This window comes from Allobosea sp. TND4EK4, from assembly GCF_900156025.1.
GTDB lineage: Bacteria > Pseudomonadota > Alphaproteobacteria > Rhizobiales > Beijerinckiaceae > Allobosea.
The window spans coordinates 839,214-896,884 of sequence record NZ_FTMO01000001.1 but is presented as its reverse complement, the minus strand read 5'-3'; the positions used below and the strand labels follow the sequence as shown (position 1 = coordinate 896,884).

Sequence of the window (57,671 nt, the reverse complement as noted above, 5' to 3'; positions counted from 1 at the left end):
GATCAGGACGGCGACGAGGCCGAAATGCATCAGCCGGTGGTGCCGCACGGCGCGCGCGCCGCCGATCACCGCGTCGATCGCCGCCGGCCAGCCACGGCTCCTCTCCGGCATCGGCAGCGGCGTGTCCCGAAGCGCGGCTTTCACGCCCAGCGCCGAGAGCAGCAGGGCGCTGGCGGTGATGATGAAAAACTGGCCGATCGGGACGATCCCGTTCACGAGCGCGATCAGGCTCGGGCCCAGGATGCGCGCCATCCGCCGCGTCGCGTCGAACAGGCCGTTGACGGCGTGGCGGGTGGCAACCCCCGGCGTGAGCATGGGCAGCGTCGCCTGCAAGGCGGGATCGTTGACGGAGGTGGCGAGCGCGACGAGCCCGGCCGTCACCGCCAGCAGCGGCAGGCTCATGAAACCCAAGGCGCCGGCCGCCGCCAGCAGCAGGAGCAAAGCCGCCCGGAACAGGCTGACGCCGACCATCGTCGTCCCGTGCCGCCAGCGGTCGGTCAGCACGCCGGCGAACAGGCTGCCGAAGAGCAGGGCGCCCGATTGCAGCGCCGACACATAACCGGCGTCGCGGCCGATCAGCGCCGCGGCGATCCAGATCACCGCCACCATGTAGAACTCGGTGCCCGTCGCGGAGAGCACCTGCGCCCCCCAGAGCAGGGCGATGCGCCGGTCGGCGAGCGGCTTCAGGATGAACATGGCCGGCTGTCCGCTGTCTCAGCCGACCGGAATCACGTCCACCGCGATCCCGATCTTCTGCGAGCCGGGGCCGACCAGCACGCCATCGAGCGGGGAGACGTCGGCATAGTCGCGGCCGATGGCGGTGACGATGTGGTCGTCGGCGACGATCAGGTCGTTGGTGGGGTCGAGGCCGATCCAGCCGGTCTCCGGCCCGCACCAGATCGTCGCCCAGGCATGGCTGGCATCGGCGCCCTCCAGGCGCTTCTGGCCGGGCGGCGGGATGGTGCGGATATAGCCGCTGACATAGGCGGCCGGCAGGCCGAGGCCGCGCAGCCCCGCGATCATGATATGCGCGAAATCCTGGCAGACGCCGTGGCGCGCCGCGAAGGCCTCGGCGAGCGGCGTCGAGACCTCCGTCGCGTCCGGATCATAGGTGAAGTCTCGCCGGATCCGGGCCATCAGCTCGCAGGCGGCCTCCAGCACCGGCCGGCCGGCGCCGAAGCTCTCCCGCGCATAGGCGACGACGGCCGGCACCGGTGGCACGAGCCGGCTCGGATAGAACTGGTGGGCCGGCGAGTCGGGGGCAAGGCTCGCGGAGGCCAGCGCCAGCGCCGCGACCTCCTCCCAGCTGCGCGTCAATCCCGGATGCGGCGGCGCCGGCCTTTCGACCGTGATCCGTGCGCGCATCTCCACCCGCAACTCGCGATGCGGCCTGGTGATCGACACGGTCGTCATGTGGTTGCCGAAGAAGCAGAGCCCGTCGCTGCGCTCGGCCGGGCGCGGCGTGATCGCGAGCTCGCTCGCCTGGACGCTCTGGCCGGGCTCGTCGCGCGGAAGCAACCGCAGGATGCAGCGGGCGAACGGCACCATGCGGCTATAGCCGTAGGTCGTGACGTGGCGAACTTCGTAGATCACGCGATGCCCGTCAGCCTGGAGCCTTCCGGCCCCCCGTTCTGGAGGAAGTAGCGGTCGGCGATCGCCGCCGAAAGCCCCATCAGCAACTGCTCGAACAGCAGGATGCTGGCGCGGTCGAGGCGGCTTGCCTCCGCCGTCCGGCAATCGGCAGCGAGCCGCAGGACAAGCCGGCGCGGCGTCTCCAGCATGCCGTCCTCGGTCAGCGAGGGCAGGTCGCGAATCTCGGCATCGAGCCGCTCGATCTGGAAGGCGACGGAGCGCGGATTGAAGGGATCGAGCACGACCAGATCGAGCACGGGCTGGAGGCTGGCCCCAAGCAGGTAGCGCGACCGATAGGTGATCTGCGAATCCGTCAGGTCGAGCAGCGCATCCAGCGACTCGCTCGATGCGTCCGGGTCGGCGAACTGCCGGGCGAAGCGGCACGTCGCGATGCCGCGCTCGATCCGCCGCCCGATGTCGAGGAAGCGCCAGCCCGGGCCGCGCACCATGTTCTCCTGGCTGAGGCCGGAAAAGGCCGCGAGCGTCTTGAGGGCGCGGTCGGCCAGTTCATAGGTCTCGCCTTCCGGCCTGCGGCGGTCCTCCGCGGAGGCAAGTTGCCTTTGCAGGTCGCCGAACAGCCGCCAGGCATCGACCGAAAGCCGCTCGCGGATGACCGAGGCTGTCCGCCGTGCCTCCCGCAGCGAGGCGGCGGCCGAGCCGTAATCGTCGAGGCTGTGCAGCGCGTGATAGGCTTGGGAGGCGGGCGTCTGGCCGCGGCCGCCGGGCGCGGCGCCCCAGGCGACGAGCAACTCCGCGAGCTGTCGCAGCGCGCGTATCCGGCCGGGGGCAGGGGCGTCGGCATCGATCAGCCGCCCGAGCAGGGCCCGGACCGATCTCAGGGTCGCCTCGCTGCGCTCGAGATAGCGGCCGAGCCAGAACAGGTTGTCCGCTGCCCGGCTTGGCAGCGTGCCGGTCACGCGGCGGATCGTGATCCGGTCGGCGGTGGGCAGCAGCGTCACTTGCTCGACCGGCGTTTCCGACGTCACCCAGACATCGCTGGAGCGCACCCCGTTGCGCATGCTGACGGCGCGCGCGTCCGGCTCGTCCGAGATGCGGCAGAAGCCGCCGGGCATCACCTTCCAGCCATCCGGGGTAGCGGCGGCGAAGACGCGCAGTGTCATCGGATGCGGCGCGAGCCGGCCTTGCTCGTAGACTGGCATGGTCGAAAGCCGGACCACCTCCTGCCCGACATAGTTCATGCCCTGCGTCGCGATCTGCTCGCGCAAGGCGGCGCGGGCCGCCGCCGGCATCTCGCCGACCACGACCGGCGCCCGGTCGAGCCCGCCCGCATCACGGAAGGCGGGCGCAACGCTCATCTCCTCGAAGCGGGCGAGAACCGTCTCGCGCTCCTGCGGCTGCCCGCACCACCAGGTCGCGACATTGGGCAGGATCAGCGCCTCGCCGAGCAGCCTCTCGGCAATGGCGGGCAGGAAGCTCATCAGCGCACGCGCCTCGACAACCCCGCTGCCGAGCCCGTTGGCGATATGGACATGGCCTTCGCGAACCGCCTCGACGAGCCCGGCGACGCCGAGCTGCGAGCGGGCGTTGAGCTCCAGCGGGTCGGCGAAATCCCCGTCGATGCGGCGCCAGATCACATCGGCGCGCTTCAGTCCGGCAATCGTGCGCACATGCACCCGGCCTTCCCGCATCGCCAGGTCGCCGCCCTCCACCAGCAGGAAGCCGAGATAGCGGGCGAGATAGGCCTGCTCGAAATAGCTCTCGTTCAGCGGACCCGGCGTCAGCAGGCAGATGCGTGGATCGACCCGCCTCGAGCGTGCGACGAGCCCGGCGCGGAAGCCCTGGAAGAAGGCCGCCAGCCGCTCGATGTTCATCGACCGGTACATGTCCGGGAAGGCGCGGGTCAGCGCGAGGCGGTTCTCCAACGCATAGCCGGTGCCGGACGGAGCCTGCGTCCGGTCCTGCAGCACCCACCAGCGCCCGTCCGGCCCCCGGCCGAGATCGGCCGCATAGAGCTGCAGCGCACCGCCCCCCGGTGTCCCGTGCAGCGGGCGCAGATAATCTGGGCTGCCGGTGATCGCGGCGGCCGGCAGCAACCCCTTGGCCACGATCTCGCCGGGCCCGTAGATGTCGTCGAGCAGCATCGAGAGCAGGCCGGCGCGTTGGGCGACGCCCGCCGCGATTGCCTGCCATTCCGCCCCCGAGATGACCAGCGGGACATGGGACAGAGGCCAGGAGCGCTCGCCGGCGCTGGGGTCGCGCTCGTCGATGTCGCCGTGGACGCGGTAGGACACGCCGGTGTCGTGGACATGCCGGTCGGCCAGGCCGAAACGCTGCGTCAGCTCGGCCTGCGACAGCGCGCACCATTCCGCGAGGAAGGGCTCCCAATGCGGGCGGACAGAGCCGGCGGCATCGATGAACTCGTCATAGGTGCCGGGCAGCGGGCGATAGCCGGCGAGAAGCGCGGCGCGGCGCTCCGCTCTCGTGCGTCCAGAGCGGATGCGGCCCTGCGCCCCCATGTCTTTGGTTCAACCTCTGCCTGCGCGTCTTCCTTCCGGCCGGAATCGGACGGACGACCAGAAGCCGCGCCTCGTTTCATCCGCTTCGCCTGAGGTCCAGCGTGAACGGGAACTCGGCGCTGCGTTCCTCCGGCGGAATCGCCAGAGCGCCGGGACTATGACCGATCGACTCGAAACGTGCGAGCCGTCTTGCCTCCGCCTCGTAGGAATTCACAGGCGGTGTTTCGTAATTCCGCCCGCCAGGGTGGGCGACATGGTAGACGCAGCCGCCCAGCGAGCGCCCGACCCAGCTGTCGACGATGTCGAAGGTCAGCGGCGCATGCACCGGAATGGTTGGGTGCAGCCCCTCAGCCGGCTGCCATGCCTTGAAGCGCACGGCGGCGACCGCCTCTCCCGTGACGCCGTTCGCGGTCATCGGCAGGCGCCTGCCGTTGCAGGTGATCACATGGCGGCCTGGCACGAAGCCGGTCGCCTTGACCTGCAGCCGCTCGATCGAGGAATCCACGTAGCGCACGGTGCCGCCGATCGCCCCGGTCTCGCCCAGGACATGCCAGGGCTCCAGCGCCTGCCGGATCTCGATCTCGACGCCGCCATGGGTGACCTTCCCGAAGAAGGGGAAGCGGAACTCCGCCTGCGCCTCGAACCAGACCGGGTCGAACGCATAGCCGGCGCTCTGCAGATCCGCGAGCACCTCGCGGAAATCCTGCCAGACCATCTCGGGCAGCATGAAGCGGTCGTGCAGGACGGTTCCCCACCGTACCAGCTTGCCCTCCTGCGGCTGCCGCCAGAACCAGGCGATCAGCGCCCTGAGCAGAAGCTGCTGCGCCAGCGACATCCGCGAATCCGGCGGCATCTCGAAGCCGCGGAACTCGAGCAGGCCGAGCCGCCCGGTCGGACCGTCCGGCGAATAGAGCTTGTCGATGCAGATCTCGGTGCGGTGGGTATTGCCGGACACGTCCACCAGCAGGTTGCGGAAGAGGCGGTCGACCAGCCAGAGCGGGATCGGCGCCTCGCCCGGCCCCGGCACCTGCGCCAGAGCGATCTCCAGCTCGTAGAGCGCATCCTGCCGCGCCTCGTCGATGCGCGGCGCCTGGCTGGTCGGGCCGATGAACAGCCCCGAGAACAGATAGGAGAGCGAAGGGTGCCGGTTCCAGTAGAGCACGACGCTCTTCAGCAGGTCCGGCCGGCGCAGGAGGGGCGAATCCGCCGGCGTCACGCCGCCGAGCACGACATGGTTGCCGCCGCCCGTGCCGGTATGGCGCCCGTCCACCATGAACTTCTCGGCGCAGAGCCGCGCCAGCCGTGCCTCCTCGTAGACGCCCCGGGTGATCGCCACCGCCTCGCGCCAATCCGTCGCCGGGTGGATATTGACCTCGATGACGCCGGGGTCCGGCGTGACCTTGATCACGTCGATCCGTGGGTCGAAGGGCGGTGCATAGCCCTCGATATGGACGGCCAGCCCGGTTTCCTCGGCCGCCGCCTCCACCGAGGCCACGAGGTCGAGATAATCCTCCAGCCGTTCGACCGGCGGCAGGAAAACGCAAAGCACGTTGTCGCGGATTTCGAGGCTCAACGCCGTGCGCACATGCTCGCCGCCGATCTCCTGCTCGACGCGCTCCTGCCTGGCGGAAGCCGTTCCAGGGTCGGACTCGATCGAGGGCTGTGCCGCGGCCGGACGTGCCTCCGACGTCGCTGCTGCTGCGGCGTGCGCGGGAGCCTCGTGCAGTGCTTCGGGATGCTCGCCCCAGCTCGCAGCCGCCGGCCCTGCCGGCTTCAGCGGCGGGCGCGGCTCCAGCGGATCCTGCGGATGGATATGCGGGTATTCGGCCTTGGGAACGACGGGCAGGGAGCCCAGCGGCAGCCTGTAGCCGAGCGCGGAATCGCCCGGCACCAGGAACAGCCGGCCGCGCCTGAGCCGCCATTTCTCGGAGCGCCAGCGCCGGTCCTCCGCCGCCGCCTGCCAGCGCTGCACCGGAATGACGTAGCCGCGCGGCTGGCCGAGACCCAGTTGGAAGACCTGCGCCATCCGCGCCCGCTCTTCCGGATCGGCGAGGCGCGGATCGAGCGGATCGACGTTCTCCGGTAGCTGCGCTTCCTTCAGCAGCCAGTGGCCTGTGTCCTCATAGGCCGGCAGCACATACTCCTCGCCGAGGCCGAGGCGGCGCGACAATGTCGCCGCCAGCGCCTGCGCGTCCTCCATCGCCGCGCGCGCCTCCAGCTCGCGGTCGCCGCCGGTCTGCGCGCCGGGTTCGCGGGCGATGAGGTCGGGGTTGCGCCAGATCGGCTGCCCGTCTCGGCGCCAGTACAGCGCGAAGGCCCAGCGCGGCAGGCTCTCGCCCGGATACCACTTGCCCTGGCCGTAATGCAGCATGCCACCCGGCGCGAAGCGCTCGCGCAGCCGCCGGATCAGCATGTCGGCGCGCTGGCGCTTGGTCGGCCCGACGGCGGCGGTGTTCCACTCCTCGCCGGTCTGGTCGTCGATCGAAACGAAGGTCGGCTCGCCGCCCATGGTGAGCCTGACGTCCTGCGCTTTCAGATCGGCCTCGACCCGCTCGCCCAGCGCGTCGAGCGCCTGCCAGGATTCGTCGGAGAAGGGCAGGGTGATGCGCGGCACCTCGTGCACCCGCGCCACGCTCATATGGAAGTCGAAGGTCGTCTCGGCATAGCTCGCCACGCCGGAAACGGGCGCGGCCGAGCGGTAATGCGCCGTCGCCGCCAGCGGCAGATGCCCCTCGCCGGTGAGAAGGCCGGAGGTCGGGTCGAGTCCGACCCAGCCGGCACCGGGAATATAGACCTCGGCCCAGGCGTGGAGGTCGGTGAAGTCCTTGTCGGTGCCGCGCGGCCCCTCGATCGGGTCGATATCGGCCTTCATCTGGACGAGGTAGCCGGAGACGAAGCGCGCCGCGAGGCCGAGCCGGCGCAGGATCTGGACGAGCAGCCAGCTCGTGTCGCGGCAGGAGCCGGAGCCGATGGCGAGCGTGTGCTCGGGCTCCTGCACGCCGGGCTCCATGCGGATGCCGTAGGCGATCATCCCCTGCAGCCGGGCATTGAGATCGACGATGAAGTTGACCGTGTTGACGGGCTCCTTCGGCAAGGCGGCAAGAAAGGCCTCGATCAGCGGGCCCGAAGGCTCGGTCACGAGATAGGGCGCCAGCTCCGTCTTCAACTCCGGCTCATAGGCGAACGGGAAGGTCTCGGCCTCCGTCTCCACGAAGAAGTCGAACGGGTTGATGATCGACAGCTCGGTGACGACGTCGACCTCGATGCGGAATTCCCTCACCGGCTCCGGGAAGACGAAGCGGGCCAGCCAGTTGCCGGCCGGGTCCTGCTGCCAGTTCACGAAATGCTGCGCCGGGGTGACCTTCAGCGAATAGCTGTTGATCGCCGCCCGGCAGTGGGGAGCGGGGCGCAGGCGGATGATCTGGGGCCCGAGCGTCACCGGCCTGTCGTAGCGGTAATGCGTGACATGGTTCAGCGCTGCGATGATGGCCAAGTCCCGGCACCCGTCTTTCGGGCAGGGCCTGAGTGCCCCGCCTGGTGAAGGTGAACGGCGGGCTGACCCAGCGCAAGAGAAGAGCTGACCGCTGGAGCATCACCCTGTTGAGCTCTTGCCCAACACATGTGCACAATCATTCGCTCTGCCGCTTCCCTAAGCTGTTCCTGGCTGGACAGAGGCGGGCAACTGGTTGCAGATTTCGGGCAAATCCGTTCCCTGAGGAACGGTCATAACGTCAGAACGGGGAAATCGATGCGTCACTTCGCCAAGCTCATGGCCGTTTCGGCCTTTACCGCCCTGATGGCCACGACCGCCACCTCCGCCCTGGCCCAGACGCCGAAGGACACGGTGGTCATGGCCAAGCAGATCGACGACATCATCTCGCTCGATCCCGCCGAGGCCTTCGAGTTCTCGGGCGTCGAGGTCGGCGCGAACGTCTACGACAAGCTCGTCGGCGTCGATCTCGCCAACGGCAACAAGCTCGTCGGCGAGCTGGCCGAGAGCTGGACGGTCAGCCCTGACCAGCTGACCTACACCTTCAAGCTGCGCCCCAATGTGAAGTTCCATTCGGGCAATCCGCTGACTTCGGCCGACGTGATCTATTCGATCCAGCGCGCCGTCACCCTGAACAAATCGCCCGGCTTCATCCTCACCCAGTTCGGCCTCAACAAGGATACCGTGCTCGACAAGGTGAAGGCGCCTGACGCCTCGACGGTCGTGATCACCGTCTCCAAGCCCTTCGCGCCGACCTTCTTCCTGAACTGCCTCACTTCCGGCGTGGCCGCGGTGGTCGATGCCAAGCTGGTCAAGGCCAATGAGAAGAACGGCGACTGGGGCAACGAATGGCTGAAGCTGAACTCGGCCGGCTCGGGCGCCTACAAGGTGCGCGCCTACCGCCCCAACGAGCAATATGCGCTCGACGCCAACGAGAGCTGGTACAAGGGTGCGCCGAAGAACAAGCGCGTCGTCGTCCGCCATGTGGCCGAGCCCGCCTCGCAGCGCCTGCTGCTTGAGAAGGGGGACATCGACATGGCCCGCAACCTCTCGAAAGACCAGCTCGACGGCGTCAAGGCCAGCAAGGACATCGACATCGTCCAGGGCGACAAGGGCTACATCCTCTATCTCGGCCTGAACCAGAAGAACCCGAACCTCGCCAAGCCGGAGGTGCGTGAGGCGCTGAAATACCTGGTCGACTACACCGCGATCGAGAAGAACATCGTCGAGGGCACCTATAAGGGCCACGAATCCTTCCTGCCGAAGGGCTTCCTCGGCGCGATCGACGACAAGCCCTACAAGTTCGACCTCGCCAAGGCCAAGGAACTGCTGGCCAAGGCCGGGCTGAAGGACGGCTTCACCGTGACCATGGATACCCGTTCCGTCAGCCCGATCACCGACATCGCCCAGGCGATCCAGGCGAGCTGGGCCCAGGCCGGCGTCAAGCTCGAGATCATCCCCGGCGACGGCAAGCAGACCCTGACCAAGTACCGCGCCCGCACCCACGACATCTATATCGGCCAGTGGGGGCCCGATTATCTCGATCCGCACACCAATGCCGAGACCTTCGCCATCAACGAGAACAACGGCGAGGACGCGAAGTCGAAGACCCTGGCCTGGCGCAACGCCTGGGACATCCCGGAGATGACCAAGAAGACCCAGGCCAATGTGCTCGAATCCGACGCCACCAAGCGCGCCGCCGTTTATGGCGACCTCCAGCGCGAGCATCAGAAGGTCTCCCCCTTCGTGATCATGTTCCAGCAGGTCGAGGTCACGGCCGAGCGCAAGAACGTGAAGGGCTGGGTGATCGGGCCCAGCTCCGACACCAACTTCTACGCGCCGATCACCAAGGGCTGAGGACGGCCCGCTGCGCCCGCTTTTCGCCTCGGGGCGAAAGGCGGGCGCCTGCTTCGCGCTTGCGGTGCCGCCCGGCCACCGCTAACGCCCTGCCGGCGCCGTCGTGAGCGCCGGTGCATCGTGAAAGAGTGGAATGTCAGCAGCGTCGACGAGTTGGGTGGGGCAGGGCAGCCGGTGGGGGCGCATCGCGGGGCGCGAGCTGACCACGGTCGCCATCACGATCTTCGGGCTGCTGCTCGTCACCTTCCTGATCGCGCGGGTCATGCCGATCGACCCGGTCCTGGCGGTGGTCGGCGACCGGGCTCCCGCCGACGTCTACGAGAAGGCCCGGCTCGATCTCGGCCTCGACAAGCCGCTCTGGCAGCAATTTGCGATCTATATCGGCAAGGTCTTCAGCGGCGACCTCGGCCGCTCCGTTCTGACCTCGAACCTCGTCACCGAGGATCTGAGAACGGTCTTCCCGGCGACGCTGGAACTCGCCACGCTCGGCACGCTGATCGGCGTCGTCATCGGCGTGCCTTTCGGGGTTGTCGCAGCGACCCATCAGGGCCGCTGGCCCGACCAGATCGCCCGCATCGTCGGTCTGTTCGGTTATTCGATCCCCGTCTTCTGGCTCGGCCTGATGGGGCTGTTGCTGTTCTATGCCAAGCTCGGCTGGGTCGCCGGGCCGGGCCGCGTCGGTGTCGCCTACCAGGACCTGTTCGACCCGATCACCGGCATCGTCGTGCTGGATGCGGCGCTGCAGGGGGAGTGGGATGCCTTCCGCGACGCGTTTTCGCATCTGATCCTGCCGGCCTCCGTGCTCGGCATCCTGTCGGTGGCTTATATCAGCCGCATGACGCGCAGCTTCATGATCAACGAGCTGCAGCAGCAATATGTCGTTGCTGCACGCGTCAAGGGTGTCTCCGAATTTCGCGTGGTCTGGGGTCATGCGCTGCGCAACGCCGTGGTTCCGCTGGTGACGGTGATCGCGCTCTCCTACATGCACCTGCTCGAAGGCTCGGTACTGACCGAGACGATCTTCGCCTGGCCGGGGCTCGGCCGCTATCTGACGAACTCGCTGCTCAACGCGGATATGAACGCCGTTCTGGGCGGCACGCTGCTGGTCGGCGCGGTGTTCATCGGCATCAATCTGCTCTCCGACATCGTCGGCCGCCTGGCCGATCCGCGCGCGCGCTGAGGGAGGCGAGAATGAGCGACACCTCCCTGAAGTCCGGCGGCTGGCACGACTGGCTGATCACCAACGAACCGGGCTCGCGACGACAGGCCCGTCTGGGCCAGCTCTACCGGCAATGGCTCGCCCTGCGGCGCAATCCCGCGGCGATGGCCGGGCTTTTCATCGTGCTGGGCCTGCTGCTGGTCGCGGCCTTTGCCCCGCTGGTCGCACCTTACGATCCTCTGGTCCAGTCGCTGGGCGAGCGCCTGAGGCCACCTTCATCGGCCAACTGGTTCGGCACCGACGCCCTTGGCCGCGATATCTTCAGTCGCGTCGTCTACGGGACGCGCGTGACGCTCGTCATCGTGCTGCTGGTCGTCATCACGGTCGGCCCCATCGGCCTGCTGATCGGCTGTGCTGCGGGTTATCTCGGCGGCTGGGTGGACACGGTGCTGATGCGCATCACCGACGTGTTCCTCGCCTTTCCGCGCCTGGTTCTGGCGCTCGCCTTCGTTGCCGCGCTCGGGCCGGGGCTGGAGAACGCCGTCATCGCCATCGCCTTCACGGCCTGGCCGCCCTATGCGCGGGTGGCGCGGGCCGAGACGCTGGTCATCCGCAAGGCCGATTATATCTCCGCGGTGCGGCTCCAGGGCGCCTCGCAATGGCGCATCGTCTGGCGTCATGTCGTGCCGATGTGCATGCCCTCCCTGATCGTGCGGACCACCTTCGACATGGCCGGCATCATCCTCACCGCGGCCGGTCTGGGCTTCCTGGGCTTGGGCGCGCAGCCGCCGATTCCCGAATGGGGCGCGATGATCTCGGCCGGGCGCGAGCAGATCTTCGACCAATGGTGGGTCGCGACCTTCCCCGGCCTGGCGATCTGCGTGGTCGCGCTCGGCTTCAACCTGCTGGGCGACGGCCTGCGCGACGTGATGGACGCCCGATGACGGAGATTCGCGCGCCCATGGCCGGCGAGCCGCCGCTGCTCGAGGTCGACAACCTCAAGGTCGATTTCCACACCGCCACGGGCATCGTCCACGCCGTGCGCGGGCTCTCCTTCTCGCTCGGCCGAGAGCGACTCGGCATCGTTGGCGAGTCCGGTTCCGGCAAGTCGATGACCGGCCGCGCCATCCTCGACCTGATCCCCCATCCTGGAGTGGTGACGGCGGACCGCATGGCGTTCCGCGGCCGCGACCTCGTGCAGATGGAGCGCAAGGAGCGCCGGAAGCTGCGCGGCCGCCACATCTCCATGGTGATGCAGGACCCGAAGTTCTCGCTGAACCCGGTCGAGACCGTCGGTAACCAGATCGCCGAGGCCTATCGCATCCACCGCAAGGCCGGCGGTCGCGAGGCGCGCGAGCGCAGCCTCGCCATGCTCGAAGCGGTGCAGATCCGTGAGCCGGCCCGCGTCTACGACCTCTATCCGCACGAGGTTTCCGGCGGCATGGGCCAGCGCGTCATGATCGCGATGATGCTCATCGCCGAGCCGGAGATCCTGATCGCGGACGAGCCGACCTCGGCGCTCGACGTCACCGTGCAGCTCCAGATCCTCAAAATCCTCGACGAACTGGTCAGCGAGCGCGGCATGGGGCTGATCTTCATCAGCCACGATCTGCATCTCGTGCAGTCCTTCTGCGACCGGGTCATCGTGATGTATGGCGGCAAGGTCATGGAGACGCTGCCGGCCGCCGAACTGGCCGATCTCTCCGCTCGGGATCGCCGCCACCCCTACACACGCGGCCTGCTCGGCTGCCTGCCGGATCTCGACCATCCGCAGGCCAAGCTCGCCACCCTCACTCGCGACCCGGCCTGGCTGGCATGACGACTGCCGCGATCTCCGTCGACAAGCTGAACGTCTCCTTCGGCGACTCCCATGTCGTGAAGGACCTGTCCTTCGAGGTCCGCCCCGGCGAGAGCTACGGCCTCGTCGGCGAATCGGGTTCCGGGAAATCTACCGTGCTGCGCGTGCTTTCGGGCCTCAATCACGAGTGGAGCGGGCAGGTCGCGATCGAGGGCAAGAGCCAGCCGAAACATCGCGGCAAGGCCTTCCACCGTGCGGTGCAGATGGTCTTCCAGGATCCGTACGGTTCGCTGCACCCCAAGAAGACGGTGGACGACGCGCTGGCCGAGCCGCTCGCCATCCATGGTATCGGCGATGCGCAGGCCCGCATCGGCCGGGCGCTGTCGGATGTCGGCCTGCCGGCCTCCTTCCGCTTCCGCTTTCCGCACCAGTTGTCCGGCGGGCAGCGCCAGCGCGTCGCCATCGCGCGGGCGCTCGTGCTCGAGCCACCGATCCTGCTGCTCGACGAGCCGACCTCCGCGCTCGACGTCTCGATCCAGGCCGAGGTGCTGAACCTGCTCTCTGCGATCCGCAAGGAGCGCAACCTGACCTATATCCTCGTCAGCCACGACCTGGCCGTCGTCGGGCATATGTGCGAGCGGCTGATGGTGATGCAGTTCGGCCGCTGCGTCGAGGAGATGGATGTCGAGGCTCTGGCTGCCCGCAAGCCGCAGACCGCCTATGCGCAGCAGCTCCTGACGGCGAGCGAGGGTTTCCGCCGCGCCGGTTGAGGCGCCGGCAGGGACCCTGCGGCTTTCGGCCTTTGCCATTCGGTGCGAACCGCCCCAATGTCGCCGCAGCCTTCGCTGATGCGAACAAGCTTCGTTGCCGGGAGTTCGACCACCCATGGATGTCGCTGCTGATCGTGAGCTTCGCCCGGAGACCATTCCGGAGCGGACGCCCGTCCCGCCCTTCGACCTCGTGATCTTCGGCGCCGGGGGCGATCTTGCCATGCGCAAGCTTTTCCCGGCATTGGGGCAGCGCAACCGCGAGGGCGTTCTGCCCGAGGAAAGCCGCATCCTCGCCGTCGTTCGCAAGCAGGAGGATGTCGAGGGGTTGCCCGAGCAGATCGCCAAGCGGCTGCAGGAGGAGGGCATTCCGAAGGGGGACGTGGGGTCCTTCCTCAAGCGCCTGACGATGGTGCTGCTCGATGCGCTGAAGCCGGAGACCTATGTCGCCTTGAAGACCGCACTCGGCGATTCCGAGCGGGTGCGCTCCTTCTATCTCTCGACGCCGCCGGACCTCTTCATTCCGATCTGCGAGAACCTCGCCAAGGCCGACATCCGCACGCCGACCTCGCGTGTGATTCTCGAAAAGCCGCTCGGGCACGACCTGGCCTCGGCTCGCGAGATCAATGACGCGGTGGCGCGGATATTCCCGGAAAGCAGCACCTATCGCATCGATCACTATCTCGGGAAGGAGACGGTGCAGAACCTGCTTGTGCTGCGCTTCGCCAACACGCTGTTCGAACGCTCCTGGACCGGCCGCGACATCGACCATGTCCAGATCACCGTCGCCGAGACGGTGGGGCTCGAAAGCCGTGCCGGCTATTACGACAAGGCCGGGCAGATGCGCGACATGGTGCAGAACCATCTCATGCAGTTGCTCACCCTCTTCGCCATCGAACCGCCCAACCTGCTCGAGGCCGGCGCGGTCCGCGACGAGAAGATCAAGGTTCTGAAGGCACTGCGCCCGATCGTCGGGCCCGATGTCGAGCGCTATACGGTGCGCGGCCAGTATGGCTCCGGCCAGATCGACGGCCAGCGCGTGCGCGGCTATGCCGACGAACTCGGCCATCTCAGCAACACCGAGACCTTCGTCTCGATCCGCTGCGAGCTCGACAACTGGCGCTGGGCCGGCGTGCCGATCTATCTGCGCACCGGCAAGCGCATGGCACAGCGCTATTCGGAGATCGTCGTCACCTTCAAGCCGGTGCCGCATTCGATCTTCGGCGGCGGTTCCTGCGACAAGCTCTATGCCAACCGCCTGCTGATCCGCCTGCAGCCCAATGACGGCGTCCAGCTCCAGCTGATGATGAAGGTGCCGGGCTCGGGCCGGCTCAAGATCGTGCCGCGCCAGCTCGACCTGCGCTATTCCACCGCCTTCGACGAGCGCACGCCCGACGCCTATGAGCGCCTGCTGACGGACGTCATCCGCGGCGACCAGACGCTGTTCATGCATCGCGACGAGGTCGAGCAGGCCTGGCGCTGGGTCGATCCGATCATCGCCGGCTGGCAGGAATACGCCCCCCATCCCCATCGCTACGCCGCCGGCTCCTGGGGGCCTTCGCAGGCGATCGGGCTGATCGAGCGCGAGGGCCGCTCCTGGGCCGATCCGGACTTCGAGTGATGCAGCCGCAAGGTCCCGTCGCCTGGCACCGCTTCGCGACCCTGGCCGATGCCTCGGAGGCGCTCGCCGAGGCCGTCGCCATCCGCCTGCGCGCGCTGCTGGCGGGCCAGGGCAGGGCTTCGCTGGTCGTGCCCGGCGGCACGACGCCGGCGCGCTTCCTCGCAGCGCTCGGCACCCGCGATCTCGCCTGGGAGAGTGTCACGCTGCTGCCGACCGACGAGCGCTTCGTTGCGGCCGACGATCCGGCCTCAAACGAACGCATGATCCGTGCGCAATTCGCGCCGCTGCGCGACGGGCGGGTCCGCTTCCTGTCCTTCCATGGCCGTGGCCAAGACATCGAGGCGGCCGCCGCCGCGCTAGCCTCCGAACTCGCGAGCCAGCCGCCGCTGGATCTCGTCGTCAGCGGCATGGGTACTGACGGCCACATCGCCTCGCTGTTCCCCGGCGAGGAGGCGCGCTTTGGAGCGCGACCCGACAGTGGCATCTGCATTGCCACGCCGCCCGGCCTGCCGCCGCGTCTCTCCCTGTCTCCGGCGCGTCTCGCTGGCGCGGGCTGGGCGAGCCTGCTGGTCTCGGGCCGCGAGAAGGAGGCCGTGCTGAAGGCAGCCCCGGACCGCCCCGAGCCGCTGCCCGTCGACATCCTCCTCGACCGCCCGCAGGGCCTCGACGTCTACTGGGCGAAAGAGTAGACCGCGCGCAGCCGTTCAAACGATTGAAAGACGCCGACGATGGACGAGACCGCTGCGATTGCCCGCCTCGAAGCCTGTGGCGTGATTCCCGTCGTGGTGATCGAGGACGCCTCGCGCGCGATCGACCTGGCGCACGCCCTCGTCGCCGGCGGCATCGACGTCGTCGAGGTCACGCTGCGCCGCCCGGCCGCGATGGATGCGCTCACCGCCATCGCGAGGTCGGTGCCACAGGCGCTGGCTGTCGCCGGCACGGTGGTGACGCCCGCTCAGGTTCAGCAGGTCAAGGATGCCGGAGCGCAGGCCGTGGTCAGCCCCGGCTTCTCCGAGGCGGTCGATGAAGCGTTGCGCAAGGCGAACCTGCCCTGGCTGCCGGGCGTCGCCACCGCGTCCGATTGCATGCGCGCAGTCGCAGCGGGGCGCACCACCGCGAAGTTCTTCCCGGCCGAGCAGGCCGGTGGCCCGCCGGCGCTGAAGGCCCTTTCCGGCCCCTTCCCGCAGATGAGCTTCTGCCCGACTGGCGGCGTCGGCCTGAAGAACATCGGCGACTATCTCGCTCTGCCGCAGGTGATCTGCGTCGGCGGCTCATGGTTCGTCCCCGCCGATGCCATCGCTGCCGGCGACTGGAACCGCATCACGACGCTGGCCCGCGAGGCGAAAGAGGCCTTCGCCAAGGTGCGCGCCTAGCGCTCCTCCCGCAGCGAGCCCCAGGCCAGTTCATGGGCATAGGTCCGCACATCGACGGGCCAGCCCGCGATCAACGTCGCAAAATGCGTTTCGTCGCCGGCGAACAGGGCCCGTAGCGCCTCTTCGTAACCGGGCAGATCTCCGGCGAGTGCGGTCATGAAGCGATAGGCGGCCTCCTGGGCGAGCCGGGCCTGGGTCTGGCCGCGCTCGCCGCGCCGCGCTTCGTCGATCAGCCGGCGCAAGGCGGGGGAGGCGCCGCCCGGCTGCGCCGCCAGCCACTCCCAATGCCGCGGCAGCAAGGTGACCTCGCGCGCGATGACGCCGAGCTTCGGCCGCCCGCGTCCGCGCGCCCCGGTTTCCGGCGCAGCGCCGGCCGGAGTTGCAAGCGTCTCGCGCAGATCGAGGTCCAGCACCTGACCCGTCCGGTCGTCGAAGGCCAGGATTTGCGCCTCCGGCTGCTCGGACAGGCGTTTGCGTACCGCAGAGACGACAGCCTCTTTGGCGCCGCGCGCCAGCAGGGTCGTGCCGTCGAACACGGCGAAGGATGGGGTGGTCGGGATCGTCACGGGGCCTCCTGGATCCGCATTTATTGCCCGGATAAAATACTTGAGTCAATATTGCCCGGGTGATATTTGGGGGAGTGAAAGGACCTCATGACATGCAGAACGATGCCCGAAAGGCCGCGATCACGGCCTATAAGGAACGCAAGAACGCCCCCGGCCTGTTTCTGATCACCTGCTCGCCGACGCAGGAACGCTGGCTCGGACACGCCCCCGACCTCGCCACGATCCGCAACCGCATCTGGTTCACGCTCCGCAACGGCACGCATCGCCATGCCTCGTTGCAGGCGGCGTGGGGGGCGCATGGCGAAGCGCAGTTCGGCTTCGAGGAAGTCGAACGGCTCAGCGAGGACGATCTCGCGCCGGGCTATGATCGCGTGATGAAGGCGCGGCTGGAGGAATGGTGCGCGCGCTCGGGCGCGCAACCGCTCTGATGGCTTCCGACGGCTAGCGCAGGGCCTCGGCCACCAGCGCCGCGATTGCCAGCGAACTCGTCAGGCCGGGGCTTTCGATGCCGAGCAGGTTGACGAGGCCCGGCACGCCATGCACCACCGGACCGTCGATGCGGAAATCCGGCATCGGCTCGGTCGGTCCGTGCAGCTTCGGGCGAATGCCGGCATAATCCGCGACGAGCGCCCCGTCCGGCAGCGCCGGCCAATAGGTCCGGATCGCGGCATAGAAGCGCTCGGCGCGCGCGGGATCGACGATCAGATCCTGATCACTCTGCACCCATTCGACATCGGGCCCGAACTTCACCCGCCCGCCCATGTCGATCGTGGCATGGATGCCGAGCCCCGCCGCCTCCGGCACCGGATAGACCAGATGCGAGAAGGGCTGCCGCCCGGTCAGCGCGAAGTAATTGCCCTTGGCATAGTGCTGGGCCGGCACATGCGCGGCGGGGAAGCCCTCGAGCAGGCCCAGCAGCCTCGGCGCGCCATGCCCGGCCGCATTCACGGCCATGCGCACCGTATAGCTCGCGGGGTCGTCCCCGCCGAAATCGACGAGGAAGCCGTCGCCGTCGCGCCGCCAGCCGGTGATCGGCGTGTTCAGCGCCAGCGAGCCGCCTGCCGCCTCGCACTCGCCCAGCAGCGAGAGCATCAGCGCATGGCTGTCGACCACCCCGGTCTTGGGCGAGAGCAGGGCGATCTCGCAGCGCACCTCCGGTTCCATCGCCTTCGCCTCGGCGCCCGAGAGCCAGCGCAACGTATCGACGCCCGAGGCCCGGGCGCGGGCCATGATCGTCTCCAGTGCCGGCTTCTGGCTTTCCGACGTGGCGACGATCAGCTTGCCGCAGGTCTTGTGAGGCAGGCCGCGTTCCTGGAGATAGGCGTAGAGGCGCTTGCGCCCCTCCACGCAGACGCGCGCTTTGAGCGAGCCGGGCGGATAATAGATCCCGGCATGGATGACCTCGGAATTACGCGCCGAGGTCTGCGTGCCGATGCGGTCCGCCGCCTCGGCGATGACGACCTCCCGCCCCGCGAGCGCGAGTTCGCGGGCCACCGCGAGGCCGACGACGCCGGCCCCGATCACCAGGCAATCGATATCGCTCATCGCGAGCGCGTCAGGCCGCGCGCTGCGGCATGGCGGTCTCGATCAGGCTGGCCCAATAGCTCACGCCCACGGGAATCGCCGCGTCGTTGAACTCGTAGGCCGGGTGGTGCAGCCCTGCGGATTCGCCGTTGCCGATATTGATGAAGGCGCCTGGGCGTTCCTCCAGCATGTAGGAGAAATCCTCCGATCCCATCGTCGGCGGCACGTCGGTGGTGATCGAATCCGAGCCGAAAACCTGTTTCGCGAGGCCGGCGACGAAGTCGGTCTGGCCGTGATGGTTGAAGGTCACCGGATAGCCGAGATGGTATTCCAGCTCGTACTTCATGCCGAAGGCCTTCATCACGCCCTCGACGATTTCCGTGATGCGCTTCTGCGCGATCTCGCGGGCTTCGGGAGTCAGCGTCCGCACCGAGCCCTTGATCTCCGCCGTCTGCGGAATGACGTTGAAGGCCTCGCCGGCATTCAGAGCCGTGACCGAGACGACGATCGAGTCCAGCGGGTTGACGTTGCGCGAGGCGACGGTCTGCAGCGCGCTGACCAGCGCGCAGGAGGCAACGATCGGGTCGTTGACGCGATGCGGCGCGGCGGCATGCCCGCCCAGGCCCTCGATCTTGATGTGGATGCGGTCGGCCGCGGCCATGGCCGGCCCCTTGGCGATCTCGAAGCGGCCGATCGGCACGCCCGGCTTGTTGTGCATGCCGTAGACCTCCTGGATGCCGAAGCGGGTGATCAGCCCATCATCGATCATCGCCTTGGCGCCGGCGCCGCCTTCCTCGGCCGGCTGGAAGATCAGCACGGCGGTTCCGTCGAAATCGCGGGTCTCGGCCAGGTACTTGGCGGCGCCGAGCAGCATCGCGGTGTGCCCGTCATGGCCGCATGCATGCATCTTGCCGGGGATGGTCGAGCGATGCTCGAGATTGGTCTGTTCGTGGATCGGCAACGCGTCCATGTCGGCTCGCAGGCCGATCACCTTGCCCGAGCCGGCACCCTTGCCCTTGATCACGCCGACCACGCCGGTTTGGCCGATGCCGGTGACGACTTCGTCGACTCCCCATTCCCTCAGCTTGTCTGCGACGAGCCCGGCGGTGCGATGCACCTCGTACATGAGCTCGGGATGGCGGTGGATGTCGCGGCGGATGGCGGTGATTTCGGGGGTCAGCGCCGCGATGATCTCGGTCTTGGGCATTTTTGTCCTCTGAGATGATGTCGGCACCGCCTGTTCTAGAAACGGGTGCCGTGGCTGGAAGCTAGCGCAGCCGAAGGGCGGCTGTCCAAGCCGGCAACGCTGGGGCGGTGGGCTCAGATGGCATGGCCGGCTCGATAGCGCTTCCTTTCCAAGGGTTTGGTCGAGTCTCGATCGATCAGGCGGAGCGGCGGTCAGAAATAGAATAATGGGCCAGCCTTGATTTGGTCACGTCGGGCCAATAGCGAAGCCGCCGCTCCGTTCAGGCTGGCTCGTCGATGCCGCCTGTAGCCATTCACATCTCCCCTACATGTCTGGATGATGATGCGTCGATTGATGTTGCTTGCGTTTGCGTTGTCGTTATTGCCTCGAGCCGCTTCGGCCGACGCTCCCATCGACAAGATTTCCTTTCAACCCCAGGTGAAAAACCTGAACTGCCTCAAACCCGAGACGCTGACGATGATCACCGATCTCGTCGCCAAGATCGGCCCGATCGAGGTCACCTCGACCTGCGGCGGTCGCCATGCCCGTCACTCGCAGCACTATAGCGGCCGCGCCATCGACTTCCGCCCGCTGGAGACCACGCCGCGCAAGGCGGCCGCCGCCGCACGTTCGCTGGAGGCCGTCGGAGGCGTCGGGACCTATTCCAACGGCCTCGTCCATGCCGATGTCGGTGCCCGCGAAGCCTCCTGGCACGGCCACAAGCGCGGCACCCGTTACGCCAAGGCCTATCAGCGCAGGCACTACACGCGCCTCGCCCGCAACAACCGCTGATCGCGCTCCCGCGACACATCGCCGATCGTCATTGCAGGCGTCAGCGAAGCAATCCAGGAAGGCGTAGAGTTCGGCCGCTCCTGGATTGCTTCGCTACCGCTCGCAACGACGGAAGAGGGCCGTGCCGCCTGTCGCCAGCACGGCACCGGCGCCAGTTCATACCCCGTATTCGGCCCGCCAGCGGGCAATGTCGTCGAGCGCGACGTTCGAGCCGCAGAGCACGAGGCAGATGCGCTCGCCCGGCTTGAAGCTGTCCTTGCGCCGGAGCGCTGCTGCGACCACGCAGGACGCGGCGGGTTCGAGCAGCACGCGCCCGTTCTGCAGGACCCAGACGATCTCGCGCACCGCTTCGGCGTCCGGCACCACGACGATCTCCTCCAGGAACTGGCGGGCCGCGGCCATCGTCCGCTCCGTCGCGAAGGGGGCGCCCAGCGTGCGGGCGATCGAGCTCGGGCGGATCGCGACCGGCTTTCCGGCTTCGAGCGCCTGCGTCATCGTCGTCGCGCCCTCGGTCTCGACGCCGTGGATGCGGATGGCTGGATCGAGCCCCTTCAGCGCCGCGCCGACACCGGCCGCAAAGCCGCCGCCGCCGATCGAGATGAAGACATGGTCGAGCCGCCCGCCGGCATCTGTCGCCAGTTCGAGCCCGAGCGTGCCGTGGCCGGCGATGATCGCAGGGTCGTCATAGGAATGGACATGGATCATGCCCTGCCGGGCATAGTCTTCCGCCTTGGCGAAAGCCTCGACCGAATCCTCGCAAAGCTCGACCTCGCCGCCCATCTGCCGGGTCAGCTCGATGTTGAGAGGCGGCGTCGCCCTTGGCATCAGCACCAGCGCCCGGGCCTCGAGGCTGCGGGCCACCAGCGACAGCGCGATGGCATGGTTGCCGCCCGAGACGGTGACGACGCCGCGCTTCAGTTCGGCCTCGCTCAGCCCCATCAACCGGTTGAAGCAGCCGCGCACCTTGAACGAGCCGCCCAGTTGCAGCGCCTCGACCTTCACCCAGGTCTCGACGCCGAGCCTGGCCGAAAGGCCGGCGCTGTGGAAGGTTGGCGTGCGCCTGATCTTGCCGGCGATGCGTGTGGCGGCCGCCTGAACATCGGCAAGCGTGACGTCGAAAGACATGGGCTGCTGTTTCCTGGAGAGTTCTTGCTTGGCGCCGCACGAGAGCGCGGCTGCGGCCCGCGCGTCAAGCATATGTGCCGGTGCGGGTTGTCGCCGCGGGCCGTGCGGGCCTAGCCTGCGGCACGGAACCTGCCTGTGGCCGGCTTTTGGGAGAACACCTCGTGACGATGACGCCTAAAGAGATGCTGGCAAAGCTGGTCTCGTTCAACACCGAGTCGCAGCGCAGCAATCTCGACCTCATCCATTTCTGCCGCGACTATCTCGCAAGTCTTGGTGTCGAGAGCCGGCTGGCGCCGAGCCCGGATGGGCAGAAAGCCAATCTCTATGCGACGATCGGCGCGCAGGCGGCCGGCGGCGTCGTCCTCTCCGGCCATACCGACGTCGTGCCGGTCGCCGGCCAGGCCTGGACCTCGGATCCCTGGACGCTGACGGAGCGCGACGGCAAGCTCTACGGCCGCGGCACCTGCGACATGAAGGGCTTCGACGCCATCGCCCTCGCCCTGGCGCCGGAGATGCTGGCGGCGCCGTTGAAGCGGCCGATCCACATCGCCCTGTCCTATGACGAGGAGGTCGGTTGCCGCGGTGCGCGCGTGCTGATCGAGGCGATGGCGAAGGACGGGTATTCCCCCTCCGCCGTCATCGTCGGCGAGCCCTCGATGATGAAGGTGGTCACCGGGCATAAGGGCGGGCTGCGGATGCGCACGACGGTGCGCGGTCATGCCGTGCATTCGAGCCGCATCGATGTCGGCGTTTCCGCCGTGATGGTCGCCGGCGAGCTGATCCACTGGCACAACGAGACGATGGCCCGCAACAAGGCGCAGACGCCGGCGACCAATGGCTTCGAGCCGCCCTATTCGACGCTGCATGTCGGCGTGGTCGAGGGTGGCACGGCGGTCAACATCGCCGCCGAGCATTGCAGCTTCACCCATGAGGTGCGCTGCATCCCCGGCGAGCGGCAGGAGGACTATGTCGCGCTCTACAAGGCCAAGCTCGCCGAGATCGAGCCTGCGATGAAGGCGATTGCGCCGGAAGCCGGCATCGATTTCGAGGTGACCTCCGACACCCCCGCCATGGGCCCGGAAACGGACGGCGCGGCCGAGGCACTCTGCCGCCGCCTCACCGGCGACAACGGTCGCCATGTCGTCGCCTATGGCACGGAGGGTGGCCTGTTCCAGCGCGCAGGCTGGTCCACGGTGGTCTGCGGCCCCGGCGACATCGCCCAGGCGCATCAGCCGGACGAGTTCCTGTCCGTCGCGCAGCTCGAGGCCGGCACGGCCTTCATCCGCAGCCTGATCGCCGATCTGTCGCGCTGAGGGAAGCGGTCCCGCTCAGGCCGTGGTCGGCGGCGGCCCGGCCTTGGGGCGGGCGTGGTTCGCCGCGCGCATCGGCAGCGGCACGGCGGGGCGGTCGGTGCGGTACTGCCCGCTCGACACCGCCTTGAACATCAGGATGACGGCGGTCAGCGTCATCAGCCACCATGGCAGCAGCGGGCCGAAACCGAGCGCGCCCAGCGCGAAAGCCGTGGTGAAGGCCGCGACGCCGCCGGCGGCGAGTGCGCCGGGCATGTGGCCGGCAGCACGGATCGCGAAATAGAGTCCGGCGGCCGCGGCGGCCGCGCCGACGAGGCCGAGCTCGTACCAGGTCTCGAACAGCAGCGAGGCCGGCGCGGCCGGCGGCAGCACGCCGATCATCTGCCCGCGCAGGACCGTATCGAGCCCATGGCCGGTGATCAGCTCGACGGGCGATTGCCGGATGACGTCGGCCCAGATCCACATCGCCTGCGCGAGGTCCGAGGCGCTGTCCGGCAGCGCGACCACGAGCGGGGCGAGCAGGAAGGGAATGAGCGGCGCCAGCAGCATCAGCCCGGCGGCGATCGCCGCGATCGTGCGCGTCGCGGCGGCGCGGCTGGCGGTCACCGCCCCGAAGGCGACGGCGCCGAACAGCATCGGGATGGTCTCGCCGTCGTCGAAACGGGTCAGCGCGAGCAGCCCGATCACGAAAGCAAGGCCAAGGGCGCTCATGCCGCGCTCGCGCGACAGTAGCCAGGCCAGCGCCGGCCAGGCCATGATCAGGACGATCGAGACGCCGCGCTCCACGGCGGCGGGCGGTGCATCGGTCTGGCGCAGCAGCGCCACCATGATCAGCCCGAAGGCGAAGATCGCGGCCACGCCGTTGCCGAGCGCGACGAGATTGACGTTGGACGAGCGCATGCGCTCCGGCAGCGCCGACAGGCCTAGCAGTCCGAGCACGACGGCCGTGGCGAGGTTCAAGGCCTTTTCCAGTGCAGGGGCAGGATAGGGGCTCCAGACGAGCGAGAGCAGAGCCCAGCCGACGAGGCCCAGCAGGATCAGGCCGGGGCGGCTGAGGACGATGCCCTTCAGGGTCCGCAGGAAGCGGCCGGGCTCTTCGATCATCGCGGCAATAACGAGCAGGACGACGCCGATCGGCACCAGAAGCACGGCGGCCCGGCGGGAAACCAGCGCCAGCAGCGGCAAGGCGAGTGCCAGCAGGCCGAAGCCGATGCGCCGCAGCAGCATCGCGGCGTCGAGCGCGGGATCGAGCGGGGCGGGCGAGTGCTGGCGGTTCATGCGTTCCGGCTGGCTGTCAAGAGGCCCGAGGGCCCGCCCGGCCTCCGGTGCGAGCCGCCTGCACCCTAGCGGGGCTGCCCGCCCGCTGCTGTAGGTGCCGGGCAACACTGTGCGCATTTCGCCACCCCGCTGCGGCGTGGCGCGCGCTGGCGCGGATCGCTGTCGCGTGAGATGACAGGCCATGAGGGTCTCGACATGAGTTTCCTGGCGGCCATTCCCTATCCGGGTGGCTTCGGCATCGATGGGTTCATGCAGGGACTCGTGATCCGCCTGCGCCGGCGCGGGCTGCGCCTCGGCGGCGTCGTCCAGCACAATGATCCGCTCTGCGCCGACCGCTGCATGGCGATGTCGCTCGAGGATCTGGGCAGCGGCACGCGCTTTCCGATCAGCCAGGATCTCGGCGCGGCGGCGCAAGGGTGCCGGCTGGATGCCGCCGGGCTGGCGGCTGCCTCGGCGGCTTTCGAAGGCGCGCTCGCCACGCGCGCCGATCTCGTCCTCGTCAATCGCTTCGGCAAGCAGGAGGCGCTGGGCGAGGGGCTGCGTGGCGAGGTGGCGAAGACCCTGCTCGCCGGCCTGCCGGTGTTGATCGCCGTCCGGCGGGACTTCCTCCCGGCCTGGCGCGACTTCGCCGGAGACGACTGGTGCGAGCTGCCGGTCGATGAAGCCGCCGTGGAGCGCTGGGTGCTGGATGCGCTGCGGATCGTGGCCTGAGCGCCTTCAATGCCCGTGACCGCACCGCCGACCCCTGGCCTGATCCTCGCTGGCGGGCTCTCCCGCCGCATGGGCGGCGGCGACAAGCCGCTGCTGCGCCTCGGCGGCCGGCCGCTCCTGTCTCACGTCGTCGAACGCCTCCAGCCGCAGTGCGACAGGCTTCTGCTCAACGCCAATGGCGACCAGTCCCGGTTCGCCGCTCACGGCCTGCCGGTCGTGGCCGATACGATCCCGGATTTTGCCGGTCCCCTCGCTGGGATACTGGCCGGTCTGGACTGGCTCGCGGGAAGCACTTCCGGCACCGAATGGCTCGTCACGGTCGCAGCCGATACGCCCTTCATTCCCGCTGATCTGGTTCTGCGGCTGCACCGGGCCCGCGCCGCGGCGGGGACCCCGCTGGCCTCGGCCGGCTCGGCCGGCCGGCAGCATCACGCGATCGGCCTGTGGCCGGTGTCGCTGCGGGACGATCTGCGCGCTGCGCTGCTGACGGGCGAGCGGCGTCTCGGCGCCGTCACGGCTCGTTTGGGAGTTGCGGTGGCGGAATGGCCCGCGGAGCCGTTCGACCCCTTCTTCAACATCAACACGCCCGAGGACCTGTCCACGGCCGAGCATATCGCAAGGCAGTCCTGAGCGGAGGCTTTTGGCCGGCCGGCGTTCTACTCGATGACGATGCGAGGGGCAGCCCGGACCGCGCCGCCCAGCGCCGCCTGTACCTGCCGCGCCAGCGCGACATAGGCCTTGGCGTGGGGGCTCGAGGGGTCGCTGGCGACGATCGGGCGTCCGCCATCCGAGGTTTCCCGGATCGGCATGGCCAGCGGGATCTCGCCGAGGAACGGGATGCCGAGCCGCTCCGCCTCGTGCCGCGCCCCGCCATGCGAGAAGATGTCGGAGCGGTGGCCGCATTCCGGGCAGAGGAAGTAGCTCATGTTCTCGACCAGGCCGAGGATCGGCACGGCGACCTTGCGGAACATCGCGACGCCCCGGCGCGCATCGAGCAGCGCGAGGTCCTGCGGCGTCGAGACGATGACGGCGCCCGCCAGCGGGACCTGCTGCGCCATGGTGAGCTGCGCGTCGCCGGTGCCGGGCGGCATGTCGACGACCAGCACGTCCAGATCGCCCCAGGCCACTTCGCGCAGCATCTGGGTGATGGCGGAGATCACCATCGGCCCGCGCCAGATCATCGGCGTCTCCTCCTCGACGAGGAAGCCGATCGACATGATCTTGAGCCCATAAGCCTCCATCGGCGCCAGCGTGCGGCCGGAGACGACCTGCGGCTTGCCGGAGATGCCGAAGATCTTCGGCATGGACGGGCCGTAGATGTCGGAATCGAGCACGCCGACCTTGAGGCCGAGCGTCGAAAGGCCGACCGCGAGATTGGCGGCGGTGGTCGACTTGCCGACGCCGCCCTTGCCGCTCGCCACCGCGATGATCTGCTTGACGCCCGGTACGCCGGCGGGCTTGGGCGGGCCCCCGGGACGCTGCGCCTGCTGGCGCGCCTGCGCCGCGGCGGAGGAGGGCGCCTTGTCGGCCGTGAGCCCGACCAGCACCTGTGTCACGCCCGGCAGGCCGCCGACGGCACTTTCCGCCGCCTTGCGCACGGGCTCCATCGCCGAGGCCTCGGTCGCGTCGATGGCGATGGCGAAGATCACCTTGCCGTTGTCGATCAGCACGTCGGTCACCCGGCCGGAGGCGGCGATCGACTGCCCGCTTGCCGGCAGCTTCACGAGTTCGAGCGCCCGCAGGATGTCGGCTTGGGAAAGGCTCACGGGGTCGGCTCCCTCGGGTCGGCGCTGGCCGTCTTGCGGATGTGGAAGACGAGGACGGGCCCTTCGCCGGGCCGACTCTCGATGGCGTCCCCGGTCTCGCGGATCAGGTTCGGCAGGTCTATCGACGTCAGCGGGTCGGTGCATTCCACCACCAGCAGGCTGCCGGCGGCGGCCTCGCCCAGCGCCTTGCGCACCCGCAGCACGGGCAGGGGGCATTTCAGGCCGCGCAGATCGAGCGGAATCGTCTTCATCCCTGTGTCATAGGCTCCCTGTCCCGCAACCGGCAACAGCGCGGCCATGCGGCGCTTGACCGCCATGGCCCCCGCGCCGAAGAGAAGAGCGGTGCAGGGAATGGAAAGGCGGGTGCCGATGCGGGCCGCAGCCCAGATCTGGCGGAGGCCGCGATGGCGCGGCTGAGCGCCGAGGAGGCCGGCGAAACGCTGCTGACGATCGAGCAGGCCGCGGCACTGGCACTCGCCGCCGTGACGCCGGTGGGCGAGCCAGCGGCGCTGCCGCTGGCCGAGGCCGATGGACGCGTCCTCGCCGGGGACGTCGTGGCGCCGCTGCCGTTGCCGCCTTTCGCGAACGCCGCCGTCGACGGCTATGCGCTGCGCCATGCCGATCTCGCGCGGGCAGCGGAGACCCGGCTGCCTGTTCTGGGCCGCGTGGCGGCCGGGGCGACCGCGCCATTGTTGTCCGGCGTCGGCGCCGTCAGGATTTTCACCGGCGCGCCGGTCCCCGAAGGCGCTGACAGCATCGCGATGCAGGAGCATGTCCGGCGCGAGGGCGACGGGATCACCCTGTCGCCCGGCCTGCGTCCCGGCGCGCATATCAGGCCGGCGGGAGAGGATGTGGCGCAGGGGGCGGCGGTTTTCGCGGCCGGTCACCGTTTGCGCCCACAGGATGTCGGCCTGCTCGCGGCACTCGGGCTGGAGCGCGTCGCCGTGCTGCGCCGCCCGCGCGTCGCGCTGTTCTCGACCGGCGACGAGCTCACCGAACCCGGGCAGCCTCTCGCCGGGGCTGCGATCTACGATGCCAACCGCGCGATGCTGCGGGCGCTGCTCGTGAGAGCGGGTGCGGATCCTGTCGATCTCGGCATCCTGCGCGATGACAGGGACAGGCTGGCGCAGCGGCTTGGCGAGGCCGCGCAAGGGTGCGATCTGGTGATGACCTCGGGCGGGGTCTCCGTCGGCGAGGAGGATCACGTCAAGGCGGCGGTGGCGGCGCAGGGCGCGCTCGATCTGTGGCGCATCGCGATCAAGCCGGGCAAGCCGGTGGCGTTCGGGCGTATCGGGACGACGCCCTTCATCGGGCTCCCTGGCAATCCCGTCGCGGTCTTCGTGACGTTTGCGCTGCTGGCTCGCCCGGTGATCGCCCGGCTCGCCGGCACGGCCTGCCTGCCGCTGCAGCGCCTGACGGTGACGCTCGGCTTTGCCCATCGCAAGCAGCCCGGCCGCCGGGAGTTCCTGCGTGCTTCGCTCCAGCCGGGCGCGAATGGCGGCTGGATCGCGCACCGCCATCCCGGCATCGGGGCCGGCTCGCTGGTCTCGCTCTCGCAATCGGATGGGCTTGTCGAACTGGCGGAAGAGTCCGGGGAGGCAGGCGAGGGCAGCCTTCAACCCTTCCTGCCCTATGCGGGGCTGCTCGGCTGACCCGTCAGTCGCGGCGGAAGATCACGCTCGATCCCCAGCCGAGGAAGAGGGCCAGCAGCACCGTGACCAGGCCGTAGAAGACCGGCCAGTCATAGGCGGCCGAGGCCAGCCGCTGTTCCGCCCCCGTCTTGATCACTTCGAAATGGGTCTGCTGCCGGGCCAGCGCCACGCCGCCGGCATAGAGCACCACATCGACCGTATAGGTGCCGGTAGGCGCCGTCGCTGGCACGTCGACCGGCGCGCTGAACAGCGCGTTCGACAGAAAGGTCACGCCGCGCTCGCGGTAGTCATAGAGGCCCTTGCTCTCCATGATCCGCACCAGGCTGTCGCGGAAGCGCGCCGTGGTCGCGTCGTCGAACCAGGCCTGCGGCGAGCGCTCGGCATTGGCGAGGCCGACCCGGCCGCGCTCGGCCATGACCGGGCTCATCATCTCGGCGATCGGGCGGTTTGTGGCGACGAACAGGAAGACCGGGCTGTCGGGGAAGCGCCGCTGCGTGCGGTTGATCCAGACCGGGCCGAGACTCTCCTTCTCGCGTACCAGTAGCATGCGGCGCGGGCCGCGCACGGTGATGGCGATATCGAGCGGATCTCCGCGCGAGACGCTGCGCCCGTCGCGCTCGACGAGGCCGAAGACCGTCAGCTGGCTGCCGGTATAGTTCGAGGTGATCTGGATCTGGTGGCTCGACATCGCCGCGACGAGCGTCTCGGATCGGGCGGCGGCCGGGGTCAGGCAGAGCGCGATGATGAGCCCGAAGAGCCGCCTCATCGCGCGCTCTCCGGCACCACCACCGAGAAGGGTTCGCTCGGCGGAAGCAACAGCTCGACCGCGAAGCGAAGACCGACCGAGACGATCAGCAGCGCCAGCAGCAGCCGGAAGGATTCGACGTTAAGGTTGCGCGCTGCTCGTCCCCCGAATTGTGCGCCGATGACGCCGCCGACCAGCAGCAGGGCCGCCAGGATGATGTCGACGGACTGGTTGGTGACGGCGTGCAGCACCGTTGCCCCCGTCATCGTCACGAGAATCTGGAACAGCGAGGTGCCCACCACCACCGCCGGCGGGATCCGGAAGAAATAGATCAGCGCCGGGACGAGGATGAAGCCGCCGCCGACGCCCAGCACCGCCCCGATGAAGCCGATGACGGTGGCGAGCAGCGCGATCGGCAGCACGCTGCAATAGAGCCCGGAGCGCCGGAAACGCTGCCTCAGCGGCAGACCCATCCACCAGGGATGGGTGCCGCCCTTGCGTTTCAGCCGCGCCGGCTTGCCGGCGCGCACGCGCAGCATCGCCCGCAGCGCATCGTAGAGCATCAGCCCGCCGATGATCGAGAACAGGGTGACATAGGAGAGCGTGATCACCAGCTCGAGCTGGCCGAGCCGGCGCATCGTGTTGAAGAACAGCACACCGAGCACGGTGCCGACCAGGCCGCCTGCAACGAGTATGCCGCCGAGCTTCAGGTCGAGCGCCTTGCGCCGGAAATAGGTGAGGACGCCGGTCATCGAGGAGCCGGCGACCTGCGCCGCCACGGTCGCCACCGCCACGGCGGGGGGAATGTCGAGGAAGATCAGGAAGGGCGTCAGCAGAAATCCGCCGCCGACGCCGAAGAGCCCGGAGATGAACCCGACCGCGCCGCTCAGGCCGAGCACCATCAGCACGCTGATGGGCAGCTCGGCTATGGGCAGGTAGATCTGCACGTCGGTCCCTCTTGCTCGGCTGAGCGCGTATGCGCCGCGCCGATTGCCGCGCTCTGTCGGCCCGGTCGAGCCTGTCCCAAAACGGAAGGCGGGCCGCGAAGGCCCGCCTCACAAGACTATTCTTTAGGTTGCCGCGTCAACATGTCGGCGCCAAGACGGCCGCCACTCAGCTGCGGGCCGGCTTGCCCGGGCGGGCCGCCTTGTCTGCGGCGGCCGTCGGCGCGGCGTCCCATCCCTTGGCCGGCGGCGCGACCTCGTTGGCCGCGGCGTTCAGCGTCTTCGGGTGCCAGCCGGCGGCGCGGCTCCTGGCGACGGCGAGCTCTTCCGGCTTCAGGCGCTGCGCGACCTCGTCGCGCTTCTTGCCGGCGTCCTCGTCGCCCTGGGCTGCGGCGACCGAGAACCAGACATAGGACTGGGCGAGGTCCATCGGCGCGCCGAGGCCGCGTCCGAGCAGGACCGCGAGGTTGAACTGGCTGTCGCGCACGCCGAGTTCGGCGGCCTTCGCGAACCACTGGGTGGCGGAGGCATAGTCGGGCTTGCCGGCCGCGCCCTCTGCATAGAGCACCGCGAGGTTGTGCATCGCCTTGGCGTTGCCGCGCTCCGCCGCGCGCTCATACCAGACCCGGGCAAGCGAGAGGTCGCGCTGCGTGCCGACGCCCTTCTCGAACATGTTGCCGAGGCGGAACTGCGCCGGTGCGAGCCCGGCCACCGCAGCGCGCTCGAACAGGCGCAGGGCGAGCTTCGGATCGCGGCTGCCGGCTGGCCCATCGGCGGCGCGGGTGGCGAGTTCGTAGACCGCGCGGGCATCGCCACCGAGCGCTGCCTTGCGCACCCCGGCACCGCCGAGCCCGGCAGGCAGATCGCCGAGGCCGGTGACGGGCTGCAGGGCGTCTGCAGCCGATTGCTGCTCCGACGGGGCCTGCTGCACCGTGACGGGAGGCATCCCGGCTGCCGGGGCGAGGCCCGCCGTCTGGTTCGCGGCCTCGGCCTCGGCGGCCGCCCCCGCGGCGGTGCCTTCGGCAGGCAGCGCGGAGGACTTGTCCTTGGCCGGCGCCGGATCGGCCGGCAGCGGCGCCTGGGAGCCGGCGTCCGGCAGGGCCGCGGATGGCAGCGCGGGCACGTCGTTGTGCGCGGTGCTGGCAGGGCCGCCGCGCAGGGCGCCGGTGACGACATGGGCCGTGCCCATGGCGAGAATCACCGCGGCCAGAGCAAGCAGGAGCGGGCGCTTGCGCTTGGCCATGATCTCACGCAGCCGGCCGGGGGCCTTGGCGGCCGGCTCGTCGGCGGCACCGGACGGAGTGGCCGCAGCTTCCGAGGCCGCTTTGGCTGAGCGCCGGGCGGCCGCAATCAGGCTCTGGCGGATCGACTGCGCATCGGTGTTGCCGGCCGGGCCGGCCTCAGGACGCGGGCGGCCGGAGCCGGGCTCCAGCGGCAGGTCGAAGGCGGAGTTCGCAATGTCGAGCGTGGGCTCGGCCCGCACCGATGCCGGAACGGCGATCGGGCTGCGATCCTCCGCGGTGGCAACGAGCGCCGGCTCGCGCATCTCCGGCGCCGGAGGGCGCTTCGCCTGCGGCTCGGCGGCCCGGGGGGCGGCAGGGCGGGCGGGCTTGCGCTCCGACAGCAGCTCGCCTTCGAGGCTGACGAGGCGGCCCATGATCGCTTCGAGCGTGTGGTGGACGGCGCCCAGCGTGTCCTGCGTCTGCCGCTCGGTGGAAACCTGCGTGTCGCGCAGCCCGGTCACCAGAGTCGACAGTTCGGCGATGCCCTTGGCCGGAGTGGCGCTGGTCGCCTTGGCGAGGGCGGCGCGCTCGGCGGACGTCTCCTCGCGCATCGAGCGCAGATGGGTCACCAGATCCTGAAGAGTCCGCTCGATGCCGCTCTCGGCGTTGCGCGTCGCCGCGACCTCGTCGAGGCGGGCCGCGATGCCGGAGATCTGCTGTTCGAGCGCTTCGAACGAATCATGGCCCGCGCCCGGTGCACCGGCCTCGTCGATCTTGTCGGCGAGCCGCTGCAGCATCGCCTCGATCGGGCCGAGATCCGCCGGTGCGCCGTTTTCACCGGCCATGCCGCTGAACTGGCTCGATGCGGCCAGGGCGTCAATCCGGGCCCCCAGCGCATCGAGCTGGCGGGTGACGGCGGCCGGACCTTCCTCCGCCAGGCGTTCCAGTCGCGTCTGGAGCGCGTCGATACGGCCGTCGATATGGTCGCCGGGGCGGTTCTTGCCGAGGGCGTCGAGCTTGCGGGCAAGGTCGTCGATCTGGCTGCCGAGCTCGGCGAGCGGACCCGAATAGAGGTCCCGCGACTGGCTGCCGAGGACGGCGCTGCGGACATCCTCGATCGCCGAGGAGAGGCCGCGCATCTCGCGCAGGTCCGGCTGGACCTCGCGCAGGCGCGCAACCTCGAAGCTGAGCGAGGCGATCTGGTGCGACAGATCCTCAAGCCGCCCGTCATGGCCGTTGGCGGCGATCACCTCACGCAGGTCTGCAATGTCGCGGAGCAGAGGAGCCAGATTGCCCGCCTCGCCGCCGCGCGCGGCGAGCGCGTCGATCTTCGCGGCCAGATGCGCGATCTCCAGCTCGAAGCGCTGATAGGCTTCGCCGGCGCGGTCCTGCGAAAGCCGCGCCACCTCGGCCTCGATCCGCGAGAGCGGCTTCAGGACCGGCTCGAAATGGTCGCGCCGGGCGAGCTTCTCGAGCTGTTCGCCGAGCGTGGATATCTTCGCCTCGATCGCGCGCACCGCGGTGTCTTCGCGCGGCGCGTAGGCCGGCTGCTCGGGATTTGCCGCCGGGCGGGGCGGGGGGGCCGTGCCGAGGCGCGAGCCGAGCGCCCGCAGGTCCTCGCGCAGCGCGGCGATCCGCTCCTGCGCCGCGGGAGCGGCGCTCCGCGCCGGGATCTCGTCGCTGTCGAGGAGGCGCTGCCTCGTGCGGATATCGGTGACAGCGGCGGCCAGCCCGTCGCGGCTGAAGGCCAGGCGCGGTGCAGGCTGCTCGCGGGCCGCGAGCTGCGCTTCGGCCCCGCGGCGTTCGATCTCGGCGATGCGCTCGCCCATGGTCTTGATCGCTTCGGCGATGACGCTGGTGGCGCGTTCCTGGCGTTCCGCCGCCGTCCGCTCGCCGACCGCAAGACGGTCCTCGGTCTTCTCGATCCAGCGCGTGATCGAATCGAGCGCGCCGGCGGTGCGCTGGCTCGATTCGCGGGTCAGCTTCTCCATCGTCTCGGCCTGGCGCACCAGAACCTCGACCTCCTTGCGGTCGGGCGCGGGCGGCGGAGAGGGCTTGGGGCGCGCAGTCTGCGTCTGCACCTGGGAGAGACGGGCCAGCCGCTCGGACAGAGCGGCGATGTCAAGCTGCTCGGGCTGCTGCGGCTCCGCCACGCCACCCTCGGCCTCGACGCGAATCTTGGTGTCGAGCCATTCCCCCAGCGTCATGCCGGCGCGGCGCGCCGCAGCCTTTGCCGCATCGCGGGTCCTTGGATCGACGCCCTTGACGCTCCAGGGCAAGCTGTTCGCCATTGTCTTGCTCGCCTGCAGGGCCGTTCTTGTGCGGAGCGGCAGTTCCCTGCTTCTGCTCGCCCGCGCGCACCGACAACCGTGAAGAGTCCGTTGAGGAATCGACGATTGAAGCTCGCGATCCCGACATTTGGCGGTCATGGTAAACAGCCGGTTAAGAATTCCGGACGAACCGTTAATTTCTCGGGTTGATGAGGTCGGGCCCGGGCTCAGGAGGTTCAGATAACGGTAACTTACCTCCCAACTCCGTCCCTTTACTGACGCTAGGACAAGGCTTGGCGTATCGCTTATGACTTGAGTCCAGTGCGCAGGCTCGTGCAGCCGCAGGCGCTCCCTCTTTCAAGGAAATCCCCCCTTCATGTCGCGCCACAGCACCGCTTTGGCGGGTGCCACAAATTTCGAAGCCCGTTCAGAGCCCACCTCTGAAGCCGATGGTGGCTTCACGATCAGTGACCTCGCTCGTGATTTCGGCGTCACCCTCCGGACGCTGCGCTTTTACGAGTCGCGCGGTCTGATCGCGCCGGCCCGCTCCGGCATGACCCGCATCTATTCTGCGAGGGATCGCGCCCGTCTGGCGCTCATCCTCAAGGGCAAGCAGCTCGGTTTCACGCTCGTCGAGATCCGCGCCATGCTCGCCAACGAGGATCGCAAGAACGATGCCGGTGGAGCAGCCTCCGTCGGCGGCCTGCATCTCTCGCGTGACCAGATCGTCGAGCAGCTGGAACTGCTTCGCAAGCAGCGCGGCGAGATCGACGATGCGATCAAGGAGCTCGAGGCTTCGCTCGGGCGCGTGCCGAAAGCCTGAGCGCAGTTCAGGCACCTGCCTTGGCAGGCCCCGTCCGCCGAGGACGGGGCTTTTTTGTTTGAGCGCCGGACCGAGGAGCCGTCAGCAGGCCCATTGCAAAGCCAGTCAGATTGTTTATATATGAACTATCTTGAGCCGCAGGGCTGATGCGCCTTCGGCCGCGACGCGAGGGAGGATTCAATGCCGGTCTACAAGGCACCCGTCGACGACACGCTGTTCCTGCTCAACGACGTCTTCGCCATCGAGCGCTACAACAACCTGCCCGGCTTCGCCGACGCCAGCGCCGATGTGGTCGAAGCGGTTCTCGGCGAGGGCGCCAAGCTCTGCGAGGAGGTCCTCCAGCCGCTGAACCATAGCGGCGACCAGGAGGGCTGCACCCGCAATGCCGATGGCAGCGTCACCACGCCGAAGGGCTTCAAGGCGGCTCATGAAGCCTATGCCGGCGGCGGCTGGATCGGGCTGGCGATGGACCCCGAATATGGCGGGCAGGGGCTCCCCTACACGCTCGGCGCCGTGATCAACGAATACGCCTCTTCGGCCAACATGGCCTTCGCCATGTATCCGGGCCTCACCATGGGCGCGATCGCCGCGCTTTATGTCCACGGGTCGGACGACCAGAAGCGGACCTATCTGCCGAAGATGATCGACGGCACCTGGTCCGGGACGATGAATCTCACCGAGCCGCATTGCGGCACCGATCTCGGCCTGCTGAAGACCAAGGCCGTGCCCAATGGCGACGGCTCCTACGCCATCACCGGCACCAAGATCTTCATCTCGGCCGGCGAGCAGGACATTACGGAGAACATCGTCCACCTCGTCCTGGCCCGCATCGAAGGCGCGCCGGCCGGGACCAAGGGCATCTCGCTCTTCGTCGTGCCGCGCAACAAGGTCGGCGCGGACGGCTCCGTGGGCGAGAACAACCACGTCAGCTGCGGCTCGATCGAGCACAAGATGGGCATCCACGGCAACGCCACCTGCGTCATGAATTACGATGGCGCGCAGGGCTGGCTGGTCGGGGCCGAGAACAAGGGCCTCAACGCCATGTTCGTGATGATGAACGAGGCCCGCCTCGGCGTCGCGATCCAGGGTCTCGCCCAGTCCGAGGTCGCCTATCAGAACGCCGTCGCCTATGCGAAGGACCGCCTTCAGGGCCGCTCCCTGACCGGCGCGAAGGAACCCTCCAAGCCGGCCGATCCGATTATTGTCCATCCGGACGTGCGCCGCACGCTGATGTCGATCAAGGCCTTCAACGAGGCCGCCCGCGCCTTCGTGATCTGGAACGCGCTGGCCTCCGACATCGCGCATCGCTCGGACGATGCCGCTCAGAAGCAGGCGGCGGACGACCAGCTCGGCTTGATGACGCCGGTGCTGAAGGGCGTGCTCACCGATGTCGGCTTCGACAACGCCGTGAAGGCGCAGCAGATGTTCGGCGGCCATGGCTACATCGCCGAATGGGGCATGGAGCAGTTCGTCCGCGACGCCCGCATCGCGATGATCTACGAAGGCGCCAACGGCGTGCAGGCGATGGACCTCGTCGGCCGCAAGCTCGGCCGCGATGGCGGCCGCGCCATCATGGCCTTCTTCAACGAGGTCGGCGGCTTCCTGAAGGACAATGCCGAGGACGAGGGGCTGAAGCCTCTGCTCGGGCCGCTCCAGGTTTCGCTCGGCCACCTGCAGCAGGCGGCGATGTGGTTCATGAACAATGCGCTCGCCAAGCCCGATAATGCCGGAGCCGGCGCGACGGACTTCATGCACCTGCTCGGCCTCGTCTCGCTCGGCTATATGTGGGCGAAGATGGCCAAGGCCGCGCAGGAGAAGCTCAAGGCCGGCGCAAACGGCGCGACGGAGCGGATGAACGCCAAGCTGGTCACGGCCCGCTTCTTCATGGAGCGGACCTTGCCGGAGACGGCGGCGCATCTGGCGCGGATCACGGCCGGAGCCGATTCGACGATGGCGCTGAGCGCCGAGCAGTTCTGAAAGAGGCAGTAGGCAGTCGGCGGCGGGCAGTCGTAATCTGCGCACACCCACTGCCGACTGCCCCATAAGAAACCCGGGAGGCCCCTGATGGCAGACGCATTCATCTACGACCATGTCCGCACGCCGCGCGGCAAGGGCAAGGCCGACGGCTCGCTGCACGAGGTCACGGCCATCGAGCTCGGCACCCAGGCGCTGCGCGCGATCAGGGAGCGCAACGACCTCGATCCGCTCCTCGTCGAGGACGTGGTGCTGGGCTGTGTCGATCCCGTCGGCGAGGCGGCGGCCGATATCGCCCGCACGGTCGCGCTCAAGGCCGGCTACGGCCACGAGGTGCCAGGCGTGCAGATCAACCGCTTCTGCGCCTCGGGCCTCGATGCGGTGAACCTCGCCGCCGCGCAGGTCATGTCCGGCCAGAAGGAGATGGCGATCGGCGGCGGTGTTGAGTCGATGTCCCGCGTCGGCATGGGCGCCTCCGGCTTCGGAATCGCGGTCGATCCGTCGGTCGCCATCGACACCTATTTCATGCCGCAGGGCATCTCGGCGGATCTGATCGCGACGAAATACGGCTTCTCGCGCGATGATGTCGACGCCGTCGCCGTGCGCTCGCACCAGCGCGCCGCCAGGGCCTGGCAGGAGGGGCGTTTCAAGCGCTCTGTCATCCCGGTTACCGACGTCAACGGTCTGACCATTCTCGACCGCGACGAGACGATCCGGCCGAACACGGACATGCAGACGCTCGCAGCGCTCAAGCCCTCCTTCGTCCAGATGGGCGAGATGGGCGGCTTCGATGCGGTGGCGACGGCGGCGCATCCGGATGTGGAGTTCATCAATCACGTCCACCACGCCGGCAATTCCTCCGGGATCGTCGATGGCGCGGCCGCCGTGCTCGTGGGCTCGAAGAAGGCCGGAAAGGCGGCGGGCCTGAAGCCCCGCGCCCGAATCAGGGCCTTCGCCACGATCGGCTCCGACCTTGCGCTGATGCTGACCGGCCCGGTCGACGTCACCGAGCTCGTCTTGCGGAAAGCCGGCATGTCGAAGAAGGATATCGACCTGTTCGAGCTGAACGAAGCCTTCTCGTCCGTCGTGCTGCGCTACCAGCAGGCCTTCGACATCGACGACGACGTTCTCAACGTCAACGGTGGGGCCATTGCGATGGGCCACCCGCTCGGGGCCACCGGCGCCATGGTGCTCGGCACGGTGCTCGACGAGCTGGAGCGGCAGGACAAGCAGACCGCGCTGGTGACGCTCTGCGTCGCGGTCGGCATGGGCGTCGCCACCATCATCGAGCGGGTTTGAGGAGAATGACGATGAACCTCACCAATTTCCGCTTCGAGACCGATGCCGACGGCATTGCCGTCGCGACCTGGGACATGCCCGGCCGCTCGATGAACGTCATCACCCCCGAGGTGATGGGCGAACTCGACCAGATCATCGACGCCGTCGTGGCGGACGAGGCCATCAAGGGCTGCGTCATCACCTCCGGCAAGGAGAGCTTCTCCGGCGGTGCCGACCTGACCATGCTCCAGGGCCTGCGCGATCTTTATGTGAAGCTGGCGAAGGAGAAGGGCGAGCAGGTCGCGCTGCAGAGCTTCTTCGACGAGAGCCGCAAGCTCTCGCTGCTCTACCGCAAGCTCGAGACCTGCGGGAAGCCGTTCGCCGCCGCGATCCACGGCGTCTGCCTCGGCGGCGCCTTCGAACTCTCCCTCGCCTGCCAGTACCGCGTCGTTTCGGACGATGCCTCGACGCGCGTCGGCCTGCCGGAGATCAAGGTCGGGCTGTTCCCCGGCGCCGGCGGCACGCAACGCGTCTCGCGCCTGATGCAGACCGGTGACGCGCTCCAGATGATGTTCAAGGGCGAGCAGGTGAAGTCGCTGCCGGCGCGCAACTCAGGCCTCGTCCATGCAGTCGCGCCCCGCGCCGACATCGTCCAGAACGCCAGGGACTGGCTCAAGGCTAACCCGCAGGCAACGCAGCCCTGGGACCAGAAGGGCTTCAAGCTGCCCTCCAACAAGGTGCATTCCCCGGCCGGCATGCAGATCTGGCCGCCGGCCAATGCGATCTACCGCCGCGAGACGAACGACAATTACCCGGCGGCTCGCGCCATCCTCTCGGCGGTCTATGAGGGGCTGCAGCTGCCGATCGACCTCGCGCTGAAGGTCGAGAGCCGCTACTTCGCCAAGATCCTGCGGACGAAGGAGGCGGCCTCGATGATCCGCTCGCTCTTCGTCTCGATGCAGGAGCTCAACAAGGGCGCCCGTCGTCCGACCGACGTTCCGCCATCCAAGCTCAAGAAGGTCGGCGTCGTCGGCGCCGGTTTCATGGGTGCCGGCATCGCCTATGTCACCGCGCTCGCCGGGCTCGAGGTCGTGCTGATCGACCGCGACGTCGAGGCGGCCGAGAAGGGCAAGGCCTATTCCCACAAGCTGGTCTCCGACCAGATCATGAAGGGCCGCGCCAAGACCGCCGACCGCGACGCGCTCCTCGCGCGCATCAAGGCCACGGCCGACTATGCCGACCTCAAGGGCTGCGACCTGATCGTCGAGGCGGTCTTCGAGGATCCGAAGGTCAAGGCTGAGGTGATCGCCCAGGTGGAAGCCGCGGTCGGCCCGAAGACCATCTTCGGCTCCAACACCTCGACGCTGCCGATCACAGGCCTCGCCGAGACGAGCCTGCGACCGAAGAACTTCATCGGCATCCACTTCTTCTCGCCCGTCGAGAAGATGCTGCTGGTCGAGGTCATCATGGCCAAGAAGACCGGCAAGAAGGCCCTCGCCATGGCGCTGGACTATGTCCGCGCGATCAAGAAGACGCCGATCGTCGTCAACGACACCCGCGGCTTCTATGCCAATCGCTGCGTCGGCAATTATCTCCGCGAAGGCCATCTGATGCTGATGGAAGGCGTGCCGCCGGCGATGATCGAGGCCGCCGGCAAGCAGGCCGGCATGCCGGTCGGCCCGCTCTCGCTCAACGACGAGGTGGCGATCGACCTGGCCCTCAGGATCGTCAAGGCGACGAAGGCCCAGCTCGGGCCGGGCGCCATCGATCCGGCCCAGGAGAAGCTGCTCACCGAGATGGTCGAGACGAATGGCCGCCTCGGCCGCAAGAACCGCAAGGGCTTCTACGATTACCCGGAGTCCGGGCCGAAACGGCTCTGGCCGGGCCTCGCCGACATTGTGGGAGGCCGGCTCGCCCCCGAACTCGTCGATATGGAAGAGCTGAAGCAGCGCCTGCTCGTCACCCAGGCGCTGGAAGCCGCGAAGACCTATGAGGAAGGCGTCGTCACCGATCCGCGCGAGGCCGATGTCGGCTCGATCATTGGTTTCGGCTTCGCGCCGTATTCGGGAGGCACGCTCTCCTATATCGACAATATGGGCGCGGCGGCCTTCGTGAAGCTCTGCGAGAAGCTGGCCAAGCGCCATGGCGAGCGCTTCAAGCCGAACCGGCTGCTGAAGCGCATGGCCAAGACCGGCGAGAGCTTCTACGGCGCGGCGGAGAAGAAGGCAGCGGCCTGAGCGCCGCCGCCATGGCCATCCGGCCGATCGTCCGCTTCCCCGATCCGCGTCTGCGCCTGGCGGCTCAAGCCGTCACCAGCTTCGACGCGGATCTGAGGGCGCTCGCGCAAGATCTGCTCGACACCATGCGCGCCGCGCCCGGCCTCGGCATCACCGCGCCGCATGTCGGCGTGCCGCTGCGCATCGTCGTGCTGGAGCTGACACCCGGCGAGGTCGCGGTCTACGTCAACCCGGTGGTGCTGGAGGCGTCGACGGAGACGATCCGCCATGCCGAGGGCAGCGTTTCGATGCCCGGCGTCACCGAGGAGATCGAGCGGCCGGCGCGCGTGAAAATCGCCTATTGCGATCTGGATGGCACGCCGCAGACGGAAGAAGCAGAAGGCTTCCGCGCCATCTGCCACCAGCACGAAATCGACCAGCTCGACGGAATCTTCTGGATCGACCGCCTGTCGCGGCTGAAGCGGGAGAGGGTGGTGAAGCGATTTGGCAAGCTGGGGCGCGGTTAAGGCACTTCATCGTCCTTGCGAGAAGCGCAGGGACGAACCAATCCAGGAGAACCGGGTGAGGCGTCGACGCCTTTGCCCCTGGATTGCTTCGTCGCTTTGCTCCTCGCAATGACGCGAGGTGCGCCTCTCAGTTGGCCACCGCCCGGATCGTCCGCCTCAGCTTCCCGATCAACTCGTCCACCTGGCTTTCCGTGATGATCAGCGGCGGCGAGAAGGCGAGCGTGTCGCCTGCCGTGCGGATCATCAGTCCTTCCTCGCGGAAGGCACGGTCCATCGCCTCGTAACCGCGCTTGCCGATGCCATCCGCGCGCGGAGCGAGATCGACCGCGCCGACGAGGCCGAGCGTGCGGATATCGACGACGTTGGGCTCGCCCTTGAGGCTCATCACGGCGTCGGCCCAGGCGCCTTCCATGCCGCGCACGCGCTCGAACAGGCCCTCCTCGCGGTAGATGTCGAGCGCGGCGATCGAGGCCGCGGCCGCAAGCGGGTGACCGGAGTAGGTGTAGCCGTGGAACAGCTCGATGACGTTGTCAGGCCCGCCCATGAACGCTTCGTAGATATGCTTGCGCACGATCACGCCGCCCATCGGCACGGTGCCGGAGGTCACGCCCTTGGCGAAGGTGATCATGTCGGGGATCACGCCGTAACGCTCGGCCGCGAAGGCGAAGCCAAGGCGCCCGAAGCCCGTGATGACCTCGTCGAAGATCAGCAGGATGCCGTTCTTGTCGCAGATCTCACGCAGGCGCTTGAGGTAGCCCTTCGGCGGCGGCAGCGCGCCGGTGGAGCCCGCCATCGGCTCGACGATCACCGCCGCGATGGTCGAGGCGTCGTGGAGCGCGACGATGCGCTCCAGATCGTCGGCGAAATGCGCGCCGTATTCGGGCTCGCCCTTGCTGAAGGCCTGCTTCTCGCGGTCATAGGTGTGTGCGAGATGGTCGACGCCGGTCAGTAGCGAGCCGAAGAACTTGCGGTTGTTCGACATGCCGCCGACCGAGATGCCGCCGAAGCCGACGCCGTGATAGCCGCGCTCGCGCCCGATCAGGCGGGTCTTCGAGGCCTTGCCCGAGACGTTCCAATAGGCGAGCGCGATCTTCAGCGCCGAATCCGCCGCTTCCGAGCCCGAGCCTGCGAAGAAGACATGGTCGAGGTCGCCCGGCGCCAGCGCCGCGATCCGCGCCGCCGCGGCGAACACCTTGGGATGGCCGTACTGGAAGGAGGGCGCGTAATCCAGGTCGCGCGCCTGAGCCTGGATGGCCTGGATGATGGGCTCGCGCGCATGGCCCGCATTGCAGCACCACAGGCCCGCCGTGCCGTCCATCACCGGCTTGTTATCGGGCGTATAATAGAACATGCCCTCGGCGCGGGCCACCATGCGCGGGTTCTTCTTGAACGACCGGTTCGCGGTGAACGGCATCCAGAAGGCTTCGAGATCGTTCGGCACGGCGTTCGAGGCGGCGTTCATCGGGACATCCTTGGATTAACGTTCGCTCAACCTAGCAGGACGGTCGGGACTGTAAATTGCCGCGCAAGCGCGGCATGGCATGCGCCCATGCGATGGCTGGGATGGTGCTCCGCCTGACCCGGCAGGACGCCAGCCGGCGACTGTGACATAACCGGCGCCCAGCCGGGCGAGACTGGACGGACCGAACTGAACGCGATGGGAGACAGCGCCGACGGCAATGAGCGGCCGGACGATGAGGCCGCGCGGCAGATTCGCGGCGGTCTCGGTCGTGTCCTCGCGTCCGAGACCTTTCGGGCTGCGCCCCAGCTATCGGCCTTTCTGAGCTTCATCGTCGAGCGGACGCTCGAGGGGCGGCGCTCGGAGCTGAAGGGCTATACGATCGCGGTCGAGGCTTTGGGGCGGCCGGCCGAGTTCGATCCGCAGAGCGATCCGATCGTGCGCGTCGAGGCCGGGCGCCTGAGACGGGCGCTCACCCAGTATTATATCGACGAGGGGCGCGACGATCCCTTGCGCATCTCGATCCCCGTCGGAGGCTATGTCCCTGCCTTCGATCTGCCGGTGCCGGGGATGTCGGCGGCAGCCCGGCGCCCCGGCAAGGTCGAGGCAGAAGCCGGCAGTGCCACTCGGCGAAGCCGAGCCTGGCTGCTCGCCCTTCTGGCTGCCCTTCTGTGTTCGGTACTGGGCTTTGCCGTCCTGCGTCTCGAGCCTGCGCTTTTCGGGGGCGAGCAGGAGCGCGTCACCGACCGGGCCGTGGCCCATGGGCCAGATCTGCCGACGGTCGCTGTCATCGTCGGGCCGGCCCCGGCCGATCCAGCCCTGGCGGATCTCGTCCAGCGTTCCGTCAACGTCTTCGTCGATGTGATGGCCCGTTTCGACGACCTGGCCATCGTCAAGGTGCCTCCACCGGGTGCGCCGATCCCCGACGACGCGGACTACGTGCTCGAGCTCAACATGCTGGCAAGCGAAGGCAGCGCCCAGACCTTTGGCCGCCTTCGGACCATGAAGGACGGGCGGATCATCTGGACGGCTTCCAGCGAGCGTCCGATGCGCGAGGTCCTCGAGGACCAGGATCTGATGGACAGGATCCGCCGGATCGCCGCGAGGCTGGTGGAGCCATTCGGCATTATCCAGGCGGACGGACGCCAGAACATGGTCACACCTGCGGCAGACTGCATTTACCAGGCCTTGGACTATCAGCGCTTCATGACCGCCGAACGGCATCAGGAGGCGCGCGAATGCCTGGAGCGGATCATCGCGCGTGATCCGGGTTTCTATCCGGCGAGGGCGCATATGGCGTCCCTGCTGCTGAGGGACCATGCCTCGGGCCGGGACGGAACGGGCGAGGCGCTGAGCCGCGGGCTGGCTTCGGCGCTCGCCGCGCAGCGCTTGGCGCCATCCTCGGGGCGGGCGCAGCAGATCGTGGCGGAGGCGCTGTTCCTGCGCGGCGAGAGAAGCGATGCCGAAGCGGCGGGAAAGGCCGCGCTGAGCCGCAATCCCTACGATCCCCAGATCATGGCGATTCTCGGAGCGATCTATGTGCGGATGAACCGCCCCTCGGAAGGTCTGCCGCTGCTTGAGCGCGCGCTGGAGTACTGTCCCGGCCGGCCCCCATGGTATGATTTCTACGCTTATCTCGCCGCCTATCTCAATGGGGCGGTCAAGCAGTCACACACGCACTTCGCCGTCCTGGCGACGGATCCGAGCCCGCTGGGCCTGCTCGCCCAGGCTCTCCATGCGGCAAGGAACGACGATGCCGAAGCGCGCGGGGAAGCGCTGCACAAGCTCGCTCAAGAAGTGCCGCTGTTCGGGCGCGACCCGCAGAGCTTTCTGATGCGCAAGGGCTTCAGCGAGGCCGTAACCAAGCGGCTTCTGGTCGATCTTGGCTTGGTCGACGGCGAGAAACCGGCCGTGAAGGCGGAACCTGCTCCCAGCACGGGCTTGCGTTGACCCACCGGCCCCGGCTTCGCTAGCCGGCCGTCCGCGAAGCGGTCATGGCGTGAGGCAGGCTCGCATGCGAGGCGCCCTAAGGGTAGTCTTGCACGCAGTGTCGTGATTCGCAGTCCAAACCCTCAACCCCGACGCGCGAGCAATCCTTTGGCTCCTGTGCGCCTGAAAGCCCTTCCTCCTTTCGCCGGTGTGCTGACCGGCGTTGCGGCCGGCACGATCGTGGCCATTCTGCTGCCGGGGACTTTGGGCAGCGCATTGGGGCTGGTTTTCACGGGGGCGGGGGTTGCACTCAGCCTGCGCGCGCTCGAAAGCCGGGCGGCGGCGCAGCGCGAGCAGCTTCTGGCCGGTCTGGGCGAGGTGAAGGTCCGGCTCGCGACCAATGCGATCCGCATCGATTCCCTGTCGCAGCGTGTCGAGCAGATGCCGATGCGGGATGTCGATGCGGCGCCGGCGCGGGCCGCGATCAATGAGCTGACCGCCGAGGTCGGGCTGCTCGGCGACCTGATCCACCAGGTCGCCACGACGCTTGCAGACCATGACGAGAAGCTGGCGCGCACCGCGGTGCAGCCAGCGCCCCCTGCTGTTCCTGCCGCGGCGCCCGAGGTCGTGATCGACCCCGAGGCTGCGCGCCGTGAGCGGGCCGAACGGCTCGCCGCCGAGCGGGAGGCGGCTGCGAAGGCCGCCGAGGCGGAAGCGGAGGCCGAGCGCGCGGAGATCATCGGCGCTGCCCTTTCCGAGGGCCGGCTCGAGGTGCATCTCCAGCCGATGGTCTCGTTGCCGCAGCGGCGTACCCAGGGCTACGAGGCTTTGCCGCGGCTGCGCCTCGACGAGAACACGCTGCTGATGCCGCATGAATTCATGCGCACGGTCGAGGAGCGCGGTTTCGGTCCCACGCTGGATGCGCTGGTTCTCACCCGGGCACTCGCCATCGCCCGCCATCTCGGCGCCAAGGACGGCAAGATCTTCGTCTCGTGTAATTTCAGCGCCTCGACCTGGGAATCGGCGCGAGCCCTGGCGACGCTTGCCCGCATCCTCGACAAATATCGCGATCACGCCGGGCAACTCGTCGTCGAGGTGCCGCAAGCGATCTTCCGGGCGCTGCATCCCACCAGCCTCGGCCTGCTCGGCGCCATGTCGGCCAATCGCGTCCGCTTCGCGCTCGACCAGGTCGCCGATCTGCGCTTCGACCCGCAGGCGCTATACGATCGCGGCATCCGCTTCGTGAAGATTCCGGCGAGCCTGCTGCGATCCTATGATGAGGGCCGGCTGCAGAGCGACATCGCAGTCGGCGATCTCGCGGCGCTTCTCGGCCGGGCCTCTGTCGCGCTCGTGGCGGACGAGGTGGAGGACAATCCGACGGCGGCGGACATGATCGAGCTGGGCATCGGCCTGGGGCAGGGCCTTGCCTTCTCTCCGCCGCGCCCGGTCAAGCCCGAGGTGTTCGCCGAGCCCGAGGAGGCTCAACAGTCGCCCCAGTCCAAGCCCCCGGGGGCCCCCGCCGAGCCTGCGCGCAGCGCCGAGATCGTCGGCTATCCGGCGCCGCCGGCTCCGGCCGCGGCGGCCGAGCCGGCCCGTCCGGAGCGCGTGCCCTTCCGCTCCGTGCTGCGCCGCGCGACGGGCTGAGCGGCTTGCACGGCACGCTCTTAAAGACCTCGAGGGTTCCCTAGGCGGGTTTCCTTCAACGCCGATCCTGACTAGTGCAGGGTGAGCGGTGCGCCTCTGCGCCGCCTCAGCTGGAAACAGGATCGTGCCGATGGCGGCTTCCACCCACGCGCTTGCGGGTTTTTCCGAGATTGCCGGGCGTTTCGACCTCTGCTTCTGCGATGTCTGGGGCGTCGTCCACAACGGCGTCGCCGCCTTTCCGGAGGCGGTGGACGCGCTGATCCGGATGCGCGAGCGCGGGACGAGCGTGGTGCTGATGACCAACGCGCCGCGCCCGGCGGAGCTGATCGCCCGGCAACTTGACGGTTTCGGTGTGCCGCGCTCGGCCTGGGACGCGATCGTCACCTCCGGCGACGTCTGTCGCTCCCTCATCGCCGCCCGGGCCGGCCAGCCGCTCTTCCGCATCGGCCCCGATCGCGACCTGCCGCTGACGGCGGGGCTCGAAGCGCCGGAGGCCAAGGCCGAGGACGCGTCTTATGTGCTCTGCACCGGCCTCTTCGACGACGAGGTGGATACGCCGGAGACCTATCTCGAAATGCTGCAGGGTATGGCAGCGCGCGGCCTCGAAATGATCTGCGCCAATCCCGATCTCGTCGTCGAACGGGGCGGCCGGATCGTGCCCTGCGCGGGCTCGGTCGCACTCGCCTATGAGGAGATGGGGGGCAAGGCGATCTATGCCGGCAAGCCGCATCGTCCGATCTACGAGGCGGGGCTGGCGCTGGCCGAGCAGAAACGTGGCTCGGCCGTGGCGCGCGAGCGCATCTGCGCGATCGGTGACGCGATCCGCACCGACATCGCAGGCGCGGATGCATTCGGCGTGACGGGCGTGATGGTGCTCGCCGGCATCCACGCCCAGGACCTGATGGAAGCGTCGTGGGAGGCGCGCCATGGCTGGTTCGCCGGCCAGACCCACAGGCCGCACTATGCCCTTCCGCACCTCATCTGGTGAGGGGGGCCTGGCGTCAGCCGGCGCAGACGGCCTCGATCTTGGTCTTCAGCGTCTGCGCGTTGAACGGCTTGACGATGTAGTTGCTGACGCCGGCCTTCTTGGCGGCGATGACGTTCTCGGTCTTCGACTCGGCGGTGACCATGATGAAGGGCGTCTCGGAGAGCTTTTCCTCGTCGCGGACGCGCTGGAGCAGCTCGATGCCGCTCATCGGTTCCATGTTCCAGTCAGAGATCACCAGCCCGTAGCGCTTGTCGCGCATCTTCTCGATCGCCGTCGTGCCGTCGGAGGCATCATCGACATTCTCGAAGCCGAGCTGCCGCAGCAGGTTGCGGATGATGCGGATCATGGTCTGGTAGTCGTCAACGACCAGGATCGGCATGGCGGGGTCGAGACCCATTGCGGTGCTCCGGGACACGGCGGTTGCGGCACCGGACGAACCGGCGCCGTGCCACTGTTGAGCCAGTGGCGTTTGCTTGCGAGGGGTATGACATCTGCGCCTTGCAAAGCCGTTAATCCGATCGTCGACTCACGAGGGCTTCGGGTTCGACCTGCATCGAATTTTCGAGCTGCGCGGCACCAAAGTCGAATTGCCGCGTTGCTGCACCTGCGAGATGATCCCTGTCCGATGAATGAGGGCGGAGCCGAGGCGCCGCCGTGCCAGCCCCATGACCGCCCAGCCTGAATCAGCCGGCCTCTACACCGTGCACCGCTTCGAGGATCTCTATCTCGGCCAGAGCGAGAGCCTGATGCGCACCGTGATGGAGCGCGACATCGCGCTTTTCGCGGAACTGTCGGGCGATGCGAATCCGATCCATCTCAGCGACGCGTATGCGGCGGGCACGAAGTTCGGGCAGCGCATCGCGCATGGCATGCTGACGGCCAGCCTGGTCTCGGCCCTGCTGGGCACGCGCCTGCCGGGCCCCGGCGCCGTCTATCTCTCGCAGACCCTCACCTTTCTCGCGCCGGTCAAGATCGGCGACGTGGTGGTGGCCCGCGTCGAGGTCGCCGAGCTCGTGGCCGAGCGGCGCCGGGCGCGCTTCTTCTGCGAGTGCCTGGTTGACGGAAAGCCCGTGCTGGAGGGCGAGGCCTGGGTTGCCCTGCCGCCGGCGCGTCCCGCCTGAGCGATCCCGCGCTTGACGCTCACCGACCTTCGCCTCAAACACGGCCGACGATCCGGCCTTTCGGGGCAAGACGGGTCCTGCCGGTGGATTTCTGCGATCGATGACAGCTCAGCCCGAGGCCATGCCGAACGAAAACCCGGCCGTTTTCGTTCTCGACCTCGATAAGCCCGTCCCCGAAGCGGCGCGCGGCGCCGTCCTCGCGCTCGGCAATTTCGACGGCGTCCACCGCGGCCACGCCGAACTCGCCCGTGCGGCGAAGCGGCTGGCCTCAGAGCATGGAACGAAGGCCGCCGCCTTCACCTTCGAGCCGCATCCCCGCAGCGTCTTCCGCCCGCAGGAGCCGGTCTTCCGCCTGACGCCCCCGCAGCTCAAGGCCGAGCTTCTGGCGGAGATCGGACTGTCGCAGACCATGGTGCTGCCCTTCGATATGGAGACCGCCGCGATCGACGCCGCGCGTTTCGTCGACGATCTGCTGATCGGCCGGCTGGGCGCAGCCGGCCTCGTCTGCGGCTACGACTTCCATTTCGGAAAGGGTCGGACCGGCTCGCCCGAGATGCTGCAGGCCCATGGGCTCGCTCTGGGCCTCCCCGTCGTCGTCGTGCCCCCCTTCTCCTGGCAGGGCGAGGCGGTCTCCTCGACGTTGATCCGCACGGCGCTGGAGGAGGGCGATGTGGCGCGTGCCGCCGCCTTCCTGGGGCGCCCCTGGTTCGTGCGCGGCCTCGTCGTCCATGGTGACAAGCGGGGGCGCGACCTCGGCTACCCCACCGCCAATATGCAGTTGCCGCGCGACTGTCGCCTGCGCCACGGCATCTATGCGGTGCGCATGAAGATCGACGGGATCTGGCATGACGGCGTCGCCAGCTTCGGCCGCCGCCCGACCTTCGACGACGGCGCGCCGCGGCTCGAGACCTTCGTCTTCGACTTTTCCGGCGATCTCTATGGCAAGCGGGTCGACGTCGCCTTCGTCGACTGGCTGCGCGGCGAGGCGAAGTTCGACACGCTGGAGGCTCTGATCGCCCAGATGGACGCCGACAGCCGGAAGGCGCGCGACGTCCTGGGCAGGACGCCGCGCTTCCTTCCGTAAGGCCGCTTTGCTAGAGCAGTTTTGGCTATTCAAGAGAACGCCGTCATCCCGGCTCTCCGCCTCGCTCCGGCCGGGATGACCTCGGTGGTTCCTGCGAAGAGAAATTTGCTCTAGAAGCTCCCAATGGTCATGCCCCGCGCTACAATAACCATACCGCTCCGGCGAATTACGGGCCCGGCTGCCGCCCTGCGCTGATGCGCGGGCGCCTGCGCAGTCCGGGTTGAAGACCGCTTTCCCGTTACCGAAAGGACGAGCGAGGCCACGCCGCCGACCGCCGTCCCGATTGCCCGAGCCGGACCATGACCGACAAGACCAAGCCCGCCGAAGCAACGACCGACGCCTTCGATTACTCGCAGACGCTCTTCCTGCCCCAGACCGAATTCCCGATGCGGGCCGGCCTGCCGCAGCGCGAGCCGGAGTTGCTCGCCCGCTGGGCAAAGATCGACCTCTACCGCAAGCTGCGCGAAGCCGGGCAGGGCAGGGACCGTTTTGTCCTGCATGACGGCCCCCCCTACGCCAACGGCAACATCCATATCGGCCATGCGCTGAACAAGGTCCTGAAGGACCTCGTCACCCGCTCGCAGCAGATGCTCGGCCACGACTCGAACTACGTGCCGGGCTGGGACTGCCACGGCCTGCCGATCGAGTGGAAGATCGAGGAGCAGTACCGCGCCAAGGGGTTGAACAAGGACGACGTGCCGGTCGTCGAGTTCCGCAAGGAATGCCGCGCCTTCGCCGAAAAATGGGTCGACATCCAGCGCGAGGAGTTCAAGCGGCTCGGCGTCGAGGGCGACTGGGACGATCCCTACCTGACGATGGCCTATCCGGCCGAGGCGCAGATCGCCCGCGAGATCATGAAATTCGCCGAGACCGGCCAGCTCTATCGCGGCTCCAAGCCGGTGATGTGGTCGGTGGTCGAGAAGACCGCACTCGCCGAGGCAGAGGTCGAGTACGAGGAGCACGTCAGCGACACGGTGTACGTGGCGTTTCCGGTCACCATGGTTCAGGGCCTTGGACCCGTTGCCGACCGTCTCTTGGATGCATCAGTCGTCATCTGGACGACGACGCCTTGGACCATGCCGGGCAACCGGGCGATCTCCTACAACCACAAGATCGCATACGGACTCTATCGCGTTACGGCTGCTCCTGAGAATAACTGGGCCAAGGTCGGGGCGACCTATGTCCTCGCGAAGAATCTGGCCGAAAGCGTCTTCAAAGCTGCCAAGGCAGAAAGCTACGAACTGGTCGGGGATCTGGATCCTGCCGAACTCTTCCCGGCGGAGTGCGCTCACCCCCTGCGCGGACGGGGTTACGACTTTAAGGTCCCGCTCCTCGACGGCGACCACGTCACCGACGATGCCGGTACGGGCTTCGTCCACACCGCGCCCGGCCATGGCCGCGAGGATTTCGACGTCTGGATGGCCAATGGCCGCCAGCTCGCCGAGCGCGGCATCGAGACCCGCATCCCCTACACCGTCGATGCCGATGGCCGCTTTACACAGGACGCGCCGGGCTTCGAGGGCGCTCAGGTCATCACCGACAAGGGCGAGAAGGGCAACGCCAACGAGGTCGTCATCAAGGCGCTGATCGAGGCCGGCAACCTTGTCGCGCGCGGGCGCCTCAAGCACCAGTATCCCCATAGCTGGCGCTCGAAGAAGCCGGTCATCTTCCGCAACACGCCGCAATGGTTCATCGCCATGGACAAGCCGATCGGCGAGGCCGGCGCGCCGGACCCGGCCGCTCCGGCTCCGGTTGCCGGCGGCAACTCCGACACGCTGCGCAACCGCGCGCTGAAGGCGATCAAGGAGACCGAGTGGGTCCCCGCCGCGGGCGAGAACCGCATCAACGGCATGATCGCCAACCGGCCCGACTGGGTTGTCTCGCGCCAGCGCGCCTGGGGCGTGCCGATCACCGTTTTCGTCGAGAAGGAGAGCAAGGCGATCCTCGTCGATGCGAAGGTCAACGCGGCGATCGCCGAGGCCTTCGAGGCGGAAGGCGCCGATGCCTGGTTCACCGACACCGATGGCGCCCGTTTCCTGAAACCCTTCGGCTATGATCCGGCGAACTATGAGCGCGTCACCGACGTGCTCGACGTCTGGTTCGATTCCGGCTCCACCCACGCCTTCACGCTGGAGAAGCGCGCCGATCTCAGGACGCATCGCATCGTCGATGGCGGCAGGGACCGGGTGATGTATCTCGAAGGCTCGGACCAGCATCGCGGCTGGTTCCATTCGAGCCTGCTGGAAAGCTGCGGCACGCGCGGCCGCGCGCCCTTCGACGTCGTCCTTACCCATGGCTTCTGCCTGGACGAGAAGGGCGAGAAGATGTCGAAGTCCAAGGGCAACGTCACCGCCCCGCAGGACATCATCAAGGACTCCGGCGCCGACATCCTGCGCCTCTGGGTCGCGGCGGCCGACTATTCCGACGATCTGCGCATCGGCAAGGAGATCCTGAAGACCTTCGTCGAGACCTATCGCAAGCTGCGCAACACGATGCGCTGGATGCTCGGTACGCTGGCCCATTTCGACGAGAAGGCCCGCGTCGCCGAGCCGCAGACCATGCCGGAGCTGGAGCGGCTGATGCTGCACCGGCTGGCCGAGCTCGGTCCCCAGGTCGCGGAGGCCTACCGCACCTACGACTACAAGAAGGTCGTGACGCTGCTCTCGCAGTTCATGAACACCGAGCTGTCGGCCTTCTATTTCGACGTCCGCAAGGACGCGCTCTATTGCGATCCGACGTCGAGCCATGTCCGCGGAAGCGCTCTGACGGTGGTCGATCACCTCTTCCGCTGCTTGACGACCTGGCTCGCGCCGATCCTCGTCTTCACCGCCGAGGAAGCCTGGCTGGAGCGCTATCCGGAGAAGAAGGCGGGCGAGGGCTCCGTGCATCTCGAACTCTTTGCCGAGGCGCCCTCCGCCTGGCTCGATGCCGAGCTGGCCGAGCGCTGGAGCAAGATCCGCAAGGTCCGCCGCGTCGTCACCGGCGCGCTCGAGCTGGAGCGCGCCGCCAAGCGGCTGGGCTCTTCGCTCGAGGCGGCCCCGCAGGTCTTCATTGCCGACGCGGATCTGCATGCCGCGCTCTCCGGCGTCGATCTGGCGGAAATCGCGATCACCTCCGGCATCCGCATCGAGAGCGTCGAAGGGCCGACCGACGCCTTCCGCCTGCCGGATGTTCCGGGTGTCGCCGTGGTGCCGCACCGCGCCGACGGCGTGAAATGCGCCCGTTCCTGGAAGTATTTCGATCCGGCGACGGCGCTGGCCGGCTATCCGGCGGTGACCCCGCGCGATGCCAAGGCGCTGCAGGAACTGGGAGTCCATCCCTGATGAGCCCGGCCCGCCGCCTCGGCCTCGCCACGGTCCTGATCGTCTTCCTCGCCGACCAGGCGCTGAAGCTCTGGCTGCTGCATGGCGCGGGCCTCGCCGAAAACGGCCCGTTCGACCTCGCCCCGTTCCTGACGATCGTGCTCGCCTGGAACCGCGGCATCTCCTACGGGCTGTTCCAGCAGGGCACGGATATCGGCCGCTGGCTGCTGGTCGTGGTCTCCTTCGTCGCCGCCATCTGGCTCTGGCGCTGGATGTGGCGGACGAACGAGCGCTTCACCGTCTTCAGCCTCGCGCTGATCATCGGCGGGGCGCTCGGCAACGGGCTCGACCGGGCCTGGTATGGCGCGGTGGTCGATTTCGTCCATCTGCACTGGGGCGATTTCAGCTGGTACATCTTCAACATCGCCGATGTCGCCATCGTTGTCGGCGTGCTGGGTCTCCTGTATGAGTCCCTCCGACCTGCCGGCTCCAAGCCGGCGTGACGACGGTCCCGCCATGCTTTCGCCGTTCGCGCGTGCTTCAGCATGTCCTACAACCGTCCAAAGGGAGATTTGACATGGCGCGACGCATCCGCGTGACGCATCTGCTGCTCGCTGGCGGGCTTGCTCTTGCGGCCCAGCCTGCGCTCGCTCAGGAAGGCATGCTGTTCAAGAACCTGCTCGAAGGCACCTTCGGCGGCAAGTCCAACGACGACATCGACTACCGTGCCCGCGCGCCCCTGGTCGTGCCGCCGAACACCACTCTCCCGCCGCCGCAGCAATCTGCCAGCGGCCGCAACGCCGCCTGGCCGAACGATCCCGACGTGCAGCGCCGCAAGGACGAGGCCTCGCCGCGCCGCTATGTTCCGGCCGACGGCCTGAGGGACAATCCGATCCTGTCGGCCCGCGAGATTCAGCGCGGCCGCACGCTCAATGCCCCCATGCAGGCGACCGCCAGGCCCGTTCGCGAGAACGACGTCTACGACAACGTCATCGGCCCGATCCGGATCGGCAGGGAGCAGGCCGCGAAGTACAACGAGCAGGCTCAGGAGGCGCTGAAATATGGCGAGGAGCCCCCGCGCCGCACCCTGACCGAACCGCCGACCGGCTATCGCCGCCCGGCCGCGACAGCCGCCATCGGCCCCGGCAAGGGCGGCCCGGTCGAGGACAAGCAGGCGGTCGGCGAGCGCAACTTCGCCGAGGGGCGCGGCCCGGTGATGCGGCCGCAGTGAGCGTCCGCGTGGCCCGCCTCACGGGTCTTGCCGAAACGGCTTGAGCTGACCAAGTTGTCGATTGGGGCGGGCGCATCGTGCCCGCCCCTTTTCGTCCCTGCGGAGACATCGCACGTTGAACATCCATGCGCGCCAGCCCGGCCTGGCCGAGCCCGTCGAGTCCTTCCGCCTGGCCAACGGCCTGGACGTCGTGGTGGTGAGCGACCGGCGCGCTCCGGTCGTGACCCACATGGTCTGGTATCGCAACGGCTCGGCCGATGACCCGTCGGGCAAGTCCGGCATCGCGCATTTCCTCGAACACCTGATGTTCAAGGGAACGCAGCGCTGGCCGGCCGGCGAGTTCTCGAAGATCGTCGCGGGCTATGGCGGGCAGGAGAACGCCTTCACCTCCTTCGACTACACCGCCTATTTCCAGCGCGTGCCGAAGGAGCATCTGCGCGCGATGATGGATTACGAGGCCGACCGGATGACCGGCCTCTCCTTCGACGAGAGTGTGGTGGCGCCCGAGCGCGACGTGGTGCTGGAGGAGCGGCGCATGCGCGTCGATGCCGACCCCGCCGCCCAGCTCGGTGAGGAATTCTCCTCGACCCTGTTCTTCCACCATCCCTACGGCACCCCGATCATCGGCTGGGAGCACGAGATCGAGCGGTTGAACCGCGACGACGCCTTCGCCTACTACCAGCGCTTCTACACGCCGGAAAACGCCATCCTGGTCGTCGCGGGCGATACCGACGCCGTGCAGGTCCGCCGACTTGCTGAAGAGACCTACGGCAGGATCGCCGCCCGCGGCGAGGCGCCCGTCCGCAGCCGGCCGATCGAGCCCGAGCCCCGTGCCTCGCGCCGCGTCCAGCTCAACGACCCCCGCGTCCAGCAGCCCTCGCTGCGCCGCGGCTGGCTGACGCCGACCTATACCAGCGGCGACCGCGAAGAGGTCTTCGCGCTGGAGTTGGCCGCCGAGATCCTGGGCGGCGGCACCACCTCGCGGCTCTATCGCAAGCTCTGCGCCGAGCAGGAGCTCGCGGCCGGCGCCAATGCGTACTTCATGGGCTCGATGGTCGACCGCGCCGCCTTCCAGCTCTCCGCCAGCCCGCGCCCCGGCGTCGAGATGACGGTGATGGAAGCCGGGCTCGACGCTGCGCTCGCGGCCTTCCTCGCCGAAGGGCCGACCCAGCTCGAGCTGGCGCGCGCCCGCACCCGACTCGTCGCTGAAACCGTCTTCGCTCGAGACAACCAGTCCTCGCTGGCGCGCATCTTCGGCTCCTCGCTCGCCGTGGGAGAGACCGTGGAGGACGTGCTGGCCTGGCCGCAGCGCATCGAGGCCGTCACGCGCGAGGCGGTGGTCGAGGCCGCGCGCCGCTACCTCAAGCCGAACCGCAGCGTCACCGGCCTGCTGCTGCCGGCCTGATGAAACGCCTTCCTATGACCGGGCGGGGCCTGCCCTGCCGACAGGATAAGCCATGACCGCGACCCTCACCGCGCCGCTCCCCGTTCCGCCGCTGAACACGCAGGGCCCCTCGCTCGATGTTCAGATCGTCCGCTCGCCGGGCGGCATCGAGGCCTGGCTGGTCGAGGAACACAGCCTGCCGCTGATCGCGATGGACTTCGCCTTCGACGGCGGCGCGTCGCGGGATCCTGCTGACGCCGCCGGCAGCGCCTATCTCGTCTCCGGCCTGCTCGACGAAGGCGCGGGCGAGCTCGACGCCGAGGCCTTCCAGGGCAGGATGGCCGATCACGCCATCCATATCGGCTTCGACGCCCGCCGCGACGATTTCCACGGCTATCTCCAGGCGCTCTCGACCCATCGCGATACGGCCTTCGAGCTGCTGGCCCTGGCTCTGAACAAGCCGCGGTTCGACGCCGACGCCGTCCAGCGCGTCAAGGCGCAGATCATCGCCGGGCTGCAGCGCCAGGCGAAGAACCCCGAAACCATGTGCCGCAACGCACTCTACGCCGCCGCTTTTCCCGGCCATGCCTATGGCCGGCCGGAGAAGGGCGATATCGACTCCGCCTCGCGGCTCGACACCGCGGCGCTGCGGGCCGTGGTGCCTTCGCTGCTCGACCGTACGGGGCTGAAGATCGTGGTGGTCGGCGATATTGGCGCGGCGGAACTCGGCGACAGGTTGGATGCGCTGTTCGGCGGGCTGCCGAAGGGCGAGGCTCGTCCTCGCCCGTCCCAGCCTTTCCCGCTTCAAGGCCTCGGCCAGACGCATGTGATCGATCTCGACGTGCCGCAGACGGTGCTGCGCTTCGTCGGCCCCGGGGTGATGTGGGACGATCCGGACTATATCCCGGCCAGCGTCCTCAACCACATTCTCGGGGGCTCCGCCTTCACCTCGCGGCTGTTCATGGAGGTGCGCGAGAAGCGCGGGCTTGCTTATGGCGTCTCCTCCAGCCTGCTGCCGCTGCGCGAGGCCGCCATGCTTGTCGGCGGCACGGCCACCCGCAACGACCGCGCGGCGGAATCGATGACCGTGATCCGCGAGGAGATGATGAAGCTCGCCAGCGAGGGGCCGAGCGAGCACGAGGTCGAGGAGGCCAAGCGCTACATCATCGGCTCCTATCCGCTTCGCTTCGACACCTCGCCCAAGATTGCCGGCGAACTTCTCAACCTGGCGATGCGCGGCGATACGCCCGCCTTCCTCGCCGAGCGCAACAAGCGCTTTGCCACGGTGACGCTGGCCGATGTGAAGCGGGTCGCCGCCCGCCTCTTCGGCCATCCCGATCTTCTCGTCCAGGCGGTCGGCAAGCCGGTCGGCCTCGTCTGAACCCTCTCGTCTCGTGATGGATAGTGCCATGCTCCAGCAAAGCTTCGATCTCGCGCTCGAATCCAAGGTCGGCAAGGGTGGCATTCCGGACGCCGCCTTCGAGAAGGCGCTGGCCGACCTGAAACCGGCGCTGGCCAAGCTCCAGGGGCAGGCGAAGGACGGTTCGCTGCCGCTGCTCAAGCTGCCGAGCGACACCCATGACCTCGCGCCGGCCAAGGCGGCCGCCGCTCGCCTCAAGAGCGGCGGCGCCACCGACGTGCTGGTGCTCGGCACCGGCGGCTCCAGCCTCGGCGGCCAGACCCTGGCGCAGCTCACCGGCTACGGTATCGCGGGCCTCTCCCAGCTCCAGACCGGCACGCGCGTCCACTTCATCGACAATCTCGACCCGGCGACCTACGCCGAACTGCTGGCGAAGCTGCCGCTGAAGACCACGAAGTTCGTCGCCATCTCCAAATCGGGTGGCACCGGCGAGACGCTGCTGCAGTCGATCGCCGCCATCGAGGCGCTGCGCGGCGCGCATCTCTCCGATCAGCAGATCGGCGAGCATTTCCAGGGCCTGTCCGAACCGGCCAGGCCGGGCAAGTTGCATCCGCTGCGCGCGCTGCTGGAGCCCTATGGCGTGCCCTTCCTCGAGCATCACACGGATGTCGGGGGCCGCTATTCCGTGCTGACCAATTGCGGCCTGCTGCCGGCTGCCGTGCTCGGCCTCGACATCGAGGCGCTGCGCCTCGGCGCCGGGCGCGCCGTGGCCCCCCTCTTCGCCGGCAAGGATGTGCGCGAGACGCCGTCGGCCCTCGGCGCCGCGCTGCATCTCGCCGCGATGCGTTCTGGCAAGAACATCGCCGTGCTGATGCCGTATGCCGACAAGCTCGCACTTCTCACCCGCTGGTGGATGCAGCTCTGGGCGGAAAGCCTCGGCAAGGACGGGCAGGGCACGCAGCCGGTCGGCGCGCTCGGCCCTGTCGACCAGCATTCGCAGCAGCAGCTCTATCTCGCCGGTCCGAAGGACCGCTTCTTCACCGTTCTGACCACCGGCGTGAAGGGCAGGGGGCCGCAGATCGACGCCGGACTCGCGGAGAAGATCGGGCAGGGGGACTTCGCCGGCAAGACCATCGGCGACATGGTGGCGGCGCAGGGCATCGCCATGATCGACACCTTCGCCAAGAACGGTTGCGCGGTCCGCCGCTTCCATGTCGAGCACATCGACGAGACGAGCCATGGCGAGGTGCTGATGCACTTCATGCTGGAGACGATCCTCACCGGCTACGCCATGGGCGTCGACCCCTTCGACCAGCCTGCGGTGGAGGAGGCCAAGCTCCTGGCCAAGCAGTATCTGGCCGAGGGGCGCAGCTGAGCGCAGGCTGCCGGCTGCGCATGTCATGCGCTGGCTTGACCCGGGCATCTCGTGACGGGAAGGCTCCAGAGCCTCACCTTCCAAGAGATTCTCGGGTCTTCGCTTCGCTGCGCCCGGGAATGACGCCGTTGCACTGGGACGCTGCCCCATGACCGTCCGCCGCCTCGATCCCGTCCTGGTCGACCGCATCGCCGCCGGTGAGGTGATCGAGCGGCCGGCCGCGGCCGTGAAGGAGCTGGTCGAGAACGCCATCGACGCCGGCGCCCGCGCCATCGCGGTCACCATCGCCGCCGGCGGGCGCGAGCTGATCCGCGTCGTCGATGACGGCGCCGGGATGACGCCGGATGACCTGGCACTCGCTGTGGAGCGACACGCCACGTCCAAGCTGCCGGATGGCGACCTGTTCGCGATCCAGTCGCTCGGCTTCCGCGGCGAGGCCTTGCCCTCGATCGGCTCGGTCGCGCGGCTCTTGATCGAGACCCGCCGGCGCGATGCCGCGCAGGGCGTCGGCCTCGTCGTCGAGGCGGGGGAGAAGGGCGTCCTGCGGCCCGTCGCGGCGGCGCCCGGCACCCGCATCGAGGTCAGCGACCTCTTCATCTTCACTCCGGCCCGCCTGAAGTTCCTGAAGAGCGACCGGGCCGAGGCGCAGGCCGTCACCGAGATGCTGCGGCGCCTCGCCATCGCCCATCCCGAGATCCGCTTCTCGCTTT

At 68.4% G+C, this 57,671-nt stretch carries 47 protein-coding genes (2 of these 47 cut by a window edge); 31 read left to right on the top strand and 16 right to left on the bottom strand.

The window, feature by feature from the left end:
- The 4 genes from BW981_RS04295 to BW981_RS04280 all read right to left on the bottom strand — a co-directional run.
- A protein-coding gene (locus tag BW981_RS04295) for an MFS transporter (RefSeq protein WP_076436450.1) crosses the window boundary here: on the bottom strand, positions 1-696 show its 5' portion. Its footprint begins 528 nt before the window's first position; only the first 696 of its 1,224 coding nucleotides appear in the window; the start codon lies at positions 694-696; its stop codon lies beyond the left edge, outside the window.
- A gap of 18 nt (positions 697-714) precedes the next feature.
- Entirely contained in the window at positions 715-1,593 is an 879-nt protein-coding gene (locus BW981_RS04290; protein ID WP_076436448.1) for a transglutaminase family protein, read from the bottom strand.
- Positions 1,590-4,109 carry a circularly permuted type 2 ATP-grasp protein gene (locus BW981_RS04285; RefSeq protein WP_076436447.1) on the bottom strand — a complete coding sequence of 840 codons (2,520 nt, stop codon included), beginning with the start codon at positions 4,107-4,109 and terminating at the stop codon, positions 1,590-1,592. The genes BW981_RS04290 and BW981_RS04285 overlap by 4 nt, the downstream gene beginning before the upstream one ends.
- Positions 4,110-4,185: 76 nt before the next feature.
- Positions 4,186-7,602: a transglutaminase family protein gene (locus tag BW981_RS04280; RefSeq protein WP_076436445.1), complete on the bottom strand. Its 3,417-nt coding sequence runs from the start codon at positions 7,600-7,602 to the stop codon at positions 4,186-4,188.
- Positions 7,603-7,857: 255 nt separating this feature from the next.
- Here BW981_RS04280 and BW981_RS04275 point away from each other — a divergent pair, with 255 nt between their 5' ends.
- The 8 genes from BW981_RS04275 to eda all read left to right on the top strand — a co-directional run bounded on the left by BW981_RS04275 (position 7,858) and on the right by eda (position 16,174).
- On the top strand, positions 7,858-9,456 hold the full coding sequence (locus BW981_RS04275; protein WP_076436444.1) for an ABC transporter substrate-binding protein: 1,599 nt from the start codon (positions 7,858-7,860) through the stop codon (positions 9,454-9,456).
- A gap of 133 nt (positions 9,457-9,589) precedes the next feature.
- On the top strand, positions 9,590-10,636 hold the full coding sequence (locus tag BW981_RS04270) for an ABC transporter permease (RefSeq protein WP_076436442.1): 1,047 nt from the start codon (positions 9,590-9,592) through the stop codon (positions 10,634-10,636).
- A gap of 11 nt (positions 10,637-10,647) precedes the next feature.
- The gene (nikC, locus tag BW981_RS04265; protein WP_076436441.1) at positions 10,648-11,559 is read left to right on the top strand and encodes a nickel transporter permease; all 912 of its coding nucleotides are present in this window, start codon (positions 10,648-10,650) and stop codon (positions 11,557-11,559) included.
- The gene (locus tag BW981_RS04260) at positions 11,556-12,434 is read left to right on the top strand and encodes an ABC transporter ATP-binding protein (protein WP_244560207.1); all 879 of its coding nucleotides are present in this window, start codon (positions 11,556-11,558) and stop codon (positions 12,432-12,434) included. Before nikC ends, BW981_RS04260 begins: the two co-directional genes overlap by 4 nt.
- Positions 12,431-13,183, top strand: a complete 753-nt coding sequence (locus BW981_RS04255) for an ABC transporter ATP-binding protein (RefSeq protein WP_076436439.1) — start codon at positions 12,431-12,433, stop codon at positions 13,181-13,183. The genes BW981_RS04260 and BW981_RS04255 overlap by 4 nt, the downstream gene beginning before the upstream one ends.
- Before the next feature lie 115 nt (positions 13,184-13,298).
- Positions 13,299-14,801 (top strand): glucose-6-phosphate dehydrogenase, encoded by a 1,503-nt coding sequence (zwf, locus tag BW981_RS04250; RefSeq protein WP_076436437.1) that lies wholly within the window; start codon positions 13,299-13,301, stop codon positions 14,799-14,801.
- Complete coding sequence (locus BW981_RS04245; protein ID WP_076436435.1) at positions 14,801-15,490, top strand: 6-phosphogluconolactonase; 690 nt, start codon at positions 14,801-14,803, stop codon at positions 15,488-15,490. Before zwf ends, BW981_RS04245 begins: the two co-directional genes overlap by 1 nt.
- A 39-nt stretch (positions 15,491-15,529) precedes the next feature.
- Positions 15,530-16,174 (top strand): bifunctional 4-hydroxy-2-oxoglutarate aldolase/2-dehydro-3-deoxy-phosphogluconate aldolase, encoded by a 645-nt coding sequence (gene eda, locus BW981_RS04240; protein WP_076436434.1) that lies wholly within the window; start codon positions 15,530-15,532, stop codon positions 16,172-16,174.
- Here eda and BW981_RS04235 read toward each other — a convergent pair.
- Positions 16,171-16,740 (bottom strand): DUF2239 family protein, encoded by a 570-nt coding sequence (locus tag BW981_RS04235; protein ID WP_076436432.1) that lies wholly within the window; start codon positions 16,738-16,740, stop codon positions 16,171-16,173. The genes eda and BW981_RS04235 overlap by 4 nt on opposite strands.
- 92 nt (positions 16,741-16,832) lie before the next feature.
- Between BW981_RS04235 and BW981_RS04230 the strand changes: the two genes are divergently transcribed.
- On the top strand, positions 16,833-17,168 hold the full coding sequence (locus BW981_RS04230; protein WP_076436430.1) for a GIY-YIG nuclease family protein: 336 nt from the start codon (positions 16,833-16,835) through the stop codon (positions 17,166-17,168).
- Between the two features lie 13 nt (positions 17,169-17,181).
- Here BW981_RS04230 and BW981_RS04225 read toward each other — a convergent pair whose 3' ends face one another.
- Both BW981_RS04225 and BW981_RS04220 read right to left on the bottom strand, forming a co-directional pair.
- Positions 17,182-18,285, bottom strand: a complete 1,104-nt coding sequence (locus BW981_RS04225; protein WP_076436429.1) for an NAD(P)/FAD-dependent oxidoreductase — start codon at positions 18,283-18,285, stop codon at positions 17,182-17,184.
- A gap of 10 nt (positions 18,286-18,295) precedes the next feature.
- A complete protein-coding gene (locus tag BW981_RS04220; protein ID WP_076436427.1) occupies positions 18,296-19,471 on the bottom strand; it encodes a M20 aminoacylase family protein in 1,176 nt (391 codons plus the stop codon).
- 456 nt (positions 19,472-19,927) lie between these two features.
- On the opposite strand from BW981_RS04220, the gene BW981_RS04215 reads away from it, so the two are divergent.
- Positions 19,928-20,242: a DUF882 domain-containing protein gene (locus BW981_RS04215; RefSeq protein ID WP_175624034.1), complete on the top strand. Its 315-nt coding sequence runs from the start codon at positions 19,928-19,930 to the stop codon at positions 20,240-20,242.
- Between the two features lie 156 nt (positions 20,243-20,398).
- Here the strand turns inward: BW981_RS04215 and BW981_RS04210 are convergent, their stop codons facing one another.
- Positions 20,399-21,367, bottom strand: coding sequence for a threonine ammonia-lyase (locus BW981_RS04210; RefSeq protein ID WP_076436425.1), 969 nt, complete (start codon positions 21,365-21,367; stop codon positions 20,399-20,401).
- A 167-nt stretch (positions 21,368-21,534) separates the two neighbouring features.
- Here BW981_RS04210 and argE point away from each other — a divergent pair, with 167 nt between their 5' ends.
- The gene (gene argE / locus BW981_RS04205; protein ID WP_076436423.1) at positions 21,535-22,680 is read left to right on the top strand and encodes an acetylornithine deacetylase; all 1,146 of its coding nucleotides are present in this window, start codon (positions 21,535-21,537) and stop codon (positions 22,678-22,680) included.
- Between the two features lie 15 nt (positions 22,681-22,695).
- Here argE and BW981_RS04200 read toward each other — a convergent pair whose 3' ends face one another.
- The gene (locus BW981_RS04200; RefSeq protein ID WP_076436421.1) at positions 22,696-23,955 is read right to left on the bottom strand and encodes a hypothetical protein; all 1,260 of its coding nucleotides are present in this window, start codon (positions 23,953-23,955) and stop codon (positions 22,696-22,698) included.
- 195 nt (positions 23,956-24,150) lie between these two features.
- Between BW981_RS04200 and BW981_RS04195 the strand changes: the two genes are divergently transcribed.
- Positions 24,151-24,666 (top strand): DUF2478 domain-containing protein, encoded by a 516-nt coding sequence (locus tag BW981_RS04195; RefSeq protein WP_175624033.1) that lies wholly within the window; start codon positions 24,151-24,153, stop codon positions 24,664-24,666.
- Between the two features lie 9 nt (positions 24,667-24,675).
- Positions 24,676-25,296, top strand: coding sequence for a molybdenum cofactor guanylyltransferase MobA (mobA, locus tag BW981_RS04190; RefSeq protein ID WP_175624032.1), 621 nt, complete (start codon positions 24,676-24,678; stop codon positions 25,294-25,296).
- 26 nt (positions 25,297-25,322) lie between these two features.
- Here mobA and BW981_RS04185 read toward each other — a convergent pair whose 3' ends face one another.
- Together BW981_RS04185 and BW981_RS04180 are read right to left on the bottom strand one after the other, a co-directional pair.
- Positions 25,323-26,432 carry an Mrp/NBP35 family ATP-binding protein gene (locus BW981_RS04185; protein ID WP_076436418.1) on the bottom strand — a complete coding sequence of 370 codons (1,110 nt, stop codon included), beginning with the start codon at positions 26,430-26,432 and terminating at the stop codon, positions 25,323-25,325.
- Positions 26,429-26,683 (bottom strand): sulfurtransferase TusA family protein, encoded by a 255-nt coding sequence (locus BW981_RS04180; protein WP_076436840.1) that lies wholly within the window; start codon positions 26,681-26,683, stop codon positions 26,429-26,431. Before BW981_RS04180 ends, BW981_RS04185 begins: the two co-directional genes overlap by 4 nt.
- Before the next feature lie 153 nt (positions 26,684-26,836).
- Between BW981_RS04180 and glp the strand changes: the two genes are divergently transcribed.
- Positions 26,837-28,084, top strand: a complete 1,248-nt coding sequence (glp, locus tag BW981_RS04175; RefSeq protein WP_076436417.1) for a molybdopterin molybdotransferase MoeA — start codon at positions 26,837-26,839, stop codon at positions 28,082-28,084.
- A gap of 4 nt (positions 28,085-28,088) precedes the next feature.
- Here the strand turns inward: glp and BW981_RS04170 are convergent, their stop codons facing one another.
- The 3 genes from BW981_RS04170 to BW981_RS04160 form a co-directional block, all read right to left on the bottom strand.
- Positions 28,089-28,850, bottom strand: coding sequence for a TIGR02186 family protein (locus BW981_RS04170; protein WP_076436415.1), 762 nt, complete (start codon positions 28,848-28,850; stop codon positions 28,089-28,091).
- Positions 28,847-29,776, bottom strand: a complete 930-nt coding sequence (locus BW981_RS04165) for a sulfite exporter TauE/SafE family protein (RefSeq protein WP_076436413.1) — start codon at positions 29,774-29,776, stop codon at positions 28,847-28,849. The genes BW981_RS04170 and BW981_RS04165 overlap by 4 nt, the downstream gene beginning before the upstream one ends.
- A 166-nt stretch (positions 29,777-29,942) precedes the next feature.
- Entirely contained in the window at positions 29,943-33,287 is a 3,345-nt protein-coding gene (locus tag BW981_RS04160) for an SEL1-like repeat protein (RefSeq protein ID WP_076436411.1), read from the bottom strand.
- A 355-nt stretch (positions 33,288-33,642) separates the two neighbouring features.
- Between BW981_RS04160 and BW981_RS04155 the strand changes: the two genes are divergently transcribed.
- The 5 genes from BW981_RS04155 (at position 33,643) to BW981_RS04135 (ending at position 40,084) form a co-directional block, all read left to right on the top strand.
- Positions 33,643-34,089, top strand: a complete 447-nt coding sequence (locus BW981_RS04155; protein WP_076436409.1) for a MerR family transcriptional regulator — start codon at positions 33,643-33,645, stop codon at positions 34,087-34,089.
- A gap of 180 nt (positions 34,090-34,269) precedes the next feature.
- The gene (locus BW981_RS04150; protein WP_076436407.1) at positions 34,270-36,066 is read left to right on the top strand and encodes an acyl-CoA dehydrogenase C-terminal domain-containing protein; all 1,797 of its coding nucleotides are present in this window, start codon (positions 34,270-34,272) and stop codon (positions 36,064-36,066) included.
- A gap of 87 nt (positions 36,067-36,153) precedes the next feature.
- Positions 36,154-37,362 (top strand): acetyl-CoA C-acetyltransferase, encoded by a 1,209-nt coding sequence (locus tag BW981_RS04145; RefSeq protein ID WP_076436405.1) that lies wholly within the window; start codon positions 36,154-36,156, stop codon positions 37,360-37,362.
- A gap of 11 nt (positions 37,363-37,373) precedes the next feature.
- Positions 37,374-39,578, top strand: a complete 2,205-nt coding sequence (locus BW981_RS04140) for a 3-hydroxyacyl-CoA dehydrogenase NAD-binding domain-containing protein (protein ID WP_076436838.1) — start codon at positions 37,374-37,376, stop codon at positions 39,576-39,578.
- A gap of 11 nt (positions 39,579-39,589) precedes the next feature.
- Positions 39,590-40,084, top strand: coding sequence for a peptide deformylase (locus BW981_RS04135; RefSeq protein WP_076436403.1), 495 nt, complete (start codon positions 39,590-39,592; stop codon positions 40,082-40,084).
- A 127-nt stretch (positions 40,085-40,211) separates the two neighbouring features.
- Here BW981_RS04135 and BW981_RS04130 read toward each other — a convergent pair whose 3' ends face one another.
- Complete coding sequence (locus tag BW981_RS04130; RefSeq protein WP_076436401.1) at positions 40,212-41,546, bottom strand: omega-aminotransferase AptA; 1,335 nt, start codon at positions 41,544-41,546, stop codon at positions 40,212-40,214.
- Positions 41,547-41,741: 195 nt separating this feature from the next.
- Here BW981_RS04130 and BW981_RS04125 point away from each other — a divergent pair, with 195 nt between their 5' ends.
- The 3 genes from BW981_RS04125 (at position 41,742) to BW981_RS04115 (ending at position 46,104) form a co-directional block, all read left to right on the top strand.
- Positions 41,742-43,493 (top strand): tetratricopeptide repeat protein, encoded by a 1,752-nt coding sequence (locus BW981_RS04125; protein ID WP_076436399.1) that lies wholly within the window; start codon positions 41,742-41,744, stop codon positions 43,491-43,493.
- 156 nt (positions 43,494-43,649) lie between these two features.
- Positions 43,650-45,116 carry an EAL domain-containing protein gene (locus BW981_RS04120; RefSeq protein WP_076436397.1) on the top strand — a complete coding sequence of 489 codons (1,467 nt, stop codon included), beginning with the start codon at positions 43,650-43,652 and terminating at the stop codon, positions 45,114-45,116.
- Positions 45,117-45,246: 130 nt separating this feature from the next.
- Positions 45,247-46,104, top strand: a complete 858-nt coding sequence (locus BW981_RS04115; RefSeq protein ID WP_076436395.1) for a TIGR01459 family HAD-type hydrolase — start codon at positions 45,247-45,249, stop codon at positions 46,102-46,104.
- 13 nt (positions 46,105-46,117) lie between these two features.
- On the opposite strand, the gene BW981_RS04110 is transcribed toward BW981_RS04115, so the two are convergent.
- Positions 46,118-46,501: a response regulator gene (locus BW981_RS04110; protein WP_076436394.1), complete on the bottom strand. Its 384-nt coding sequence runs from the start codon at positions 46,499-46,501 to the stop codon at positions 46,118-46,120.
- A 268-nt stretch (positions 46,502-46,769) separates the two neighbouring features.
- Between BW981_RS04110 and BW981_RS04105 the strand changes: the two genes are divergently transcribed.
- From BW981_RS04105 to mutL, 9 genes are all read left to right on the top strand, one after another.
- Positions 46,770-47,225, top strand: a complete 456-nt coding sequence (locus BW981_RS04105) for a MaoC family dehydratase (RefSeq protein WP_076436392.1) — start codon at positions 46,770-46,772, stop codon at positions 47,223-47,225.
- A gap of 100 nt (positions 47,226-47,325) precedes the next feature.
- On the top strand, positions 47,326-48,309 hold the full coding sequence (locus BW981_RS04100; RefSeq protein WP_076436390.1) for a bifunctional riboflavin kinase/FAD synthetase: 984 nt from the start codon (positions 47,326-47,328) through the stop codon (positions 48,307-48,309).
- 299 nt (positions 48,310-48,608) lie between these two features.
- Positions 48,609-51,632: an isoleucine--tRNA ligase gene (ileS, locus tag BW981_RS04095; RefSeq protein WP_076436389.1), complete on the top strand. Its 3,024-nt coding sequence runs from the start codon at positions 48,609-48,611 to the stop codon at positions 51,630-51,632.
- Positions 51,632-52,114 carry a signal peptidase II gene (gene lspA, locus BW981_RS04090; protein ID WP_076436387.1) on the top strand — a complete coding sequence of 161 codons (483 nt, stop codon included), beginning with the start codon at positions 51,632-51,634 and terminating at the stop codon, positions 52,112-52,114. Before ileS ends, lspA begins: the two co-directional genes overlap by 1 nt.
- A gap of 74 nt (positions 52,115-52,188) precedes the next feature.
- Positions 52,189-52,842 (top strand): hypothetical protein, encoded by a 654-nt coding sequence (locus BW981_RS04085; protein ID WP_076436385.1) that lies wholly within the window; start codon positions 52,189-52,191, stop codon positions 52,840-52,842.
- Positions 52,843-52,957: 115 nt separating this feature from the next.
- Positions 52,958-54,247, top strand: coding sequence for a M16 family metallopeptidase (locus BW981_RS04080; RefSeq protein ID WP_076436383.1), 1,290 nt, complete (start codon positions 52,958-52,960; stop codon positions 54,245-54,247).
- A gap of 52 nt (positions 54,248-54,299) precedes the next feature.
- A complete protein-coding gene (locus tag BW981_RS04075) occupies positions 54,300-55,607 on the top strand; it encodes a M16 family metallopeptidase (protein ID WP_076436382.1) in 1,308 nt (435 codons plus the stop codon).
- 28 nt (positions 55,608-55,635) lie between these two features.
- Positions 55,636-56,961 carry a glucose-6-phosphate isomerase gene (locus tag BW981_RS04070; protein ID WP_083712131.1) on the top strand — a complete coding sequence of 442 codons (1,326 nt, stop codon included), beginning with the start codon at positions 55,636-55,638 and terminating at the stop codon, positions 56,959-56,961.
- 148 nt (positions 56,962-57,109) lie between these two features.
- Positions 57,110-57,671, top strand: the start of a protein-coding gene (mutL, locus tag BW981_RS04065; RefSeq protein WP_076436380.1) for a DNA mismatch repair endonuclease MutL. It continues 1,271 nt past the right edge of the window; only the first 562 of its 1,833 coding nucleotides appear in the window; it begins with the start codon at positions 57,110-57,112; the stop codon falls past the right edge of the window.

Excerpts from the sequence above, each read along its gene's own strand:
- BW981_RS04110 (WP_076436394.1), bottom strand. The coding sequence starts at position 46,501 with ATGGGTCTCGACCCCGCCATGCCGATCCTGGTCGTTGACGACTACCAG.
- BW981_RS04170 (WP_076436415.1), bottom strand. The coding sequence starts at position 28,850 with ATGAGGCGGCTCTTCGGGCTCATCATCGCGCTCTGCCTGACCCCGGCC.
- BW981_RS04150 (WP_076436407.1), top strand. The coding sequence starts at position 34,270 with ATGCCGGTCTACAAGGCACCCGTCGACGACACGCTGTTCCTGCTCAAC.
- BW981_RS04075 (WP_076436382.1), top strand. The coding sequence starts at position 54,300 with ATGACCGCGACCCTCACCGCGCCGCTCCCCGTTCCGCCGCTGAACACG.
- BW981_RS04085 (WP_076436385.1), top strand. The coding sequence starts at position 52,189 with ATGGCGCGACGCATCCGCGTGACGCATCTGCTGCTCGCTGGCGGGCTT.
- glp (WP_076436417.1), top strand. The coding sequence starts at position 26,837 with ATGGCGCGGCTGAGCGCCGAGGAGGCCGGCGAAACGCTGCTGACGATC.
- BW981_RS04260 (WP_244560207.1), top strand. The coding sequence starts at position 11,556 with ATGACGGAGATTCGCGCGCCCATGGCCGGCGAGCCGCCGCTGCTCGAG.
- argE (WP_076436423.1), top strand. The coding sequence starts at position 21,535 with ATGACGCCTAAAGAGATGCTGGCAAAGCTGGTCTCGTTCAACACCGAG.
- BW981_RS04125 (WP_076436399.1), top strand. The coding sequence starts at position 41,742 with ATGGGAGACAGCGCCGACGGCAATGAGCGGCCGGACGATGAGGCCGCG.
- BW981_RS04070 (WP_083712131.1), top strand. The coding sequence starts at position 55,636 with ATGCTCCAGCAAAGCTTCGATCTCGCGCTCGAATCCAAGGTCGGCAAG.
- zwf (WP_076436437.1), top strand. The coding sequence starts at position 13,299 with ATGGATGTCGCTGCTGATCGTGAGCTTCGCCCGGAGACCATTCCGGAG.
- BW981_RS04285 (WP_076436447.1), bottom strand. The coding sequence starts at position 4,109 with ATGGGGGCGCAGGGCCGCATCCGCTCTGGACGCACGAGAGCGGAGCGC.
- BW981_RS04215 (WP_175624034.1), top strand. The coding sequence starts at position 19,928 with ATGATCACCGATCTCGTCGCCAAGATCGGCCCGATCGAGGTCACCTCG.
- BW981_RS04270 (WP_076436442.1), top strand. The coding sequence starts at position 9,590 with ATGTCAGCAGCGTCGACGAGTTGGGTGGGGCAGGGCAGCCGGTGGGGG.
- BW981_RS04105 (WP_076436392.1), top strand. The coding sequence starts at position 46,770 with ATGACCGCCCAGCCTGAATCAGCCGGCCTCTACACCGTGCACCGCTTC.
- BW981_RS04180 (WP_076436840.1), bottom strand. The coding sequence starts at position 26,683 with ATGAAGACGATTCCGCTCGATCTGCGCGGCCTGAAATGCCCCCTGCCC.
- BW981_RS04140 (WP_076436838.1), top strand. The coding sequence starts at position 37,374 with ATGAACCTCACCAATTTCCGCTTCGAGACCGATGCCGACGGCATTGCC.
- BW981_RS04210 (WP_076436425.1), bottom strand. The coding sequence starts at position 21,367 with ATGTCTTTCGACGTCACGCTTGCCGATGTTCAGGCGGCCGCCACACGC.
- BW981_RS04115 (WP_076436395.1), top strand. The coding sequence starts at position 45,247 with ATGGCGGCTTCCACCCACGCGCTTGCGGGTTTTTCCGAGATTGCCGGG.
- BW981_RS04200 (WP_076436421.1), bottom strand. The coding sequence starts at position 23,955 with ATGAACCGCCAGCACTCGCCCGCCCCGCTCGATCCCGCGCTCGACGCC.
- nikC (WP_076436441.1), top strand. The coding sequence starts at position 10,648 with ATGAGCGACACCTCCCTGAAGTCCGGCGGCTGGCACGACTGGCTGATC.
- eda (WP_076436434.1), top strand. The coding sequence starts at position 15,530 with ATGGACGAGACCGCTGCGATTGCCCGCCTCGAAGCCTGTGGCGTGATT.
- BW981_RS04155 (WP_076436409.1), top strand. The coding sequence starts at position 33,643 with ATGTCGCGCCACAGCACCGCTTTGGCGGGTGCCACAAATTTCGAAGCC.
- mobA (WP_175624032.1), top strand. The coding sequence starts at position 24,676 with ATGCCCGTGACCGCACCGCCGACCCCTGGCCTGATCCTCGCTGGCGGG.
- BW981_RS04245 (WP_076436435.1), top strand. The coding sequence starts at position 14,801 with ATGCAGCCGCAAGGTCCCGTCGCCTGGCACCGCTTCGCGACCCTGGCC.
- lspA (WP_076436387.1), top strand. The coding sequence starts at position 51,632 with ATGAGCCCGGCCCGCCGCCTCGGCCTCGCCACGGTCCTGATCGTCTTC.
- ileS (WP_076436389.1), top strand. The coding sequence starts at position 48,609 with ATGACCGACAAGACCAAGCCCGCCGAAGCAACGACCGACGCCTTCGAT.
- BW981_RS04225 (WP_076436429.1), bottom strand. The coding sequence starts at position 18,285 with ATGAGCGATATCGATTGCCTGGTGATCGGGGCCGGCGTCGTCGGCCTC.
- BW981_RS04275 (WP_076436444.1), top strand. The coding sequence starts at position 7,858 with ATGCGTCACTTCGCCAAGCTCATGGCCGTTTCGGCCTTTACCGCCCTG.
- BW981_RS04195 (WP_175624033.1), top strand. The coding sequence starts at position 24,151 with ATGAGTTTCCTGGCGGCCATTCCCTATCCGGGTGGCTTCGGCATCGAT.
- BW981_RS04145 (WP_076436405.1), top strand. The coding sequence starts at position 36,154 with ATGGCAGACGCATTCATCTACGACCATGTCCGCACGCCGCGCGGCAAG.
- BW981_RS04255 (WP_076436439.1), top strand. The coding sequence starts at position 12,431 with ATGACGACTGCCGCGATCTCCGTCGACAAGCTGAACGTCTCCTTCGGC.
- BW981_RS04230 (WP_076436430.1), top strand. The coding sequence starts at position 16,833 with ATGCAGAACGATGCCCGAAAGGCCGCGATCACGGCCTATAAGGAACGC.
- BW981_RS04135 (WP_076436403.1), top strand. The coding sequence starts at position 39,590 with ATGGCCATCCGGCCGATCGTCCGCTTCCCCGATCCGCGTCTGCGCCTG.
- BW981_RS04100 (WP_076436390.1), top strand. The coding sequence starts at position 47,326 with ATGACAGCTCAGCCCGAGGCCATGCCGAACGAAAACCCGGCCGTTTTC.
- BW981_RS04130 (WP_076436401.1), bottom strand. The coding sequence starts at position 41,546 with ATGAACGCCGCCTCGAACGCCGTGCCGAACGATCTCGAAGCCTTCTGG.
- BW981_RS04220 (WP_076436427.1), bottom strand. The coding sequence starts at position 19,471 with ATGCCCAAGACCGAGATCATCGCGGCGCTGACCCCCGAAATCACCGCC.
- BW981_RS04160 (WP_076436411.1), bottom strand. The coding sequence starts at position 33,287 with ATGGCGAACAGCTTGCCCTGGAGCGTCAAGGGCGTCGATCCAAGGACC.